The sequence below is a fragment of the Bradyrhizobium sp. F1.13.3 genome (assembly GCF_040548265.1).
Classification (GTDB): domain Bacteria; phylum Pseudomonadota; class Alphaproteobacteria; order Rhizobiales; family Xanthobacteraceae; genus Bradyrhizobium.
On sequence record NZ_JBEPRI010000021.1, the window covers coordinates 55,706 to 111,284 of the forward strand.

57 protein-coding genes (2 of these 57 cut by a window edge) are annotated in these 55,579 nt (G+C 63.4%); 21 read left to right on the plus strand and 36 right to left on the minus strand.

The window, feature by feature from the left end:
- On the plus strand, positions 1-357 hold the end of the coding sequence (locus tag ABIB66_RS37000) for a hydroxyacid dehydrogenase (protein ID WP_354258140.1). The gene continues 633 nt to the left of window position 1, outside the view; 357 of the gene's 990 nt are visible here — the last part of the coding sequence; its start codon lies off the left edge, out of view; it ends in the stop codon at positions 355-357.
- A gap of 376 nt (positions 358-733) precedes the next feature.
- Positions 734-1,246 (plus strand): DUF4145 domain-containing protein, encoded by a 513-nt coding sequence (locus tag ABIB66_RS37005; RefSeq protein WP_354258143.1) that lies wholly within the window; start codon positions 734-736, stop codon positions 1,244-1,246.
- A gap of 228 nt (positions 1,247-1,474) precedes the next feature.
- Here the strand turns inward: ABIB66_RS37005 and ABIB66_RS37010 are convergent, their stop codons facing one another.
- The 16 genes from ABIB66_RS37010 to ABIB66_RS37085 all read right to left on the minus strand — a co-directional run bounded on the left by ABIB66_RS37010 (position 1,475) and on the right by ABIB66_RS37085 (position 12,314).
- Positions 1,475-1,612, minus strand: coding sequence for a hypothetical protein (locus ABIB66_RS37010; RefSeq protein WP_354258147.1), 138 nt, complete (start codon positions 1,610-1,612; stop codon positions 1,475-1,477).
- Between the two features lie 299 nt (positions 1,613-1,911).
- Complete coding sequence (locus ABIB66_RS37015) at positions 1,912-2,160, minus strand: hypothetical protein (RefSeq protein WP_354258149.1); 249 nt, start codon at positions 2,158-2,160, stop codon at positions 1,912-1,914.
- Entirely contained in the window at positions 2,157-2,627 is a 471-nt protein-coding gene (locus tag ABIB66_RS37020; RefSeq protein ID WP_354258151.1) for a phage virion morphogenesis protein, read from the minus strand. The genes ABIB66_RS37015 and ABIB66_RS37020 overlap by 4 nt, the downstream gene beginning before the upstream one ends.
- A gap of 85 nt (positions 2,628-2,712) precedes the next feature.
- Positions 2,713-3,576 (minus strand): phage late control D family protein, encoded by an 864-nt coding sequence (locus ABIB66_RS37025; protein ID WP_502918351.1) that lies wholly within the window; start codon positions 3,574-3,576, stop codon positions 2,713-2,715.
- A 352-nt stretch (positions 3,577-3,928) separates the two neighbouring features.
- Positions 3,929-4,258 carry a hypothetical protein gene (locus ABIB66_RS37030; protein WP_354258242.1) on the minus strand — a complete coding sequence of 110 codons (330 nt, stop codon included), beginning with the start codon at positions 4,256-4,258 and terminating at the stop codon, positions 3,929-3,931.
- 18 nt (positions 4,259-4,276) lie between these two features.
- Positions 4,277-4,585, minus strand: a complete 309-nt coding sequence (locus tag ABIB66_RS37035; protein WP_354258154.1) for a spike base protein, RCAP_Rcc01079 family — start codon at positions 4,583-4,585, stop codon at positions 4,277-4,279.
- A complete protein-coding gene (locus ABIB66_RS37040; protein WP_354258157.1) occupies positions 4,582-4,833 on the minus strand; it encodes a hypothetical protein in 252 nt (83 codons plus the stop codon). The genes ABIB66_RS37035 and ABIB66_RS37040 overlap by 4 nt, the downstream gene beginning before the upstream one ends.
- Positions 4,830-6,317: a phage portal protein gene (locus ABIB66_RS37045; RefSeq protein ID WP_354258160.1), complete on the minus strand. Its 1,488-nt coding sequence runs from the start codon at positions 6,315-6,317 to the stop codon at positions 4,830-4,832. The genes ABIB66_RS37040 and ABIB66_RS37045 overlap by 4 nt, the downstream gene beginning before the upstream one ends.
- Complete coding sequence (locus tag ABIB66_RS37050) at positions 6,314-6,733, minus strand: hypothetical protein (protein WP_354258164.1); 420 nt, start codon at positions 6,731-6,733, stop codon at positions 6,314-6,316. Before ABIB66_RS37050 ends, ABIB66_RS37045 begins: the two co-directional genes overlap by 4 nt.
- Positions 6,730-8,439 (minus strand): terminase large subunit domain-containing protein, encoded by a 1,710-nt coding sequence (locus tag ABIB66_RS37055; protein ID WP_354258168.1) that lies wholly within the window; start codon positions 8,437-8,439, stop codon positions 6,730-6,732. The genes ABIB66_RS37050 and ABIB66_RS37055 overlap by 4 nt, the downstream gene beginning before the upstream one ends.
- Complete coding sequence (locus ABIB66_RS37060; protein ID WP_354258171.1) at positions 8,436-8,720, minus strand: hypothetical protein; 285 nt, start codon at positions 8,718-8,720, stop codon at positions 8,436-8,438. The genes ABIB66_RS37055 and ABIB66_RS37060 overlap by 4 nt, the downstream gene beginning before the upstream one ends.
- 85 nt (positions 8,721-8,805) lie before the next feature.
- A complete protein-coding gene (locus ABIB66_RS37065) occupies positions 8,806-9,093 on the minus strand; it encodes a hypothetical protein (protein WP_354258174.1) in 288 nt (95 codons plus the stop codon).
- A 320-nt stretch (positions 9,094-9,413) separates the two neighbouring features.
- Positions 9,414-10,190 (minus strand): hypothetical protein, encoded by a 777-nt coding sequence (locus tag ABIB66_RS37070; protein ID WP_354258177.1) that lies wholly within the window; start codon positions 10,188-10,190, stop codon positions 9,414-9,416.
- A gap of 5 nt (positions 10,191-10,195) precedes the next feature.
- Positions 10,196-11,041, minus strand: a complete 846-nt coding sequence (locus tag ABIB66_RS37075; protein WP_354258180.1) for a hypothetical protein — start codon at positions 11,039-11,041, stop codon at positions 10,196-10,198.
- Between the two features lie 278 nt (positions 11,042-11,319).
- A complete protein-coding gene (locus ABIB66_RS37080; protein WP_354258183.1) occupies positions 11,320-11,556 on the minus strand; it encodes a hypothetical protein in 237 nt (78 codons plus the stop codon).
- A 65-nt stretch (positions 11,557-11,621) separates the two neighbouring features.
- Positions 11,622-12,314: a recombinase family protein gene (locus ABIB66_RS37085; protein WP_354258186.1), complete on the minus strand. Its 693-nt coding sequence runs from the start codon at positions 12,312-12,314 to the stop codon at positions 11,622-11,624.
- 183 nt (positions 12,315-12,497) lie between these two features.
- Here ABIB66_RS37085 and ABIB66_RS37090 point away from each other — a divergent pair, with 183 nt between their 5' ends.
- Positions 12,498-12,647: a hypothetical protein gene (locus tag ABIB66_RS37090; protein ID WP_354258189.1), complete on the plus strand. Its 150-nt coding sequence runs from the start codon at positions 12,498-12,500 to the stop codon at positions 12,645-12,647.
- A gap of 52 nt (positions 12,648-12,699) precedes the next feature.
- Positions 12,700-13,983 carry a hypothetical protein gene (locus tag ABIB66_RS37095; RefSeq protein WP_354258192.1) on the plus strand — a complete coding sequence of 428 codons (1,284 nt, stop codon included), beginning with the start codon at positions 12,700-12,702 and terminating at the stop codon, positions 13,981-13,983.
- 16 nt (positions 13,984-13,999) lie between these two features.
- Here the strand turns inward: ABIB66_RS37095 and ABIB66_RS37100 are convergent, their stop codons facing one another.
- From ABIB66_RS37100 to ABIB66_RS37110, 3 genes are all read right to left on the minus strand, one after another.
- Complete coding sequence (locus tag ABIB66_RS37100) at positions 14,000-14,188, minus strand: hypothetical protein (protein ID WP_354258195.1); 189 nt, start codon at positions 14,186-14,188, stop codon at positions 14,000-14,002.
- A gap of 904 nt (positions 14,189-15,092) precedes the next feature.
- Positions 15,093-15,368 carry a hypothetical protein gene (locus ABIB66_RS37105; protein WP_354258198.1) on the minus strand — a complete coding sequence of 92 codons (276 nt, stop codon included), beginning with the start codon at positions 15,366-15,368 and terminating at the stop codon, positions 15,093-15,095.
- Between the two features lie 190 nt (positions 15,369-15,558).
- On the minus strand, positions 15,559-16,848 hold the full coding sequence (locus ABIB66_RS37110; RefSeq protein WP_354258201.1) for a tyrosine-type recombinase/integrase: 1,290 nt from the start codon (positions 16,846-16,848) through the stop codon (positions 15,559-15,561).
- Positions 16,849-17,203: 355 nt separating this feature from the next.
- On the opposite strand from ABIB66_RS37110, the gene ABIB66_RS37115 reads away from it, so the two are divergent.
- Positions 17,204-17,719, plus strand: a complete 516-nt coding sequence (locus ABIB66_RS37115; RefSeq protein WP_275171102.1) for a hypothetical protein — start codon at positions 17,204-17,206, stop codon at positions 17,717-17,719.
- A gap of 33 nt (positions 17,720-17,752) precedes the next feature.
- On the opposite strand, the gene ABIB66_RS37120 is transcribed toward ABIB66_RS37115, so the two are convergent.
- Positions 17,753-18,250, minus strand: a complete 498-nt coding sequence (locus tag ABIB66_RS37120) for a DUF1993 domain-containing protein (RefSeq protein WP_354210104.1) — start codon at positions 18,248-18,250, stop codon at positions 17,753-17,755.
- A 138-nt stretch (positions 18,251-18,388) separates the two neighbouring features.
- Between ABIB66_RS37120 and ABIB66_RS37125 the strand changes: the two genes are divergently transcribed.
- The 6 genes from ABIB66_RS37125 (at position 18,389) to ABIB66_RS37150 (ending at position 26,872) form a co-directional block, all read left to right on the plus strand.
- Complete coding sequence (locus ABIB66_RS37125) at positions 18,389-19,171, plus strand: transporter substrate-binding domain-containing protein (protein ID WP_354210016.1); 783 nt, start codon at positions 18,389-18,391, stop codon at positions 19,169-19,171.
- Positions 19,172-19,343: 172 nt separating this feature from the next.
- Positions 19,344-20,246, plus strand: a complete 903-nt coding sequence (locus tag ABIB66_RS37130; RefSeq protein ID WP_354210017.1) for a DUF2147 domain-containing protein — start codon at positions 19,344-19,346, stop codon at positions 20,244-20,246.
- 324 nt (positions 20,247-20,570) lie between these two features.
- Positions 20,571-23,483 (plus strand): PAS domain-containing protein, encoded by a 2,913-nt coding sequence (locus tag ABIB66_RS37135; RefSeq protein WP_354210018.1) that lies wholly within the window; start codon positions 20,571-20,573, stop codon positions 23,481-23,483.
- A gap of 155 nt (positions 23,484-23,638) precedes the next feature.
- On the plus strand, positions 23,639-25,108 hold the full coding sequence (locus ABIB66_RS37140; RefSeq protein WP_354237402.1) for a CHAT domain-containing protein: 1,470 nt from the start codon (positions 23,639-23,641) through the stop codon (positions 25,106-25,108).
- A 19-nt stretch (positions 25,109-25,127) separates the two neighbouring features.
- Positions 25,128-26,366: a hypothetical protein gene (locus ABIB66_RS37145; RefSeq protein WP_354210020.1), complete on the plus strand. Its 1,239-nt coding sequence runs from the start codon at positions 25,128-25,130 to the stop codon at positions 26,364-26,366.
- A gap of 149 nt (positions 26,367-26,515) precedes the next feature.
- A complete protein-coding gene (locus ABIB66_RS37150; protein ID WP_354210021.1) occupies positions 26,516-26,872 on the plus strand; it encodes a hypothetical protein in 357 nt (118 codons plus the stop codon).
- A gap of 144 nt (positions 26,873-27,016) precedes the next feature.
- Here ABIB66_RS37150 and ABIB66_RS37155 read toward each other — a convergent pair whose 3' ends face one another.
- Complete coding sequence (locus tag ABIB66_RS37155) at positions 27,017-27,421, minus strand: (R)-mandelonitrile lyase (RefSeq protein ID WP_354210022.1); 405 nt, start codon at positions 27,419-27,421, stop codon at positions 27,017-27,019.
- Between the two features lie 25 nt (positions 27,422-27,446).
- The gene (locus ABIB66_RS37160) at positions 27,447-28,145 is read right to left on the minus strand and encodes a ribonuclease activity regulator RraA (protein WP_354059388.1); all 699 of its coding nucleotides are present in this window, start codon (positions 28,143-28,145) and stop codon (positions 27,447-27,449) included.
- 247 nt (positions 28,146-28,392) lie between these two features.
- Between ABIB66_RS37160 and pxpB the strand changes: the two genes are divergently transcribed.
- The 3 genes from pxpB to ABIB66_RS37175 are packed head-to-tail and all read left to right on the plus strand — an operon-like array spanning position 28,393 to position 30,961.
- Positions 28,393-29,124, plus strand: coding sequence for a 5-oxoprolinase subunit PxpB (gene pxpB / locus ABIB66_RS37165; protein ID WP_354059386.1), 732 nt, complete (start codon positions 28,393-28,395; stop codon positions 29,122-29,124).
- Positions 29,121-30,158: a 5-oxoprolinase subunit C family protein gene (locus ABIB66_RS37170; RefSeq protein WP_354059384.1), complete on the plus strand. Its 1,038-nt coding sequence runs from the start codon at positions 29,121-29,123 to the stop codon at positions 30,156-30,158. The genes pxpB and ABIB66_RS37170 overlap by 4 nt, the downstream gene beginning before the upstream one ends.
- A gap of 32 nt (positions 30,159-30,190) precedes the next feature.
- Positions 30,191-30,961 (plus strand): LamB/YcsF family protein, encoded by a 771-nt coding sequence (locus ABIB66_RS37175; protein WP_354210023.1) that lies wholly within the window; start codon positions 30,191-30,193, stop codon positions 30,959-30,961.
- On the opposite strand, the gene ABIB66_RS37180 is transcribed toward ABIB66_RS37175, so the two are convergent.
- The 5 genes from ABIB66_RS37180 to ABIB66_RS37200 all read right to left on the minus strand — a co-directional run bounded on the left by ABIB66_RS37180 (position 30,962) and on the right by ABIB66_RS37200 (position 36,794).
- On the minus strand, positions 30,962-31,114 hold the full coding sequence (locus tag ABIB66_RS37180; protein ID WP_007590908.1) for a hypothetical protein: 153 nt from the start codon (positions 31,112-31,114) through the stop codon (positions 30,962-30,964).
- A gap of 200 nt (positions 31,115-31,314) precedes the next feature.
- Positions 31,315-32,934, minus strand: a complete 1,620-nt coding sequence (locus ABIB66_RS37185) for a sulfite reductase subunit alpha (RefSeq protein WP_354210024.1) — start codon at positions 32,932-32,934, stop codon at positions 31,315-31,317.
- The gene (locus ABIB66_RS37190; protein WP_354059379.1) at positions 32,931-34,712 is read right to left on the minus strand and encodes a NirA family protein; all 1,782 of its coding nucleotides are present in this window, start codon (positions 34,710-34,712) and stop codon (positions 32,931-32,933) included. Before ABIB66_RS37190 ends, ABIB66_RS37185 begins: the two co-directional genes overlap by 4 nt.
- A 331-nt stretch (positions 34,713-35,043) precedes the next feature.
- Positions 35,044-36,207, minus strand: coding sequence for a CmpA/NrtA family ABC transporter substrate-binding protein (locus tag ABIB66_RS37195; RefSeq protein WP_354210025.1), 1,164 nt, complete (start codon positions 36,205-36,207; stop codon positions 35,044-35,046).
- The gene (locus ABIB66_RS37200; RefSeq protein WP_354258205.1) at positions 36,204-36,794 is read right to left on the minus strand and encodes an ANTAR domain-containing response regulator; all 591 of its coding nucleotides are present in this window, start codon (positions 36,792-36,794) and stop codon (positions 36,204-36,206) included. Before ABIB66_RS37200 ends, ABIB66_RS37195 begins: the two co-directional genes overlap by 4 nt.
- A 111-nt stretch (positions 36,795-36,905) precedes the next feature.
- Here ABIB66_RS37200 and rimO point away from each other — a divergent pair, with 111 nt between their 5' ends.
- On the plus strand, positions 36,906-38,231 hold the full coding sequence (gene rimO, locus ABIB66_RS37205; protein ID WP_354128242.1) for a 30S ribosomal protein S12 methylthiotransferase RimO: 1,326 nt from the start codon (positions 36,906-36,908) through the stop codon (positions 38,229-38,231).
- A gap of 59 nt (positions 38,232-38,290) precedes the next feature.
- Here the strand turns inward: rimO and ABIB66_RS37210 are convergent, their stop codons facing one another.
- The 3 genes from ABIB66_RS37210 to ABIB66_RS37220 all read right to left on the minus strand — a co-directional run bounded on the left by ABIB66_RS37210 (position 38,291) and on the right by ABIB66_RS37220 (position 40,193).
- A complete protein-coding gene (locus tag ABIB66_RS37210; protein ID WP_354210026.1) occupies positions 38,291-38,728 on the minus strand; it encodes a carboxymuconolactone decarboxylase family protein in 438 nt (145 codons plus the stop codon).
- Positions 38,661-39,092, minus strand: coding sequence for a MerR family transcriptional regulator (locus tag ABIB66_RS37215; protein WP_275171114.1), 432 nt, complete (start codon positions 39,090-39,092; stop codon positions 38,661-38,663). Before ABIB66_RS37215 ends, ABIB66_RS37210 begins: the two co-directional genes overlap by 68 nt.
- A gap of 153 nt (positions 39,093-39,245) precedes the next feature.
- Positions 39,246-40,193, minus strand: a complete 948-nt coding sequence (locus tag ABIB66_RS37220; protein WP_275171384.1) for a hypothetical protein — start codon at positions 40,191-40,193, stop codon at positions 39,246-39,248.
- A gap of 404 nt (positions 40,194-40,597) precedes the next feature.
- Here ABIB66_RS37220 and ABIB66_RS37225 point away from each other — a divergent pair, with 404 nt between their 5' ends.
- Positions 40,598-41,794 (plus strand): acetylornithine transaminase, encoded by a 1,197-nt coding sequence (locus tag ABIB66_RS37225; protein WP_354210027.1) that lies wholly within the window; start codon positions 40,598-40,600, stop codon positions 41,792-41,794.
- A gap of 93 nt (positions 41,795-41,887) precedes the next feature.
- Here ABIB66_RS37225 and ABIB66_RS37230 read toward each other — a convergent pair whose 3' ends face one another.
- The 3 genes from ABIB66_RS37230 to pcsA form a co-directional block, all read right to left on the minus strand.
- Entirely contained in the window at positions 41,888-42,862 is a 975-nt protein-coding gene (locus tag ABIB66_RS37230) for a quinone oxidoreductase family protein (RefSeq protein WP_247499072.1), read from the minus strand.
- 75 nt (positions 42,863-42,937) lie between these two features.
- Positions 42,938-43,672, minus strand: a complete 735-nt coding sequence (locus tag ABIB66_RS37235) for a TerC family protein (protein ID WP_354210028.1) — start codon at positions 43,670-43,672, stop codon at positions 42,938-42,940.
- Entirely contained in the window at positions 43,669-44,436 is a 768-nt protein-coding gene (gene pcsA, locus ABIB66_RS37240; protein WP_354210029.1) for a phosphatidylcholine synthase, read from the minus strand. The genes ABIB66_RS37235 and pcsA overlap by 4 nt, the downstream gene beginning before the upstream one ends.
- A gap of 87 nt (positions 44,437-44,523) precedes the next feature.
- Here pcsA and ABIB66_RS37245 point away from each other — a divergent pair, with 87 nt between their 5' ends.
- Positions 44,524-45,708, plus strand: a complete 1,185-nt coding sequence (locus tag ABIB66_RS37245) for a UbiH/UbiF family hydroxylase (protein ID WP_354210030.1) — start codon at positions 44,524-44,526, stop codon at positions 45,706-45,708.
- A 6-nt stretch (positions 45,709-45,714) separates the two neighbouring features.
- On the opposite strand, the gene ABIB66_RS37250 is transcribed toward ABIB66_RS37245, so the two are convergent.
- Complete coding sequence (locus ABIB66_RS37250; RefSeq protein WP_027566999.1) at positions 45,715-46,668, minus strand: AEC family transporter; 954 nt, start codon at positions 46,666-46,668, stop codon at positions 45,715-45,717.
- A gap of 106 nt (positions 46,669-46,774) precedes the next feature.
- Between ABIB66_RS37250 and hspQ the strand changes: the two genes are divergently transcribed.
- A complete protein-coding gene (hspQ, locus tag ABIB66_RS37255; RefSeq protein WP_007590865.1) occupies positions 46,775-47,107 on the plus strand; it encodes a heat shock protein HspQ in 333 nt (110 codons plus the stop codon).
- 79 nt (positions 47,108-47,186) lie between these two features.
- Here the strand turns inward: hspQ and ABIB66_RS37260 are convergent, their stop codons facing one another.
- Entirely contained in the window at positions 47,187-47,996 is an 810-nt protein-coding gene (locus ABIB66_RS37260) for an invasion associated locus B family protein (protein ID WP_275171120.1), read from the minus strand.
- Positions 47,997-48,257: 261 nt separating this feature from the next.
- Between ABIB66_RS37260 and ABIB66_RS37265 the strand changes: the two genes are divergently transcribed.
- The 3 genes from ABIB66_RS37265 (at position 48,258) to ABIB66_RS37275 (ending at position 52,927) form a co-directional block, all read left to right on the plus strand.
- A complete protein-coding gene (locus tag ABIB66_RS37265; protein WP_354258208.1) occupies positions 48,258-50,108 on the plus strand; it encodes an extracellular solute-binding protein in 1,851 nt (616 codons plus the stop codon).
- A gap of 4 nt (positions 50,109-50,112) precedes the next feature.
- Positions 50,113-51,615: a class I adenylate-forming enzyme family protein gene (locus ABIB66_RS37270; RefSeq protein WP_275171121.1), complete on the plus strand. Its 1,503-nt coding sequence runs from the start codon at positions 50,113-50,115 to the stop codon at positions 51,613-51,615.
- A gap of 85 nt (positions 51,616-51,700) precedes the next feature.
- The gene (locus tag ABIB66_RS37275; RefSeq protein ID WP_354210033.1) at positions 51,701-52,927 is read left to right on the plus strand and encodes a GGDEF domain-containing protein; all 1,227 of its coding nucleotides are present in this window, start codon (positions 51,701-51,703) and stop codon (positions 52,925-52,927) included.
- A 125-nt stretch (positions 52,928-53,052) separates the two neighbouring features.
- On the opposite strand, the gene mfd is transcribed toward ABIB66_RS37275, so the two are convergent.
- A protein-coding gene (mfd, locus tag ABIB66_RS37280; RefSeq protein ID WP_354210034.1) for a transcription-repair coupling factor crosses the window boundary here: on the minus strand, positions 53,053-55,579 show its 3' portion. 992 nt of this gene lie beyond the right edge of the window; 2,527 of the gene's 3,519 nt are visible here — the last part of the coding sequence; the start codon falls outside the window, past its right edge; its stop codon occupies positions 53,053-53,055.

The window sequence follows — 55,579 nt, forward strand, 5'->3', positions numbered from 1 at the left end:
TGCCCGAAGACGCCGGAGACTGTCGGCCTGTTCGACGCGGCGCGGATCGGACGGATGAAGCCGAAATCCTACCTCATCAACACCGCGCGCGGCGGCATCGTGAAGGAGGCGGCGCTGTACGACGCACTGGTCTCGGGCAAGCTCGCCGGTGCCGGCATCGACGTGTTCGAGGTCGAGCCGCCGCCGGTCAGCAACGCGCTGTTCGCGCTGCCCAACGTCATCATGGCCCCGCATGTTGCGGGCGTCACGGTCGAGGCGGTGAGCCGGATGAGCGAGCAGACCGCGCGAAACATTCTGAGTGTGCTGGACGGCGATCCCATCCGGCAGAACATCATCAATCAGGACGTCTTATCGTAGCCTCTAAGATATTGAATAATATCATCTTTCTTGCAATTTAGCGGCCCTAAAAGTCTACTGGGGTGGCTGCGGGGGTAACAAAAAAGGCCCGCCAAAAGGCGGGCCTGCTGATGCGGGCGGTTGCCGTAGCTCCTTCTCAACGCGATCATCACTCGCCCGAACGAACGATTCGATGAATTGTGGGAAGATCCAGCCCGACATGCCTACCGAACTACTGAACGACCAAAAGAGTGTTCGCGCCAACTGCCCCGAGTGTAAAGGTGCTGTCACCACTTTCGAGGCTCACGCTCCGTCTGGCGGTCTACAGCGCCAACGAACCCACGCAATCGCAGATCAGTACTATCTTCTTAAATGCGCCGGATGTGGCCGCGGCGGGATGTCGTGCGTCGAATCCACCCACATAAGCTCAAGTCAGGGCTCTAGAACCTCCTATCGCCTTCGCCAGTTTTTCCCTTCGAGTGTAGAGAGCTTCTCGCTTCCAGAGCATGTGCCTGCGGATTTAGCCAGCGAGTTTCGCGAGGCCGAACTTGTCGCATCTGTCCAGGCTTGGCGTGCCGCTTCCGCACTGATGAGGTCCACCTTGGAAAAGGCGCTGAAGCATAGCGGCTATACCAAGGGCCCACTGGCCCGATTAATCGACGAAGCCGCCTCTGACGGCGCCATCACCGCTGCTCGATCCGTCCGGGCTCATGACGAAATTCGGGTGCTGGGGAACGACGTTCTACACGACGATTGGAGGGAGATCAGTCGCGAAGAGTTTGAGCTCTCGCACCGGTACACGCAGCGAATCCTTGAAGATCTTTATGATGACCGTATATCGGTCCTTAAGCTGCTGACAAGCAAAGGTCGCAAACCAGCGGATGCTGAGACGCTTGCAGACCCCGCATAACTCAGGCGACCTCTAAGCAGAGGCCCCGCCAGCAATGCGGACGGGGCCTCTTTATTTTAAGCAGCCGCCCCGATGCCGCTCGGCACGTTGCCCTCCGCCTCTAACTCCGGAACGCTCGCGCCGATCCGGTCGACGTCGCGCTGGAAGCGTCGCAGCGCTGAACGGCTGCACACAACAAAAAGGGCCGCCCTGAGGGCGGCCCTTTGCGCTGGATTGACTGCGAGGTGATTAATAGAGAACGCCGATGTCGCCCAACATGTCGGCGCTATAGATGCTGAACAGCTCGGAGCACTTGTTGACCAGCTCGATCATGCCGGTTGTGGTCATCGTAATGATGACGGGATCACCCCCCGCAAGAGGCTTCATCTGGATCTCAACAAGTGCAGCCGCGGGCCGCTGGGGCGAGGCCTCCGAGCGGACGTATCTCATCTTGTGAGCCTCGACGAGCGGCGGACTTGCGATCGCGATGGTGCAGCATGATACTTGAGTAGCCTGGGACATGGTCGCTCCGTGTTCTAGGTGAGGGCCGGCCGTGGTGTTTGCGCACCCGGCCGGCCCGCCCACCTTTGTCGGCGCGCGCAGCGGCTGTCAACCTGAAAGCGTAAAAGTTATAATTGCACCACTGTGGTGCATTTGGAGCTGCGCGAAATCGCCAATACCGTTCGTCAGAGAATGCCAAGGGCGGCGAGCGCCTCACGCTCGTGCTTCTCGCCCATCACTGAACAGCAAAACACGTCGACCATCTGGCCGGCCAAGTCAGCACCGACCACTGGCGCCAGCTGGCCCCGCAGCGTCACGCCTAGCTGCTCAAGCCTAGTCAACGTTTCATTGTCCGGCTTCCCGCACTCGAAGATCGCAAGGTCCTCTGCCGTGTCGAGCATGATATTGACGAAGTCGCGCACTTCGAAAGTCATCCGTTTTCGCTTTCCTCGTCATCCAAGTGCAGTAGGTCTTCGCCCAACTCCTTCAGAGCGTCCCCTGCGCGATGCAGCAAGTGCAATAGCTCGCGGACGTCGCTCGCGTGCCGGCCGTGGCCGGACAGGGCTGCCACGGTCGCGGCGGCAGCCATACGGCGAATACGATCCTCCGCCGAGATCGCCGAGCTTCTCAGGAATGATCGCGGCGGCATCTTGGAAGTCCCCATCTCGAGCCAGAGTGCGCGATCAAGGTTGGAGCCGACAGCGCCCTCCAATCCGCTCACGGTGTGCTCGATGCTGTCGCGCAGCTCACCGGTGCGTAGCAGAGGCTTTGGCGTTGGGAAGCCGTGGGCTTGTTTATCCGAGATCGTGCTCGGCGCGAGCGGCGCCCACAACTCGTGATCCTTTCCGATCGCGCCCTTGGCCTTCTTTTCGACGATCTCGCAGGCGCGTTTGATGATCATTGGTCCTGAGGCGTGAAGGTCGCGTTCGATCGCCGGGAGCTCGGCGATGAAGCCGAGAAGGGAAAAGGTCTTCATCGATGGCCCCCTACGTCACCGTGCGGCCGGCCCTAGCAGAGCGCGCCGTGATTGAGGTGGTGTAGCCGCTCATGCCGAACTCGTGGTGAACGGCATCGATCTCGAAGGATTGGTCGAACTCAGTGCCGGTCAGCTGCAATGCCATGCCCGCAGCAACCGCGGTATCACCGACGACCGTGGCGTTCACGGTTAGCTCGTGGCGGGCGCGTTCCTTGGCCTGCGACTGGGCGTATTTCTTGACGTGGTCCATCTCCAGGGTCGGGATGTGATAGGAGTAGGAGTGCGGACCGCCCGAGCCTTCAACAGTTGCCGTGTAGGCGAACACCTGCTTCTTTTTCGGATGCCAGGCTTTGCATGACACTTCGATCTTCTTGCCGGCCTCCACATTGCGGGACACACGGAGCGCGAGGCAGTCAGACGAGATCGGCCGAGTGTCCTGATTGATCTGGATCGAATAGGCCCCGGTCGAGCTGCCGAACGGCAGATAGTGGAATTGGCCGTTGGCATCGACGAACCAGCGCGCGCCGTCGAGCTCGGCGAGCTTATGGATCACCTGCGCAAACGAGACGTTGTCGGAGAGCTTGATGAAATCCTGCTCGAGCTTCTTGCCCGCCATGACTGCGCTCGACGTCACATTGCCGGAGAGCCCGACGCGACCGATCAGGTCCTGCACGATGTCGGAGGGAAGCTTGTTCTGCCACTTCTCTGACGTCTTGTTGTGGTGAAGCTTCGAGCTATTGTCCTGTCCGTATACATTTATGGTACGGCCGATGTAGTCGACGCCGACCCGCTTGATTTCCCCGGTGAAAACCGTCGATGTCTGGCCCCGCGCCATCACCGTCATGGTGGCGGTGTTGTCCGCGATCCCGGCCAAGTCCGCAGCGCCTGGAAAGCTCAAGGGCAGCGACGCAGAGAAGTCAGCGCTTTTCCGCTTGGCGTGCTGGCTCACGGAGCCATGCTCGATTGGGAATGCTGTGCCGTTGACGCTCAGCCATGCGGCATGAGGCCCAACCCCTGTCGTGATCGCCATGATGCTTCGAACCTTTCCTAGGTGGAAGATGCGCGGCGGCGGCCGGTACGTCCGCAGCAGCCGCCGCGCCCTACAGCGCACCGGCCGTCCGGGCGGCGGTGCGCGTGATCTTGTTTTCAAAAGTGTCGGCGGGACGGGAAGGAGAAACCGCCCCGCCGCAGTGTGCGCGCCCGCTGGATAAGGCCGGCGCGGGTCGTCATTGACGAATCCACGTTCCTGGATCGTTTGTGCCGATCTCGGCGACGTAGGTCGCGAGCGCCGCTTGCACCGCGCTCCGCCACGTCGGCGCGGCATCGAGAAGGTTGCCCGCAGCGCGTTGCACATTGGTGCCTCCGAAGGGCGCCAAGGCGCCGTCTATCGGCGTCGCTGCGACCGCGGTGACCCACTCAGCTTGAAGGGCCGCCGCGAAGGAGGACAGCGACACGCTCTGGCCCAGGATTGAGATGGTTCCGGATATAGAGTCGTACGTGACGCCCAGTTTTCGGCCGCCGAGTAGGCGTACAGGCCACGTTCCAGTGGAAGGCATAGCGTTTTCTCCTAAGTTTTAGCTCCAGAGCGCCACGACACCGCCACTCGTGCCGAGCACGGTGCCCGTTGCCAAGACGCGCCGGACCTGCATCTCGAGGATGTAGGTCTGGCCCGCGGTGAGCGGGATTGTCACTGGCTGCTGATCGGAGCCGTTGGCAAAGATCACGACGATGCCGGTGCCGCCGGCACCGAGCGTCACGATGAGTTTGGAAGTGACGAACGGCAGGTCGGCGCTGTCCGATGGCGTGACCACGGCACCTTTGCGCGGCGCCGAGATCGGCTCGTTGTTGGTGCCGAAGAACGGGTCGATCGCCGTCTTGCTCATAAGAAGGCCCCGATGTTGGTTGCCGCCATCCGCTCCAAGGCCCCGCCGGCGCCCGAATTAGCTGCGTCCCACATCAACCCTTCGCGGCCCCGCAGCAGCGCGACGAAATCGCCCCAATGCGACAAGAAGACGACACGCTGCCCGTCAATGATTTCCACGTTGCGCATCTTCCCGTCCGCCGTCTGAACATTGCTGACATGGTCGGGCGCGATCACCCGGATGCCGCCGCGCTGCTGTTCGAAAGTCATGATACTTGCTCCTCGTGGTTGGTGTGATTGCCGATTGACACAAAGCCGGTGGCGGTTTTCGCCATGAGCTTGTTCGCTCCGACATCTGTGCTGGGCTCGAGCCCCAAGCGCTGGCGCCCCTCATTTGCTGTTATGATGCCATTGGTGACGAGACGTTCGATGATCTCGCTTTCGACCTTCTGATCAACTTCAGCTTCCTCGGTCCACACGAACTCGACCTCATCGTCGAACTCGCGCTGGATGATTCCATTGATCATCTCGGCGGCCCACTGCTTCAGTGGCTCGACACCTTCCTCCTCAGCCGTGCGCTCGTGCTGTTCCGCCAAAGAGCGGTTCGCGAGCGAGACAAAGGCGGCCGGAGGATAGGAGAAGGCAAAGCAGACAATGCGGATCAGCCACTCATCGAACTCCGACTTGAGGGGTGGTTCCTTGAAAGGCTGGTACGCATTATTCTTCCCTGATGGAACGAACCTCATCTTGCGACGATTGGCGATGTTGCCGGCCAACATCGCGTCCCACGAGTCCTGAAATCTCTGTGTCTGATCTGGCGTCCACGACTCTGGCAGCGAAAACACCCCCTCGGGTACGTTGCCCTCGCGGAAGTATTCGTGTTGCGACATCGAGCGGCGGAACGCCGTCGAGATCGTGGTGATGATCTGCTGCACCGGACTGAAACCATACACTCCGCTGGTGCGCTGGTTAATGGGCGCATAGACCAAATCCAGACTGCTCAGATTTGCCGCAGGCACGCCCTTGAGGACTTGCTGAAAGGCTGGTGGCCACATGAGTCCGTTGGCAACCCTGAACCCGAGTAATTGATAATTCGCGGCGGTCACGGTTTGGCCAAGGAAGTCGAATGCGGTACCGTTCCAGCGGAACGGCCGTGGCACTCGCCCCGCTTCGCTGATGATGCGCTTTATCGTGGCGCCGTCTGTGGGACTGAGTGCCGTGAGGTTGCCAACAGGGTCGCGCTCGCAATAGATGGCCGGTGCATCGAGCACCAAAAGATCTTCGAGCACCTGCCGCAGCCAGGCACGAAAACTGACGCCCTCAGTCGGGAATTTGAAGAACTCCGTGACCTCCTTAGTGATGCCGCGCGTCCGGGCGGACACCGGACCCCCATCGTGCTTGACGCGGATCGTCCACGGCAGGCGCGTCATCTGATCCTTGCGCCGCTCGATGATGAGGCGAACCGGATCATACGCGTCCGCCAGCCGACGCAGCATCTCGAAAGTGACGGGCTCATAGGTGCGAGGGATCGTGGCAAGGTTGTAGCCCGGGACGTAATCCCAGGCGCGACCTGCTACTTCAGGCGCAACCGGCCGCATGGGCGCGGACGGCCCGAACCAACCACCGCCCTGATCGGACGTCTGACCGAGTTGCTGCGGCGTCACACTCGATATCGAGCGCGCCTCGCCACGCGGGGTCGCGACCTTCGTCAGGCCATGCGGCATGCCCAATTTATTGAGATCATCGGCCATCATGATGCCTTCGGCGGAAGTGAGCTAGCACCGGGTCCATAGAAACGGTCAGGATTGCTGCGGGCGAAGCGGAGCGAGCGCCGCGCGACTGCACCGTAGCCGAACAGCGCGGCGTCTCGCACTTCATTAAGGTGACGCAGTGTGGCGACAAGGTCCTCTAGGGCGCCCACTTTCGCCAATGCACCGAACTCACGGAGGTGCCGCGCGGCCTCGGCTTTCGCCAGCGTCATCTCGCTCGCAGTGCACTTTGCGAGTGCGCCGTCGTCGCCCTTGAGGGCTGCGTCGACATGATCGAACTTGGCGAAGGCTGCATGCCAGGCCTCGTAATGATCCGCGAAGATCTCCTGTTCCGTGCGCTGTAGTTCTTCGAAACTTTGAAAGCGTAGAGGCACGATGTTGCCTTTCTGAAAGTCGATCATGCAGTTGCTCCTCGAAGAAGCGATGCCGCCAGTGCAGCGTTGGCTTCACGCCAGACCGGCGATTCCTGTAAAAGGCTCACCGCGTAGTCACATCTGAGCTCGATGTACGGCGGTCCTCCGTCGCGATACTTCGTCACGTAGCTGCGGCCGACGACCTCGATGGTGCCAGCGGTGATGCAGGAAGGAAGCGCGATGTTGACCACCTTTTCCGGCTCGGCAGCGTTGAAGTTGAAGCCGAACTCGCGTCCTGATGCACGAACGTCATCCACATCGAGCCCAGCCCTGACAATCTGGCGGCGCAGGTATTCGATCCAGTTCTCGGCGCTGCCCTGAGACGTCAAGGCGGCAGCTACCAGCGCCAAAGCTGCAGCGTTGATGACGTCGTCCCGACCATTTCTGGGGTGATCTACACTGTCTTTTCCGGAGCGAGCTGATCGACGTTCGAGCGCGCAGAGTTGGGCGATCAAGCGCGAATGGTCGAGTAGCTCGATGCGGGCGCTGTTGACCGCCGGGAGCATCGTCAAATATGCGTCGCTGCGGGATAGGTTGGCGACCTCATAGGTGATGCCGTTGACCTGGAAGCGCTCGCGCGGCCATAGGCCAGCGTATCGATCGCCGACGATGGTGTTGACGCCGTAGCGCCGGCAGGTGTCGCAGATCTCGCGCACGACTTGCTCTGGGCTGAAGGGAGGCACCCATTCCTCAACATAGTCGAGAACGGCGCGATCGCCTTCGCGATGCGCGATCGCTATTGTCATACTGTCGCTGGATCCGCCGGAGGGGTCGACCGCCGCCACGTAGGTGATTCCGGGCGTGGGCAAGAGCTCGGTGCGGTCCGGGACAACGCAGGCATCGACCTTTTCGCGGGACACGAAGGTCTCAACGTCATCGCGAAACTCGGCTCCGTACTCAGCGGAGGCTTTGGCAGCATCTCGCTCGTACGCCTCATCAACCTCGGACTGCGGTACCGAAGGGTTCATCGTCCTGGTGCTGGCCTTCCAGACCAAGACCGGCGCGTCCTCTTTACCGAAGTAGCGCTGGTACGCATCGAACATCGCGCCCGTGCGGGCGTGCGGCGAGGAGGCGCAGAGCAACATGGCGTCGGGGCGCGTGGTCGTCATGGCCGGGCGCAATGCGGAGAGGATCTCGCTGTCCGGATTGGCGCTATCATCACCTTGCCAGAAGGCGATCTCATCGCAGAGTGCGGCGACTAACGTATAGCCTCGGACGCTCCGGAAGTTCGCAGTCGAGATCTCGATCGAGAGGCCGTTGATCAGATCGATCTTTTCTTGGGTCGGCACGCCGTCGACAAGATCCCGCAGCGGGGTCTCCATCAACATCGCCGTGATGTAGCGGAAGATCACGCGGGCCTGTTTTCGATCGGCCGCGATGATCATGACGGTGCCGCGCTCGCCCGGCACCAACTTTCCGGACCAGTCTTTGAAGACGGCCAAGAAGACTGCGATCAGAGCCAGCGTGATGCTCTTGCCGCCACGCCGACCGCAGATCAGCCAAGCCTCCGAAAACGCTGTAGTCGGCAGCGCCGCGCGCCCCGTGCACTGCATGAGGAGCTCGGCGCCGGCAGGATCGATCGGCAGCCCGAACAAGACGCTCAGGAAGATGGTCCAGGCGGCCCATGACTCGGGATTGCGGAACCACCGACCAAAGAGGTTCGGGTCGCGCATGGCGTCCATGATCGTGATCATGAGCGGCCGGTGATGCGAGCGATGATGTCGGCCGACGACGTCGGCTTGGCCTTCCCCGGCTTCACGCCGAGCTTGCCCAGGGCCCGGATGATCAGGCGGCTGCACATCTCAGCCTCGCCGTGCTTGCCCTTGGCCCGCTCGCGATCGGCCCGCACCACCAAGGCCGCGATCTCGGCGACCAGGATGCGCTCGGCGGCGTTCGGCTCGCGGCCGAGATCGGCGAGGATGGCGGCGGCTTCGTGCTGCCGGCGCTGTTCGTCCTCTTCCCTGATCTGCCACATTCGGGCCCACCCGCGCAGCTTGCGCGCGCTTGAATTGTTCGGCGACATCGTTCGCTCAATCGTTTGCTGGAATGGTTTTGGCTTGTCAGGCCGTCGCGGCGTCGCGGGTCTTGGCAAGGGTCTCCGTCAGCGACGCGATCACGCGCAGCTGCTCAAGATCGTCGCGACCGCGCCTGCGGAGGCGCGATGCTTTAACGTGCGCCGACGCCAGCGCTTCGATGGTGATCAGCTCTGCCGCGGTGGCGGGACGCCCCAGTGTCTCGCTGATCGCTTCAACGAACTCGCGCCGGAGCCGTGCATCCTCCGCCTTGACCAGCTGCATCAGGGCCCTGCCTGCTTTTTGCGTTGCCGTGTCGGTACCGGGCTTGAACATTTTTGGTCTCCTTTCAGACGCGCGAAAGCGCCCGCACGCCCCGCGGGGTGCCGAGTGTGGATGATCAGATGAGGTCGAGAGGTGATGAAGCTCACGCCGGCCGAAGGCCCGCGCGTCAGCGACTAGATGACAATGTTGGGGGTTACCGCGGACGCAGTGGTGGCCGCATGCGCGCGTACGATGGCCAGAAAAACAACCGGAATACAACTGCTAATTTGGGGAAGCTACTTCACCGCTGCCTGATCGGTTCGTGTAACTAGATAAAATAACTAAGTTTTGTGACTTTCTTCGCTTAATTCACGATGTCGTGAGTGGTGCAACTATTCGGGCAGCCGCCCGATGCTCCCGGCCATAGCGGCGATCTGCGGGCCGATTCGATCCATCAACCACATCTCATAGGCCGGCACATCGGCGACCCGTTTGCTTTCACCCACCCCCAAGACCGGCGTCTCCAACTCTGGCCAGACGCTCGCAAGGAAAGTGGTCCAGGACGCCTTCGGATTAGCCGCCTTGGCGATGGCGAACTCGGATTTGAGCTTCGCCCGCTCAGCATCCGGCAACGCTGCGAAGACTTCCTGCGCGCGGGCGTGAGCGGTCTGGTTGGCTTGCCTGCTCGCTGCTCGAGCCGGGCTTGCAAGCGCCTGGTACTCGCGATTGAGCTTCTTGAGACCGCCAGCGGCGATGAAGGCCGCGATGCGTGTGGTCATAGTCGCAAACCGCTCGGCGATCTCGGCGTCGAAGGTCTTGGCAAGACCATGGATAGTCACAATGCCTATCAAGGCCTTCTCGGCTTCCTCAATGCTGGTCGCCATCACAAGGCCGTCGCGGGCCTTGGCGGTGCGCCTGTCAGCACTTAGGAGACGGCTTAGGGCACGCTGCGCAAGGCGCTGGCTGCCGAACCAGAGCCGGCGCCCCTCGGCGCCGTGCGCGCTGGCATCGTTGACGGAAAGACGGGAATGATCACCGGCCGCCGTGATCAGCACGCAGGCGATGCCGGTGCCGATCATGAAGTGCTGAGCGATGGCGTCGGCGAGTTGAGAGGTGTTTCGCATATCGCCATCGTCGCGCAGGCGGGTAAAGGTGAAGTCAAGCTGCATTCATTTTAAGAAGGTCGATCAAAACGCTGCTGAAGTTCGGCCCCCGACAGGCGAGGTAGGCCATAAGGGTAGCCCGACTTCAAACACCCGGGCTCACACTCCAGCACGCCATTTTGGGCAAACTCATATTCAGGACCGTCGGGCGAAACGAAAGCGAGTACAAGGAAGGACTCCCCAAAGATAGCCAGATGCGTTGTGTAGGGCCCGTCGCTCGCAGACTCGTATTCGAAGCGCCCCGCCGTGTGCAGACGCCCTTGTCTCAGCGGCTGCGGCTTAGGGAACACCTTGAAGAGATCAGCCGGGATACGACCCGTCACCGCCATGTAGTTGGTGAACCATTGCGAATACACTCTTCCATGCTCCGGGACAATCTGCCCTGTGACCTTCCAATGCATAGCCAGTCCAAACTTCGCTCCGAAGAACTCGATGCATCGGTGAACGTAGGGGTCGTCGACATTAACCGGGGTCGTTCGGCCACGGAGCCCAGCCGTCTGATTCGGCAACAGAGGTGGATGACTGTGGTCGGTGTAGAAGGCCGACGCTACTTCAGGATAATTGGAGGCCATCGACCTGCCAATCTGGCGAACTTCTTCGCGTTCGCGCGGGTCATGGCTATCCGGATAGCTTCGCCCAAGCCATGCAATGATCGTGTCGATGGGAGCGCTTCCGCGGTTGCACTCCGCGCAGGCCGGGAAAATCAGGTCATTGGGACGCTGCTTCCTGCTGAACAAGATGCGCGGCGGCATGTGCTCCGGCTCGGTGGCCGTTCTACTGCCGCCGCAATAAACGCACTGAAACTCGCCATTGCGAATGCGCTGGTGCTTGATCGCCTTGACGCGAGACTCGCTCACTGCGTCCTATTTGCCCTTCTTTTTCGGCTTGTGCTTGGCCTGCGAGAGATCAGAGCCAGCTACAGAGCGAACGTCCTTGCTCTTGCTGGTGCGGAGCAACTTCGAGGCTTTCGACGCGTCACGCTTAGATGTAGCCATTGATTCTCTCCATTGAACGGAAGCGGTAGCGGGGAGTGATTCGCGCCTTCCCGTCAAGCGATGGTGGTAGGGTTTGAACAACCACTCGCTGCGTGATGCAATGGGCCGGGTCACGGCCGTGGACGGCCGAGCTTGGAGCCTCAGCTCACGCGCTCAGTGACGCGATAACCTTTTTCCTCGAGACAACTACTGACCGGTGCTCCGAGCTGGATGAAGCCGCCATGGCGCGCGCGATCCTGACACTCGGCGAGGTCATTCGCATACTTGGCGCCATCAACGCCGCGCATATCAACCGCCGGCGGAGTGTTGACGGTGTTGACGGCGCATCCTGCCAGACACAGAACGGCACTCATCGTCGTCAGCAATACGATCAACATTCTCATAATCCTGCCCCCTAGACCGCACGAGGAGTACAGAAATCCCCGCCCCCTTCGCAAGGGGACTAGTTCAGTCGCTCCAACAGTCTCGCCACCTGCACGGCCGACCAGATGCCGTTTCCGCGGGCCGTGGGGATGCCTCGGGTATTGAGGCCCTCGGCAAGGGCCCTTAGGCTCGTTTTCCCGCTGGCCTGCAGCTCGGCGATCACCGGCGCGATGTCGGCGGCCCGCGCGCTCGCGCGCTTCTGGAGAGCCGCCGCAGAGGCCGCTCGCATCTTGGCCGTCGGCTTCACACCACGATTGCCGCCGAGCGTTTTGCCGCGTTTCTTCGCGGCCGCGAGGGCGGCCTTGGTACGGGCCGAGATCATGCCAGCTTCCAGCTCGGCCACGGCAACCATCTGCTGAAGCAGGAAGCGGCCGGTTGCGCCTTCGATCTGGGGAAGGTCCGCGAAGCGGACGTCGACGCCAGCCTCCAGCAAACGCGATAGGAAGGCCACCGAGCGCGTTAAGCGATCGACCTTACTGACGACCAGCGACGCACGGTGCAGCCGCGCCGCAGCCAGCGCCTTGTCCAGGGCGGGCCTATCCGAACGCTTGCCGGACTCGACCTCGGTGTACTCATCGACGATCGACCAATCACCGCCGTTGAGGTAGGTCGTGACGGCGGCCTTCTGCGCGTCCAGGCCGAGGCCACTGCGGCCCTGCTTGCCGGTGGAGACGCGGTAATAACAAACAAATCTGCCGTTGTTCTGGACCATGGCCGCCTCGTTACAAATACGTCAACGTTCGTTGAGACGTTTGTAACGCGCCGGATGGTGCTGTCAAGCGGCGTTGAGGGGACAATCTTTCGGGGACATTGGGGGGACATGGGGGGACATGGGGACAAAGGGGACACCGAGCGCGGCACAAGAACGGCGTCGACGCGTTCCGGTTGGCCCGTCATGCGATCAGCCAACGCCACCACGGTCGTCTTGACGCTGATCTTCGTCCTGATCCTGGTCATCGCGCGCTATGCCCGCGCGCGCTGGGGCGCCCGCCGAGGTCGGATGGATCTCGGGTTGGAAAAAAAATCTGAGGACGGATGCGTGTGAGTATGGGCTATTCAACCGCGCACCCTACAACTGAGCGCCATGGGGGACCACCATGGCTAATACGAAATCAGCAGTTCCGCGCCTTGATGACCAAGCGGTATTGGCGCTTTTCCGAGAGCTGCAAGGGATGCACGCCCCCTCCAGCATGTCGTTGCAAGCAGCAGGGCTGGACTCTGTCGACGTCCTCAACCCTGGAGATAAAAAGCCGGCTTTAGACGAATTGGAACGAGGATCTGGCCGCTATCTGATCACCCGCATCAACCTCGGCTATCAACACTTCAACCTTTACTACATCCGCAATCAAGACGCAGGCCGGCTAAGCCCGTTCTACGACGAAATAGAGATCAACCACACCGAGAATCAAGGTGGACTTACTGTCGAAGCTCGTATGGCGCTGCTGGACCATCTCGACCGCAAGGTCACGCTCGGAGGTGTCAGCAAGCGCGATGAACTGGCGGCCAGATCGATCGACGACCTACAGGCGATCTATCACTCCACGGTCCTGAAACTAGAAACCAGTTTCGCGCAGCAAATCGAAAAGATCACGAACTGGACCGTGGAGCAGACCACAGCTCTAGAGCAGGAGAAGCTTAGACTAGCGAGCGAGACCGCCTCCGAGCGAGAACGATTGAGCAAGGAGCACGAGAGCAGGTTAGAGGCGCTGCGGCATGATGCCGAAGCCTTGGAACAGCGCCGTAAGGACCTAGATGATCGGGACTATATGCACGCGAGGCGCGGGACCCTCGGCGAGTTGCGCAAGAGGATTCTTGAGAGGCAGCAGAAATTCACACTCACACCCGAGACCACCCGACTACGTACGCCTATCCATATCGCGCTGATCGTACTCATCGCGGCGCTTTTCGGTGCAAACTACGTCACGGCGAGTACAGTCCTGAGTCTGGACGTTGGAAAAGTCGACTGGCCCGTGCTCGCCTGGGCGTTTGGTAAGCAGAGCATTGTGACAATCGCACTGGTTGGCGCCCTGTTTTTCTATGTAAGATGGATGAACCGGTGGTTCGAACAGCACGCCTCCGCCGAGTTCTTGCTGAAGCAGTTTGAACTGGATATCAACCGCGCCAGTTGGGTGGTGGAGACCGCGATGGAGTGGCGAAGAGACCAACACTCCGAAATCCCTGCGCCTCTGCTCGAAGGTGTCACTCGGAATCTATTTGCTTATGGCGACAGCTCATCCCAGGAGCATACGGCAGCAGATGATTTGGCATCAGCACTAGTGGGTAACGCCTCGCAGCTGAAGCTCAAGGTGGGCGACAACGAGGTGAACTTCGACCGCAAGGGCCTCAGCGGCCTTGCCAAAGCGGAAGGGTCGAAGTCCTGAAGCGGTAGCGTACCACCTAACGCGCCCTTCGAGCCCCGCCGATATCGGCCCAAGCGTCGCCGTCATCGTGCAGCGGACGCAGGATCATCCTGATCTCTCGCTCGAGAACGTCGACGAATTGGCCCCGCTCCACGGGGCCTAGGTCAGCACGGCGCGCCTCCACGATCAGATCGCCGAACGCCTTCTCCAGCTCCGTCCTGGTCATTGGCCTCTCCTTTCAAATCGGCGGCTGGCTCGGTGCTGGCCTAGGCGGCGGCCCAAAGCCGACGCCGTCACCGTCGAGATCAGCGTCGAGCCACCACATGCCACTGCTATCGGTGGCGCCGTCGCGCTGTAGGCGCTCGGCGCAGTGAGAATTGAGGTCCGTCACGCAAAAATCCGTCACGCTACATCTTATATCTTCTATAGACTCTATGCAGCGTGATGCATTTAAGGGTGACGCGTCGTGTTCCCGAACAGCGGCCTTCTTGGCTCGATACTCCCGAGCCCGCTTTGCGTTCTGCTCCTTCTTTCGGATCTCCATCTCCTCCGCCGTCAGCTGAAGCCGGGGCCTGCCGCGAGGGGCGCCTGATCGGTTCTTAGCTCGGTACTTGCGAGCGCGTGCGTTGGTTTTCTCCTGATTGGTATCGCGACGTCGGTCATAGTTCGGATCGTCGTCGGCGCCAATGAACCGGAAGCCAAGGCGGTTGCGATCGTCCAGGGTGACGTCGAGTGCGACTGCGCACTGATCGGCAGTCCACCGCTTGTTGGACTCCGCGGTACTGGAAATGAGTTCGGATAGCTCACTCTGCGTAAGCCATGGCGCCCAGCGGGCGCACCAACGCCGGAGGTGATGTTGCCAGTTGTGCGGCGACGCCAAGTAGACGTGGTCGGCTGCCCAACCTAGGGGGCTTCCTTTGGGCCAAATCTTCCAGCCGCGAAGCCCGTTCCAAATTCGGGCTTCTTTAAGTCGACCTCGAGCGACGACGGGCGGTAGACTCTTGTTCTTAGACTCGCCGGCGTTTATATTACTGTCGTCGATCACGGTGGTTGCCTCCATCCGTGTTGATTTGAAATTCAGAAGCCCCGTCGATTGCAGTCGGCGGGGTTCTGTATTTTGTGGGGGAATGTCAGGCCTGCTCAGCGCTGGTCACAGCCTGCCGGCGTTCCCACGCGATCAGATCACCGAGACGCCAGTAGCGGTTCGCCACGCGACCGCTGGCGTCAAAGGTCCGCATGGCGGGACGCGGGAAGTCCATATGTGGCTGACTTAGCCATCTATCGATCGTTCTGACCGAAACATCGAGGCGTGTCGCCACGCTGCGAGCGGTCAACTTTCGATCTTGGTCACTAGCTTGTGGAATGCACGCATCACCTGCATGCAAAAGAGCAGCATCCTGACTCACGGCGAGTCTCCTCGAAAGGGCCAAAGGCCCAGATGGATTGATTGTGGGATGCGCTGTTGCGCCGTGCGCTGACGGCGGTCATCTCGACCACACGCGGTTCGGATGCTGCCTAGACGGCCATTATCATTCGAACGATCGGAGTGCGGCAATCAACATATGCTGAGTTCTTCTTCCGTCAACCGCAGACATGTTAATTGAACTCAACAATTTTCGTCGGGGTCTTGGCAAGGGGTGCAGTGGTCTTGCCAAGGGGTTGCTCGACGATGCTCGCGACCAACTCGGCCAGCTTCTCGAAAGCTTCACGCTTCTCCCGTGCGTACGCGTAGCGGTCATAGGTACCCTCGACGCCGCCAATGACATGCCCCAAGCATCGTTCCGCGTGATCACCCAGAACACCTGCCCGGCTCATCAACGTGCGCGCGGATCGGCGAAGGTCATGCAGCGTCCACCGCTCGAGCTTGACGTCGCCGGCATCCTCGCCAGCCTCCTCCGCCATATGGCGCAACTGGGCAAGCATCAACTTGTCAAAGTCGAGCTTACGAGATCCCCAGCCACGCAGTGGCGCCTCTCCGTCCATTGTAAAGACCAAGTCTCCCTTCCCCATTTTCGGCACCTTTGCGATGATGGCGATCGCCGCCTTTGACAACGGGACCAGATGGTCGAGCTTCGTCTTGTAGCGCCCCGCGGGCACGGTCCAGTCGTTTCGCTCCATCTCGCTACGTCGGAGGCCGGCGGCCTCGTTACGACGCGTGGCGGTCAGCAGAAGGAACTGAAGGTAAGAACCGAACAGCCCCGCCTCGCTTGCAGCGCGCCACAGCGCGCGCAGCTCGGTGTCTGACAAGGTGCGTTTGCGCGCACGTTCTTTGGTTGAGGTTCGCGCCATGCCTCGCATGATCGGGCTGACGTAGTCATCGGTGCGGACCGCGTACCAGCCGAACAGTCGACGCACCGTTGCCAAGGTGTAGTCCGACATCACTGGCCCCTTGCTCTGCTCGATCTGGTCGAGAAGCTTCACGATCTCCGAGCGCTTTATGCTCTCGATCGTCCGGTCGCCGAGCACCGGGAAGACCAACCTCTCAAGAACATTCTCGCGAGTTCCGATAGTCCGAAGCGACCTGTGCTGAGCGAGATACAACTTGGCAACCCTGCGCAGCGTGTTCTCGGCATTGGCCTTCTTCCGCTCCGCCTTCTTTGCCTCGGCAGGATCAACCCTCTTGGCAACGGAGACCCGCGCTTCGTCGGCGAGATCGCGAGCGTCACCGATCTTGATTACCTCGACACCGCTGTGGGTGTAGGCAACGCCGAGCGTGAGTTTCTTGGACTTGCCGGCAAGTCGATATCGATATGCCCAGCTCTTGGCGCCGCTGGGCTGCACGAGCAGGTACAGGCCGGCGCAACCCGGGTCGGGCACCTCGTATCGCTCGGCCTTTGCCTCCAGGTTCTCGACCGCCTTGACCGTAAGCCCGCGAACTCTCGCCATCGTCACCTCCGTTGGGTAACATAGGGGTAACACGAAAGTGCCGTCTGCCGCTAGTGCACGCGGTCGTACGACAATGAACGACAATTGTGTGATATCAGTTGCTTAAGGGGCATTTTGAGGTGCTTGTGTCTGGCGCTGTCCGAGCCTGTCTGCCGCCTGTACATCATCAATCAGGATGTCCTGGGCTGAGTATTTCCAGGGCGGCCCGGCCGCCCCCGCCTTCGGAACGCCAGAATGAGTCCCATTTTGGTGCAGATCGAGCCCTCACTCAGCCTTAATCAAACCCGCGTAATAGGTCCGGCCGCGGCGGCAATGGGACAGACTTGCCGGCCGCGTCGAGCTGGAGGATGGACCCTTGTCAGAGATCGACCCGACCGACCACGCGTTGGCAACCATCGCCAGCATCCTGGAGCACCCTGAACCCGTCCTCGTCGTGCGCGAGACCGAGACCGTGCGCGAGACCGAAACCGTGACCGTGACCGAAATGGTGGTTGCTGGTGAGCATGGGGTCGCCGACGAGCACCCGTTAGTCGACGAGCACCCGATGGTCGATGAGCATCCCGTCGTCGAGGAGCAGCCGCTGGTGCCGGAGCACACCGATGCCGACGGCTACAGCAAGGTCGGGCCCGGGCCGATGGTGGCGATCCGTCTGAAATGGACGGTCCATCGCGGCGATGACGGCCAGTTCTACGTCCACGAGACCATCGGCGAGCAGTCCGTGCCCGTGGTCAGCGGCCCGATGACCGGCGAAGCCGCAGTGCATTTCGTCGACGCGCACGAGGACGAGGCACATCGGCGCTTCGAAGAGCTGCGCAGCGAGATCGCTGGCCGCAGCTCGCTCGCCGATTACGAGCGCAAGGGCGAAGCCTAGCGCGCTTTCGAACGAAGTGGATGCCGGTTCGGCCTATCGTCGTCCGAGATAATCCTTCTTCACGAGCTCGACGCCTGCGTGCCGCAACAGGTCGTAGGCGGTCGTGACGTGAAAGAAGAACTGCGGGACGCTGAAGGTCAGCAGCAGCGTCCGCCCGGTGAAGGGCAACTCGGTCCCGTTCTTCAGCCTGAAGAAGACATTCCGTTCCGCCGCAGCATTGATCTCCGCGCGCGGCAGGCCTTCGATGAACTCGATTGACGTCGCGATGCGGGCCTGGAGTCCGGCCATGTCGTGCTCCAGCATCGGCAGCATCACCGGCTCGCGGTCGGCCAGCAAGGCCGCGGCGACCGTGGCATGGCGGCAGGCCTCGCCGATCTGTTGCGCCAGATCGTACATGTCGGGCGCAATGCGCATGCCGAGCAGGACGGCTGGATTGAACTTCCGGGCTTCGGCATAGGCTAAGCCCTTGTCGAGCAGTGCGGACAGGTTGCGCAGATACGGCACGAAGACGCCAACCGAGGCGTCATGCATCGAGATCGTCACTTCAGAATTCCCTTCAATTCCGCCTCGCCAGCGACGGGCATCTGGTCTAAATCCAAGCCTCAAGACAGGCATCGAGAGCTGCACAATGACAGCTCGGGCATGGGTGGAAAAGAGATGATCGTTCGAATGACCAGTCGAATTTTGGCGACTTTGGCCGTGGTCCTGCTGGCAAACGTTTCGGCCCACGCGCAGCCGGCGGCGCCGTCCCGCCTCGACGAGATCGTCAAGCGCGGCACTTTGCGCGTCGGCATGACAGGCGACTACAAGCCCTTCACCTATCTCGACAAGACGACGCAGCAGTTCAACGGCTTCGACGTCGACATGGCGGAGGCGCTCGGCAAAGCGCTCGGCGTCAAGGTCGAATTCGTGCCGACGGCATGGCCGAAGCTGATGAAGGATTTCGAGGCCGACCAGTTCGACATCGCCATGGGCGGCGTCTCGGTCACGCTCGACCGGCAGAAGAAGGGTTTCTTCTCCACGCCGATCATGCGCGAGGGCAAGACGCCGATCGCGCGCTGTGCCGACGTCGCCAAATACCAGAGCATCACCGACATCGACAAGAAGGGCACCCGCGTGATCGTCAATCCCGGCGGCACCAACGAGCGCTTCGCGCGTGCCAACATCAAGGAAGCCGACATCACGGTCTTCCCGGACAACACCGTGATCTTCGACGAGATCGCCAAGGGCAATGCCGACCTGATGATGACGGACGCCTCCGAGACGCGCTACCAGCAGAAGCAGCATCAAGGCGTGCTCTGCGCGGTGCACCCCGACAAGCCGTTCGACTTCTCCGAGAAGGCCTATTGGCTCCAGCGCGACATGGCGCTGAAGGCGTTCGTCGATCAATGGCTGCACATTTCCATGCAGGACGGCAGCTACAAGAAGATCTACGCCGCCTGGTTCGATTAGGGACCGCGTCCTCCTGTCGCTTGCCCCGGCCAAACTTTGGACCGGCTGCGGTGTTATTGAACCCGAAACCGCCGGACCACGACTCATACGGTGACAGTGATCTAGATCACTTTTTGCGATCGAACCGGGGCGTAGCGTCGGTCCGGGGACCACCTGTTTCAGGAGACGCGAAATGAGGAAGCTGTTGGCCACGGCCGCATTCCTTCTGGCGAGCACCGCTGCGCAGGCGCAGTACACCTTCGACTATGGCGGGCGTACTATCCGCATCGATCCCGACCGCGGCACGGTGCAAATCCCGGGCGTCTACGACAACACCGGCCAGGGCAAGGCGAAGAAAACCAAGAACGATGCCAAGGGGGCTCCAAAAGCGGACCCGCAGGCACCGCAACAAGCCAAGGCTGACCCGCAGGCCCCCGCCAATCCGGCGCCGGCCCCGGCACCTGTCACGGCGCCGCCGGCGGCCGAGCAAGCCCCCGTCCAAGCCCCCATCCAAGCTCCCGTGGCCGTCGCGCCTCCTGCCCCGCCGCCGCCTCCGGCCGCCACGGCCAACAATGCTCCGGCCGAAGACGCGCTAGTGCCGCCGCCTCAGCCGACCCCGAGTGCTGCCCCGACCGTGGCGGCAGTCCCGCCCGCACCGCCTCCGCCGCCCGCCCCGACGGTCGCAGCAGCGGCTCCGCCTCCCGTTCCGGCACCTGCGCCCGCCCCCGTTCAGTCGGCTGCCGTCGCGCCACCGGCTCCCGCAACCGCGCCTACGCGCGATCTCAATTCACCGCTCGGCGTCTGGCTCACCGAGGAGAAGGAGGGCAAGGTCCGGATCGAGCAATGCGGCAGCAATCTCTGCGGCTACTCGGTCGATTCGAAATCGAACCAGAATGGTGAGCAGGTTCTGATCAACATGAAGCCCGGCAAGGACCAGAACAAGGACCAGAAATGGTCCGGCCGCATCCTCGATCCGAACTCCGGCTCGACCTACGATTCAACCATCGCGCTGAAGGGCACCGATCGCCTGCGCGTACAGGGCTGCGCCTTCGGCGGCATGTTCTGCGGCGGCCAGACCTGGACGCGGGTGAACTGAAGGTCCTGTCACGCGCGCGTGACACGGTGGGATTGAGCGTTACCCTGCGCCAGCGGGCAACGAGGATTGCCGCTGCGCCTGTGCTTGCCCGGCAAAGACACAGCGTCGGACCCGATCGCTGAAATTCAGGCCGTTTCTGTGAACTAGTTAATACTAGGACGGCCGCGATCGCCTCTAGCTTAGGTTGAACGACGAAATTCCGCGGTCAAAAGTCGCCTTGGCGCCTCTGATCCCGCCGATGCGCTCAGACCGACAGCCCTCGAATTTTTGTGCCGGCTCAAGCACCTTATCGTTTCGCTCCACAGTTGCGTTAGCGAGGTTGTTATGGAGGAACTCCGTGCAGCGCCATCGCTCATCTCAGGTGACTGGGACCAGGATTACTTGAAAACTGAGCAAGGTATCCGGCGCCATGTGATCGGCGCGCTCAGGAGCAGGCAGAACGGCCTGAAGACCGCGCTCAAGCCCCTCGTCGACGAGCTGGCCCGAATGCTCGTTTCGGAGTTTGGTCTGGCCGCCGAAGCCGTCGACAAGATCCTTCAATCGCAAACCACGCTCCTGAGTGTGCTTTCCGATCGGTACGACGCGCTCGATGAGGCCGCGCATCACAGCGACATCCCGTTCGTCGAACTGGCAGGCGATGGCCGCATCGTCTATGCGAATGCGGCGTTCGACAAGCTCGTTCCCGACGGCCGCAACGCTCCGTTTCCCCGGCTATTCGGGTCCCGTGCGGCCGACGTGGGCGCAGCCCTCAAGGCAAACCACAACACAAGCCTGCGCGTAGACATCCGGACCAATAAGTTGATCCGCCAGGTCAGGGTCGAGATCGGCCCGCTGCGCGACGAAGACGGGCAGCAAGGCAATTATGCCCTCCTCCTGGATCAGAGCGCCGAACGGAGCCGCCTTGACGCCTTGCAGGACGGCGTGCTCAGGACCGATCGGGCGGGCAAGATCCGGTTCGCAAACGAGCGAGCCGTGCAGATTCTCGGGTTCGCCGAGGCGGCTCTCAAGGAGATGTCGCTGTCCGATGTCTTCGCGCCCGACGACGAAGGCACGACGAGCCGGTTTGACGAATGGATCGGCACACAAACGGGATTTACGGATTTCGTGCGGCTTCGCCCGATGGATGGCCGTTCCGTTCTGGCGAGAGTCAGTGCAGCGCCGTACATGGAGGAACAGAATAGCTCGACCGGGCTGTTGTTGTTGTTCGCTCCCCTCAACGAGGATTTGGCGCGCCAGCAGCTGAAGACCGTTCTTGCCGAGCACGCAGACCCGCAAGAGATCATCGAGGCCATGCTGCGGGTCGTCGAAAAGGTCATTCCGTTCGAGATGTCTGCATTCGGGGTCTACAACGACCTCAGCGACCATTGGCGAGCGCTCACCGTCTTTCCTAAACCTCGCTGGGAGTGGAGTACACGCTGGTTCAAGGTAACGGCCGATGTGATTCAATGGCTCGAACAGGGCAAGACGTGGAATAACGACCTGAGCAAATTCGTCGAGCAGCTCAACCCGGAGGAAAAGGACAACCCCGTCAGCAAGGCGATCCTCTCCGACGATTTCAAATCGATGGTTGTGTTGCCGATTCGGAAGGCGGGCGGCCGGTTCGGAAGCTCGCTGGCTCTCATGTCCCGTAACCACAAATATACGGCCGCCGACCTCCGGACCCTGCAGAATCTCGGAGTCGAGGAAATCCTGCAGGCTGCGGACGCGGCCATCGAGCACGCTCAGGCGCGCGCCTTGCGCGAGCTCAAGGACAATTTGAACAAGGCGCCCAGCGCCCGCACCATTGCCACACTGCTGGCGACCGGCACGACACAATGCTTCGGCTGGGAGTACGTCGGTGTATTCCGGGTGGACCGCGCCCGTGGCAAGTTCGTGCTGGTCGCCGAGCACGTCAAGAACGACCGAAACCTGCTCGTGAAGTCCGCCGCCCAAAAGTCCGAATACATCCAGGACCTATCCAGCGGAATGCTCGGCAGCTGTCTCGTCCAGCGGTCCATTCTTGTCGTTCCAGACATCAGCGATTCCAAGCGGAACTACGGCTTCATTCAGACCGCGCCGGATCAGCGATCCGCGATGACCGTCCCCCTCTTCGTGAATGGCAAGATCGAGATGATCCTCGATATGGAATCTTCGGAATCCAACGCCTTTCTCGGACCCGATCGCGAAGCGGCCCGCGGACTCGCCGCCGACTGCGAGCAGATTTTTGCGGCGCGCTGGCACGAAGCGATCGAGCTGGCGCTTATGAACAGGATTGAGCAGGCGGCGGTCATCGTCGACGCGGTCGGCAAGATCTGTCACATGAATGGCGCGGCCGAGAGCATTTTTGGTCAGGCACGAGACCGCGAACTCGTGTCGTTCGGGGCACGAGACGAAGATATCGAGGAACTGTCGCAATCTGGTATCCAGCACCGACTTCACATCCACCTGACGATCGGCGAGGCACCGCGCACCGAGGTGACCACCCTTGCAAACCGCGAGCCGTTGAATGACGACTATGGCCACCACCTATGGCTGTTCACGAGCCTCGCCGATCAAAGCCGAGAGAGCGACTGGGGATATCTGGAGGAGACGGTCACGGCTGTTGCGCGCGAGACCCGGGCTCCCCTGCTCATGGCCGATGGTTTGTTGCGCAGCGCCCAGTCCCTTCTAAGCAAACCCGAACTGATGAGAAATTGCGCCAACATGCTGGAGCAGGCGGCCAATCATCTCCTGAAGGCTGATCTCACCTTCGAACGTCTGTCCGAACGTTTGACCGTGCAGCAGACGCCGCAGGAGGCACCGACCTCGTTCAACGTATTGGAAGCGCTCTATCACGAGATCGAGGGCCTTCCCGTCGACGATCGTGACGCGATCGATATAGAGGGCGACATCACGGACGAAGCTCGTCTGATCGTCAGCGGCTGGCTGGAGCGATTGAGCTTCGCATTTCGTTCGGCGCTCAGCTCGCTTCTTTCGCTCCGCGTCGCCCCGACCGATCGGCTCACCGTGACCATCGCGGAACGACCACCGCATCGTCTGTTCGTATCCATGCGCATCCCTGCGGTCACCGCGCAGCCGCTGGATCCGTCGGCCGCCGATCTGATCGAGCGGAGTCAGTCCCGGGCTCGGCAAATGGCCAGCGTCGCCGTAGAGGCGATACAGAAAGCCGTCGAGCAGCATGACGGGAGCTTGACCGAACTGGACGGCATGGGATTCGAATTCGACTTGCCATTATGTGCGCAGGAGGCATCAGCATGACCGCAAGGATAGCGATAGCCACGGCCGAACCGGGCATGTTCGAAACACTGCGCACGCATCTGCTCGCGGCAGGCGTCGATCCCGAGAACCTGCACGACAAGCAGCTGATGACTACGGACCAGACCAACGAGTGGCTCATTGCGAACGACACCGAGTTGCTCGTCCTCGATGCCGGATTGCCGATGGACCCGCGCGTCCATCGCGACACGCGAACGACAGTCGCCGCGCAGGATTTGCTCAGCACCGTCGTGCAGGCCCGAGACCCTCACACGTCCGTCCTCGTCATCGCTCCGTCGTTCGGGGCCTGCCCTGATCTCGAGCAGGAGTGCAGCAGAGCCGACAACGCTCTGATCCTGCCAATGGACGCCCTGCAGCTCCACCGGCATCGAATCCTCAGGCCGTTCATTGCGATGCTGACCGGGCATCCCGATGAGAAGGGCGCCATTCCTGGCGCGTTCCGGGTGATCGAAACGGAAATCCATAGCGCCAAGGTAGAATGCCGTCTCGGAACCGGCGACGACGGCTCGCCAATGCTGCGCTGGAACACAGTCAGCGATCTGGATGATCTGAAGTCTGCCGCCCGGGATTATGGGCGGGACGAGATACCCCAGGACCGCGCGGATGCGGGTCACTGGATCGGCACCAGCCTGCCCAAGAACTGGCTCGCCCAGACGCGGGGTGTCGGAACACGGCTGTTCAAGAGCTTCGTCGTCAAGGCGATCGGCGAGCACCTGTTTTCGCAGATCGAGAGGGCGGCCGGTGGGCTGGCAGGACTGTCGTTCCGCTTCGTGATCAACGATGCCGGATATTATCCTGTCCCCTTCGAGGCGAGCGTGCGGTATCTCGCTGAAGAGAACGGGCCATTCGTGCTTCTTCATGCCCCGATCGTCCGACGCGTGCCGTCGGTTATTCGGCTGCAGAGAGGGGCGAGAGCCGAGCGCGGGCGCATCGAGCCAGGCTCGAGGCTCATGTTCGTTCGCTCGCAGGTCGGCGAGCACCCAGACCGCAAGCTCGAACGGGTGATCTGTGACGGCAAGACGTTCGACAAGCTCGGCAATATCGACGTTGAACTCCGATACCTGAAGGAATTGGCCGCCACAGGGTGCTTCGAGCTGGAGGTTGTCGACCTCTCCGGCACTCCCGGCAATGAGGCCGTGCCCCATTTGCTGCAGCGGCTTGCTCATTTTCGGCCGTCGATCCTCCACTACGCCGGCCATGCCTGGAGTGACGGCCAGAAAACCGTGTCTCTCGTCCTTCCCGGCACAAGGCCGGAAGAAGCGATCGGGCTGAAGCTCGACAGAATGGTCGCATCCGAAGGTCTTTCGTCGACCACGCTGGTCTATCTCTCCGCTTGCCGCGGCATCTCCAGGGGCAGCGTGCAACAGCTGGTGATGAACGGAATCCCCTATGCCTTGGGATTCCGCTGGAACGTGGAGGATGACCGCGCGCCTCATTTCGCCAAGGCGTTCTACAGCGAACTGCATGAAACGCGGTCCGTTTGCCTTGCGTTCCGGAAGGCATGCCGAGCTTCTTGGGAGCGTCTCGCCGACGACGAGGACAGCCCGATCTGGCTTTCGCCCATCTTGCTCGCGCAGTCGACGGATTGGGCAACACGCTGCAATTGAGCCGAGATCGGATCCTGTCATGACTGTCTGGACCACATTCAAGAACACTGTCGAACATTGGGCGAGCCGCGAATTGAAGCGTCCCTATGTCGGCTATGTGCCCGCTTCTGGCGACAACGCGATTTCGACGGGAGCAGCCTTCGTTCCCGAAGCAAGCTACTTCGGACTCCGCATGGTCGAGATGGGACTGAGCGAAGGCGGCAAATTCTTCAGTTCGTTCCTGCCGCTTGGCGTCGTCCTGACGGAGTTCAGCTTTGGCGACGGCCGGCAGCGCAGGCCGACGATCTTGAGCAATGACGAGATCGCCGCCCAACTCAAGTCCGCGGGGGCGGCTGCTCCGGGCTATATCGAGTTCAGGAATATCTACGCCGTCAGGCGCGCGCCCATGAAGGAAGACAATCTGTCCCTGTTCGTGGGCCTGTTCCGCCTGCCCTACCATGACGTCGCCCAGCAAATCCTGCAACTTGCGGCCGACCTGACGACGCAGACCGGGCTGGTGCCCGGCGTGTCGGAGGGCGTGCGTGTCGCAGAAAAAGTCTACGACCGCGTCGCTGGCTTGTTCGGACTCAACATCGTCACGCCACTGTTGTCCTATGCGGACGGAAACGCGCTCGGCCGCAGCGGCTATCTCCTGGTCGCAGGCCCCGAACTCGACGAGGCCGCGGCAAAGCGATTGGTCGTCACCGACGACCAGCTGTTGTCGGACGGCAAGCGTGTCGCCGGATTGAACTACTGTCTGCTCGCCGTCGAGTTTACGGGCACTCTGTTCGCCGACGGACCGGACACGATCAATCCGCTGACGCAGCTGGGCTTCCATCGGCGCTGGCAAGACGTCGCACGCGTCGTCATGATGCGAGATTTCGACCGTGCAGAGGAGCAGATGCTGGCGTTGCGCTCCGAGGTCATCACGTCGCCGGAATTGGCTGAAAACGATCGCCTCATCGCCATCGGCGCCTACCAAACGAGCTTCGACAAGCTCGTCGAACGAATGACGCCGAAAAACGCCCACCGCGGCTCACGGGGACCTCTCTTGAACGGAGCCCTCGGCAAAAGCGCAACGCCGGCCGTGGCGCAGGTTCTGGGAGGGATGCAGCTCAGCCTCCTCTCCGGCGTCACCGGAGCCCCGGACGATCCGGACAGACTTTTCGCATCCGAGGCGTCCGAATTGAGGAAAACGATCGCCAAGGTGGCGCGGGTCGATGCCAACTCCGCCGTTGCGCTAGCGCGCGTGCTCGATCGCACTTCGACGTCAAAATGACCGTTTATGGCAGGCCCGTCCGGGCTTGAAGCCGAGCAAACCCATTCCGACACCCCGGAACACTGCTCCGGTGAGGTGCGTGACGCCCCTCACATCGTCCGCCCGCCGCGTCTGTCATGGTGCCCCCGGATCAACCCAAGGGGCGTGTCATGAACGGATTTCGCAAGGGTCTCTTCGTCACCATTGTCGCCATCGCCTTCCCGCTGACGCAGGCAGGCGCGGCCACCTCCACCTTTGACGGCGCATGGAATGTCCGCATCTCGTCATCGAGCGAGACCTGCGGCAACGGCGCAACGGTCGCGATCGGGATCAGCAACGGCCAGATCGCATCGAGCAGCGCCGTGGTGTCCGCGTCGGGCCGCGTCGCGGACGCCGGCAGCATCAACGTCACCTTGAGCACCGGCATCAAGCGCGCCGTCGGCTTCGGCCGGCTCAGCGGCACCTCTGGCTCCGGCACGTGGCGCGGCAGCATGTGCAAGGGCACGTGGACGGCGGAGCGGATGTAAGTGCTCTTGTCCCGGACGCGGTGCAGCGTGCAACGCTGCTCCGCAGAGCCGGGACCAAGCATTCTTCGTGGGTCCCAAATCGCTGAGTCCCGGATCGGCGCCGCATCGCCTTGCGGCGACGCGTCTTGTCCGGAACACGAGACGCTAGCCGACCGGAGCCCCATACTCGACGTCGGTCACCGGCTCCAACCAGGTCGAGAACACGCCGTCGAGCGCTTCCTGCATGGCGATGTGGGTCATGCCGTTGGTCGGCGACCCGCCGTGCCAGTGCAGCTCGCCCGGTGGAATCCAGACGGTGTCGCCCGGACGGATTTCGATGACAGGCCCGCCCTTGGTCTGGACCCGCCCGACCCCCGAAATCACATAGAGCGTCTGCCCGAGCGGATGGTGATGCCAGTTGGTGCGCGCACCCGGCTCGAACGAGACGCGCGAGCAGTTCAGCCGCGCCGGCGCGGGCGCCATGATGACGGGGTCCTGCCAGACCGTGCCGGTGAAGTGTTCCCCGGGCGCACGACGGGTCGGCCGCGTGCCTGCAACAGTGATCTCCATTGGATTTACCTCACTTCTTTCCCGGTCACTTCTTGCTTGCGGCGTAGCGCGCCTTGGTCTCGGCGTTCATGGGATAGAGGCCCGGGAGCACCGCGCCATTGTTCACCTCGTTGACGATCCAGGCTTCCATCCGCTCCTGCTCGACACCCTCGTTGAGCACGTGCTCGAGCATCGCCTGCGGGATCAGCACGCAGCCGTCCTGGTCGGCGACCACGATGTCGTTCGGGAAGACCGCAACGCCGCCGCAGCCGATCGGCTCGCCCCAGCCGACGAAGGTCAGACCGGCAACTGACGGCGGCGCGGCATAGCCGTCGCACCAGACCGGCAGATTAGTGCCGAGCACGCCCTCCACGTCACGCACGACTCCATCGGTTACGAGTGCGGTGACGCCGCGCTTCATCATGCGCGCGCACAGGATGTCGCCGAAGATGCCGGCGTCGGTAATGCCCATGGCGTCGACCACGGCGACGCAGCCCTCCGGCATCGCCTCGATCGCGGTGCGGGTCGAGATCGGCGACGACCAGGATTCCGGCGTCGCCAGATCCTCGCGCGCCGGCACGAAGCGCAGCGTGAAGGCCGGTCCCACCAGGCGCGGCAGACCCGGGCGCAGCGGACGCGCGCCGCGCATCCAGATGTTGCGCAGGCCCTTCTTCAGCAGGACCGTTGTGATGGTGGCAGTGGTGATGCCGGCGAGGGTCTTGCGGGCTTCGGGGGACAGCGACATGGAAACAGACGAGCTCCGGATGGGCGGGAAAGAACGCGCGCATCTTGCGGGGTGCGGGCCTTGCGTCAAGGGCCAACAAGCTACCAATCATGCAGGGCCGCAGCGCTGTTATGCGTCGCGATAACAAGGCATTATCGTCTCCCCCTGCATTAATTTATTGGACTTGCGGGCGCATTTACGCGAAGCAGGAACAAGCGGACCTCAAGGCCGAGCCCGCGTATCTCCAGAAGCCCGATTTCGACAGCCCATGTCCGCGACGCTTCCCCCGCCCCGCCTTCTGCCCAGTGGCGACAGCGCCGTCACGGTCGAGTTCAGCCGTACCATTGACGACGACGCCAACCAGCGCGTGCTGGCGCTCGACAAGGCGCTCGCGGCAAGCGCGATCGATGCCATCACCGAGTCCGTGCCGACTTATCGCTCGCTGCTGGTGCATTACGACCCGGGCAAGATCGGCTTCGACGCGCTCGGCGAAAAGCTGCTCGCGCTCGCCAGCCAGCCGCTGCCGCCGGCCACCAAAGCGCGCCGCTGGCGTATTCCCGTCGCCTATGGCGGCGAGCACGGCATCGACCTCGAGGACGTCGCGAAGGCGCTGAATACCACACCCGACGACATCGTCGCGCGTCACGTCGCCGGCGACTACAAGGTTGCCATGATCGGCTTCACGCCGGGGTGGTCCTATCTCAGCGGCCTCGACAAATCCCTGCAGATGTCGCGGCGGCAGAATCCGCGGCTGCTGACGCCTGCCGGCACGATCTCAATCGGCGGCATCCAGGCCGGAATCCAGTGCCTGGCAGCGCCGAGCGGCTGGCACCTGCTCGGCCGCACTCCAGTGCGGACCTATCAGCTCCACCGCAATCCGACCTTCCTCACCGAACCCGGCGATCGCGTGACGTTTTTCGCCATCGACCACAAGACGTTCGAGGAACAGGACCGCGCCGCCGAAGCCGGCGAGATCATTGCCGAGCAGGTGGTCGCATGAGCCGGCTCGTGATCGCCAGCATCGGGCCTGCAAGCTCGGTCCAGGACGGCGGACGCCATGGAGCGCAGCGCTATGGCCTGACGGTCAGCGGCGCGATGGACCGCCTCTCGCTCGCGGCAGCGAACACGCTTGTCGGCAACGAACCGTTCGCAGCCGTTGTCGAGGTCGGCCCGTTCGGCGCCTCGTTCACCGCGCGCGACGGTGCCGTGCGCGTCGCCATTTCAGGCGCGCCGCGCAATGCGGAAATTGCCGGCAGTCCGGTCGCCATGGACACATCGGTGACGCTGAAGGACGGCGAGACGCTGACGCTGGGTTTTGCCCGCGGCGGGGCGTTCACTTATCTGGCGATCGAAGGCGGGATCAAGGGCGAGCCGGTGTTCGGCAGCCTTGCGGTCAACGCCCGTGCCGGTCTCGGCAGCCCCTACCCGCGCCCGCTGCAGGCCGGCGACGAATTCACCGTCGATGCCGCAAGCGGTGCACCGGACCTGCGCATCGAACTGCCGAAGCCATCGAGCGGTCCGATCCGCGTCCTGCTGGGACCGCAGGACGACGAGTTCGACGACGCCAACAAGGCGCTGTTCCTCGACAGCGAGTGGAAGATCTCGGCGACCTCCGATCGCATGGGCTACCGGCTCGAGGGCCCCGCGATCAAGCATCTGCATGGCCACAACATCGTCTCCGACGGCACGGTCAACGGCAGCATCCAGGTGCCCGGCAACGGCGCGCCGATCGCGCTGATGATGGATCGCGGCACCTCCGGCGGCTACCCGAAGATTGCGACCGTGATCACGGCCGATGTCGGCCGTCTCGCGCAAACCTCGGCAGGAACCGCGTTCCGCTTCAAGGCGGTCAGCATGGCCGAGGCGCAGGACGAGGCGAGAAAATTCGCGCAGCTGATCCGCAACCTGCCCGATCGCCTGCGCTCCGCCGACACCGTCGCGCTCAACATCGAAGCGCTCAGCGATGCCAACGTCGCGGGCTATGCTGTCAGTGCCGTCGACGCCCGGACCTGGCAGGTTGCGGCCGAGCCGTAAACGACAAGACGACCAGAGATGGAGAGCACCCCATGAAGACGATCGATCTCAATTGCGATCTCGGCGAAGGTTTTGGCGCGTGGGAGATGGGCAACGATGCCGCCATGATCGAACTGGCGAGCTCGGTCAATGTCGCCTGCGGCTTCCACGCCGGCGATCCCGATATCATGCGCCGGACGGTCGAGCTGGCGAAGGCGCGCGGCGTCTCGGTCGGCGCGCATCCTGGCTATCGCGACCTGCACGGCTTCGGCCGCCATCCTATCGCGGGCCTGAAAGCCTCCGAGATCGAGAACCTCGTCGTCTACCAGATCGGCGCCCTGCAGGCGATCGCGACCGCGGCCGGCCACAAGGTGACGCACGTGAAGGCGCATGGCGCGCTCTCCAATGTCGCCTGCGAGGACGACATGACCGCGAAGGCGATCGCCGCCGGCATCAAGGCGGTCGATCAGAGCCTGATCTTCGTCGTGCTCGCCAATTCGAAGCTGGTGAAGGCCGGCGAAGCCGCCAATCTGCCGATGGTGCACGAGGTGTTCGCCGACCGCGCCTATGAGGACGATGGCAATCTCGTCTCGCGCAAGAAGCCGGGTGCGGTGCTGCATGACGCTAAGGCGATCGCCGACCGCGTGGTGCGCATGGTACAGGACGGCGCGGTGGTCTCGGTCACAGGCAAGGTCATCAAGATGCGCACCGACACGGTGTGCATCCACGGTGATACGCCGGGCGCCGTCGACATCGCGCGCGGTTTGCGGCAGGCCTTGAAGGATGCAGGGATCGAGGTCGCGCCGTTCAAGCGCGGGGCGTGATCAGAACGGGTGCACCGACAGCGTGCCGAACACGATCGCGGCGATAACCGCGAAGGCGCTGTACATCGCGGCATGATGCACGCTCGCCCCGGTCCGCCGCGAGAGCGAACGCGCGTAGAAGTGCAGCCGGGCTTCCGCCGATAGTTCGCGCATGGTCGATCTCCAACGCCCCATATGCGGGATTATGAGGGATCAACCGGGGTGGCGGGCAAGAGACCCGCGGAAATAGCGATGCGGGTTCTCTGAAAACCCCGCATCGCAGGACCAAATTCTACCCGCCCGCAGGTTCCGAGAATCTTATTCGTTCAAATCCGAGCCAGTTGGAACCGGCTCGGATGACGGTGGGATGACAGCTAGTAGACGTCAGCCTGGAAGCGGCCCGTCTTCTTGAGCTCGGCGACAAAACTGACGGCTTCGTCGGTCGAACGCGCCCCGAACTGGGCGACGATATCGACCAGCGCGCGCTCGACGTCCTTGGCCATGCGCTTGGCATCGCCGCAGATGTAGAGATGCGCCCCCTCGGCAAGCCACGTCCATAGCTCGCGGCCGACCTCGCGCATGCGGTCCTGCACGTAGAACTTCTTCTCGCCGTCGCGCGACCATGCCAGCGACATGCGCGTGAGCAGGCCCGAGGTCTTCATCGCGTTGAGCTCCTCCTGGTAGAAGAAGTCGCAATCGCTGCGCTGGTGGCCGAAGAACAGCCAGTTCTTGCCGGGCGCACCGGTCGCCTTGCGGTCGAACAGGAAGGCACGGAACGGCGCAATGCCGGTGCCGGGGCCGATCATGATGATCGGCGTCTTCGGATCCTGCGGCAGGCCGAAATTGTGCGCCTTCTGCACATAGACCTTGAGCTTCTCGCCCTCGGCGATGCGCTCGCCGAGGAAGGTCGAGGCGACGCCGATGCGCTTGCGTTTGCCGATCACGTAGCGCACGGAATCGACCGTCAGCGAAAGCTTCCCAGGCGTCGCATTGTGCGAGGACGAGATCGAATAGAGCCGCGGCTGCAGCGGCTCAAGCGCCTCGACGAAGGCTTCAGGATGCGGCCGCGTACCCGAAAACTTCTGCAGCGCAGCCATGACGTCGAGCGCGGCGGCGTCGCCATCGGGATCCTCGCCTTGCGCCAGTGCCCGTGCCCTCTCGCGCTGCGCGCCGCCGGTGATGAAGGAGAGCAGTTCGAACAGCGTGTCGGGCGCCGGCGAGAGCGAAACGTCGTCGATCAGCACCTCACGCAGCGTCTTGCCGTTGACCTTCGTCGTGTGGGAGGCACCGAGCAACGCGATGACCTGGTCGACGAGGCCGAGCTCGTTGCGGGCGAACACGCCAAAACTGTCACCGACGACATAGTCGAGCTTGCTCTCGGAAAGATCGAACTCGACGTGATAGGTTTCCTTCTCCGACTTTCCCTTGTTGAGAAGACGGCGCGACAGGAAGGTCGCCGCAACAGGATTGTCGCGCGAGCGGCCGGGCTCGGCGATCGTCACGGTCACGGCGGGGGCCGCCACCGCGTCGACCTTGTCGGACGCCTTGTCGCCAGCCTTGGCCGCCGGCGCCTTGTCCAGCTCTTCGTGCAGCGACTTCAGCATCCGCGCGGTTTCCTTGCCGCCGGGGACGCAGAGGTTGAGCCGCGCTTCACTGCGGCTCGCGATCGCCTCCGAATAGTCGTGGCAATTGTAGCCGCACTGCCCGCAATCCTGCTGCGCCATCGCCGCCATCATCTTGCGCCGCACGGGACGGCCTTCGGCGAGCTTCATCCGATCGGCGATCGGCATGGTCTGGTCGTGCCAAGGCGCTTCACCGTCGTCACCATCACCGGCTTGCATGACCGCGGCGCCCTGCTCGGCCGACAGCGGCGCGGCCGCGTCAGGCGACAGCAGCCCGGCAAAGAAGCCGTTCAGCCAGGAGCGTTGGGCGTCGGAGAACGGGGCGCTCGTGGGAATGATGTCGATTTTCGGCGGAGGGCTGATCTGGTTCATGAAGACACCTCGGCATCGGCAAGCTTGCGCAGCGTCTCGCCGTCGTGGCGGCGCGCAAAGGACAGGAAGGTTTCGTCGGAAGACGAGCGATGGGCGATATAGGCCTTGAGCAGTCCTTCGACTGTCTTCGGCGCGTCCTCGGCCTTGAGGTCGTGATAGACCTCCTGCCCGACGTCGGCGTCAGGACCGAACCCGCCGCCGGTGAAGAGATGATAGCCCTCGACCGTGTCCTCCTCGTTGACAGGCACGCGCGCCCCGATCAGGCCGATGTCGCTGATGTAATGCTGGGCACAGGAATGGTGGCAGCCGGTGACGTGGATGTTGACCGGCTTGTCCATCTCGACGCGCGGCTCGCACCAGTCGCCGATCTCGGCGGCGTGGCGCTTGGTGTTGGAGGCGGCGAAGCGGCAACCGGCATTGCCGGTGCACGCGATCAGGCCGGCGCGGATGTGCGAAGCCTCGACCGCAAGCCCGATCTGCTTGATCGCCGCGATGGCAAGCTCGACATTCTCGTCGCGCACCCCTGATATCAGCAGGTTCTGCCAGACGGTCAGACGGATCTCGCCGTCGCCGAGGTCCCGCGCCACCTTGGCGAGGCCCCGCATCTGATCGCTGCTGATCTTGCCGAGCGTCAGCGACACGCCGATCCAGTTCAAGCCGTCCTGCTTCTGCTTGTGCACGCCGATATGCGCCATGCGGTCCGCGGCCGGCCGCGGCGCAAACGCCTCTTCCGGCACGCGCGTGAATGGTGTCTTCAGCCGTTCCTCGACGATCTTGAGAAAGCCGTCATGGCCCATGGCGTCGAGCACGTATTTCAGCCGCGCCTTGTTGCGGTTGGTGCGGTCGCCGTGCTCGATGAACACGCGCACGATGGCGTCGGCAACGGCGGTGGCGTCTTCAGGCTTGACGACGATGCCGGAATATTTGGCAAAGTCCTTGTGGCCGGTGATGCCACCGAGGCCGAGGCGGAACCAGATCCCGGGCTCGACGCCGAAGCCGTCCTGCACCTCATATGCCGTGAAGGCGATATCATTGGTCTCCTCGAGCACGGCGATCCTGCCGGCGCCGTCGAAGGCGACGTTGAACTTGCGCGGCAAGCCATACAGCGAGCGATCGTTCAGGATGTGGTAGTGCCACTCGCGCGCATAAGGCCGCGTGTCGATCAGCTCCTGCGGGTCGATGCCCGCCGTCGGCGTTCCCGTCACGTTGCGGATGTTGTCGGCGCCGGAGCCGCGCGAGCACAGGCCTAAGTCCTGAATGCCTTCGATCAGCTTCACGGCGTTCTTCGGCGGGATCTCGCGAAGCTGCAGATTGGCGCGAGTCGTGACGTGGCTGTAGGGCCCGCACGTTTCATCGGCGAGATCGGCAAGGCCGGCCAGCTGCCAGTGCTTCATGATGCCGTTCGGAATGCGCAGACGGCACATGTAGGAGTCCTGCGTCGGCGCGACGTAGAAGATGCCGTAATAGCGCCAGCGGAAATTGTCCGCCGGACTCGGCGGCGTATTGTCGAGCGCCTGCTGGCGGAGACGCGGATAGGCATCGAAGGGATGCTCGTCGCGCTTGACCTTCTCCTGGTCGGCGAGCTTCTTGCCCGCCGCGATGACCTTGTCCTGCGCCTTGATGTGCACGGCATCGGGACCGGTGGGCTCGGCGTTCGCCTTGCCGGCGCCGCCGCCAAGACCGCGACCGACGCGACTGATCTGCAGACCGGTCGTGAAGCCTTCGAGGTAGCGTTTCTGGTCGTCGGTAAAGTCGACTGAGACGGTGTCGATTTTCATGGTCAGTAACGAAGCTCCTGCGGCCACCTGAGTGGTATCGACGGAAAGTGCACGACCCGCGAGGAGCTCGGCTGGCTCGAGAGCCGGCTGCGCACCCAACGGTCCGATCAGCTTCGTTGCTGGGGACTGGCGCAGCAGGCATCTGTGACAGGCTGGCCGCACTGCAACATTCAATTTGCGTGCCAGCTTTGACGAAATGAAAATGTGTCTAGTATCAAGCAGCTAAGAGCACAAAAGGGAACTCAGGGCCCTGGAGCTCTTACGAAATTCGAGCAGTCGGCCTAAAATTTAGACGCGGATCCCCAGCGCTCAAAAACGATGCAGGCCCGAATCACGCCTTCCAGCGACCCACCTCGAAGACCTCAAGATGACCCCGAATATTGGCGGGATCAAAAGCCGGCCCGGCGAATGCGCCGAATGCCGCGGGGGCCTGGCCGGGGGGCTGGCGGCCGAGGGCGCCGTCGTAGAGGTCGGGCCTGAACACGGCCATGGCCGTCTTGACGCCGTCGGGCGTCAGCGTCGTCTGCCCCCAGCGCACCATCTGCGCATAGAGCCAAGCGGCCTGGACCGGATCGGGGCGCCCTGCTTCCTCACGTCCCACCAGAAGGTAGCTGCCGCTCTCGCGAACGGTGCCGTCCGGCGAAATCTTGAGGCGCCCGGTGAGGGTGCGCTGGATGACTTCGGCATCGACGCCGATCCGCTCGGGCTGCGCCAGGATCTGCGCCGCTTCGGTCCGGTTTTCCGGATGCTCGATGAACTCCGCGGCTTTCACCGCCGCGCGCACCAGGCTCGCGACCACGTCCGGATTCTTGTCGGCCCAGACCTGGCGGAGCGCCAGCACCTTCTCCGCCGCATGGGCCAGGATGTCGGAGACGAAATGCAGGATGTGGCCGATCCCGAGATCGACCGCGATCGAATTCCAGGGCGCGCCGACGCAGAACGCATCGACATGACCGTTGGCGAGACTGTCGACCATATAGGGCGGCGGCAGCACCACCAGCCGCACGTCCTCGTCGGGATCGACGCCGGCCGCCGCCATCCAGAACCGCAATTGATAGTTGTGGGTCGAGAACGGGAAGGTCATACCGAAGGTCAACGGATCGGCCCCCGCTTTGCGCCGCTTGGCGACCACGCGCGCCAACGCTTTTGCCGTGGCGAGCGGATCGAAGCGGTCGCCGTCGATCTCCTCCATCAGCGCGGCATGAAGCGCCGGCGAGACCGTGATCGCATTGCCGTTGATGCCGAGATTGAAGGGCGCCGCGATCGGCACCTTGACATGACCGAGCCCGAGCGAGGACGCAATCGCGACGGGCGCGAGCAGATGCGCGGCGTCGAACAAGCCGATATTGAGCTTGTCGCGGACGTTGGACCAGGAGACCTCGCGGACCAGTTCGACCTCGAGCCCTTCGGCCCCGGCAAATCCCTTGTCGACGGCGACGATCAGCGCTGCGGCATCGACCAGCGGAATGAAACCGATGCGGAGGGGAACGGTCATTTCAGCATCTCCGACGCGGTGATGATCGACTGGGCGATCTCACCGATTTTCTTTTTCTCGCGCATCGCGGTAGAGCGCAGCAGCACATAGGCCTCGTCCTCGGTCAGGCCCTTCACCTTCATCAGGATGCCCTTGGCCTTCTCGATGACCTTGCGATCCTCGAGCTGCGACTTGGTGCGCTCCAGCTCCTCCTGGAGTTTTGCGAAGGCATTGAAGCGCGACACGCAGAGGTCGAGGATAGGCTTGATGCGCTCCTTCCTCAGCCCGTCGACGATGTAGGCGGAGACCCCCGCCTCGACTGAAGCCTGGATCGAGGATGAATCGCTCTGATCGACGAACATCGCGATCGGGCGCCGCACGGCGCGGCTGACCTGGAACATCGCTTCCAGCACGTCGCGGCTGGGGTTTTCCAGATCGATCAGGATGATGTCAGGGTCGACCGCATAAATACGGGCGAGCAGGCTTTGCATCTCGCTGATATGGACGATCTTCGTGAATCCGGCCTCCCGCAACCCTTCCTCGAGGATCGCAGCCCGGATCGGGCTTTCGTCGACGATCACGATTTTGGGCGACTGTTCGGCGCTCATTGCTCACTCACCACCAGTGATTCATCCATAGCATGCCCTCAGGCCCTGCAAAGGGTTGTAATTATGGGCAATTGGGACTAGCTCAACCCTGTCAATCAGGCAGATTTGGATATGGATCAGACGGCTGCGCCCAAGGTCAGCTTCGTGTCGCTCGGGTGCCCCAAGGCTTTGGTGGATTCCGAGCGCATCATCACGCGCCTGCGCGCCGAGGGTTACGAGCTCGCCCGCAAGCATGACGGCGCCGACATCGTCATCGTCAACACCTGCGGCTTCCTCGACAGCGCCAAGCAGGAATCGCTCTCGGCGATCGGCGAGGCCATGGCCGAGAACGGCAAGGTGATTGTGACCGGCTGCATGGGCGCGGAACCCGAGCAGATCGAGCAGGCCTATCCCGGCGTGCTCTCCATCACCGGCCCGCAGCAATATGAGAGCGTGCTGGACGCCGTGCATCGCGCGCTGCCGCCCGCCCACAATCCGCATCTCGATCTGGTGCCGCCGCAGGGCATCAAGCTGACACCGCGCCACTACGCCTATCTGAAAATCTCCGAGGGCTGCAACAACCGCTGCACCTTCTGCATCATTCCGAAGCTGCGCGGCGATCTCGTCTCCCGTCCGGCCAACGACGTGCTGCGCGAGGCCGAACGCCTGGTCGACGCCGGCGTCAAGGAACTGCTGGTAATCTCGCAGGACACCTCGGCCTACGGCGTCGATCTCAAATACGCCGAGAGCCCGTGGAAGGATCGCCAGGTCCGGGCCAAATTCATCGACCTCGCGCGCGAGCTCGGCGAATTGGGCGCCTGGGTCCGCTTGCAATATGTCTACCCCTACCCGCATGTCGACGAGGTCATCGCGCTGATGAACGAGGGCAAGGTGCTGCCCTATCTCGACATCCCGTTCCAGCACGCGAGCCCCGAGGTGCTGAAGGCGATGAAGCGCCCGGCGGCGCAGGACAAGACGCTGGCGCGCATCAAGCGCTGGCGCGAGCAATGTCCCGATCTCGCTTTGCGCTCGACCTTTATCGTCGGCTTCCCCGGCGAGACGGATGCCGATTTCGCCTATCTGCTCGACTGGCTGGACGAAGCCGAGATCGATCGGCTCGGCTGCTTCAAGTACGAGCCGGTCGCCGGCGCGACCGCGAACGCGATCGAGAACCCCGTGCCGGAAGAGATCAAGCAGGAGCGCTACAACGCGCTGATGGCGCGCCAGCAGAAGATTTCCGCGCGCAGGCTGAAACGTAAGGTCGGCACGCGCCAGCAGATCATCATCGACGAGGTCGGCCCGACCGTCTCAAAAGGCCGCTCCAAGGCCGATGCGCCGGAGATCGACGGCGCCGTCTACCTGTCGAGCCGCCGCCCCTTGCGCGTCGGCGAGATCGTCACCGCGAAAATCGAACGCGCCGACCAGTACGACCTGCACGGCAGCGTCGCGGGATTCTGAGATTCCGCCTGCGGCACACCGGCAAGACCGGCGCGCCTCAGGCATTCCACCAGCCGGCGTCAGGCTGGGCGTGCCGAACATGTCACTTCTCCCGACGCCTGCTGTTCGTCACGCGCGGCGAATACTTCCTTGGCTGCGAACAGCCCGTTCAGCGCCGCCGGGAAGCCCGCATAGACGGCCATCTGCATGATGATCTCCACGATCTCGTCGCGAGACAGCCCGACGTTCAGACCCGCCTCGAGATGCACCTTGAGCTGAGGCGCGGCATTTCCGAGCGCCGTCAGCGCGGCGATCGTGGCGATCTCTCGATCGCGCAGGCCGAGGCCGGGGCGGCAGTAAATGTCGCCGAACGGAAACTCGATCACGTATCGTGCGAAATCCGGAGCGATGTCGGCGAGTGAAGCGACGACCTTTTCGCCGGCGCTGCCGTCAATGCGTGACAGGGCCCGCTGGCCGCGATCGAACCGGCTTGCGTCTTGTGTTTGGGCGTGCGTCATTTTCCTTCGTCCTCTGTTCGTCGCTGGCATAGCCGGCGATCTTGGTATCAAGGACGAGCAGGCATTCCTGGAGTTCGGCGATCTGCGTGCGCACCTGTTCGCGGTGGACTTCCAGCATCTGCCGCCGGCTTGTGCCGGTAGCGTCGCCTTCGTCACGAAGCGCCGCGTAACGCAACATGTCCCGGATCGACATTCCCGTGGTCTTGAGCCGACCGAGGAATTCGATCCATCTGAGGATCGATGCGTCAAAGTCACGCTGGCCGGAGCGATCCCGGTCAGCGTATGGCAGCAGCCCGATGCGCTCATAATAGCGCAGCGTGTGCGTCGACAGGCCGGTCCGTTTTGCGAGGTCGCCGATCTTCATGTGTGCCCGTTCTCGTACTGACGCACGTACAGATACCCCTTCGAGCGCGCTCTAAGTCAAGATCGAAGGTGCCGTTCCCGCAACGTCGTGATAGCGCGGCAGCGGAACATTTCGGTGCGCGAGCTGGGCGGCAGCATCGCGGGATTCCGAGCTTCAGGATCCCGCTAGCCATTTCGGCACCCAGCGCTCCGGCCGCGGCGCGCAGGCAAGATCAGCTTGCGCCTCCGAGAGCAGCGCAGGCTCGCCGCCGATGCTCGGGCGCAGATCGTATTCGAAGTTCGGCATGACGCGGCCGTCGGCATAGAGGCCGAATTTCATCGCGTACCACAGCCCGAGCTCGGGCTGCGCGCGGCGCATCTCCTCGCGCAGATCGCGCAGCAGGGATTCGATCGAGGCGGCTTCCTCGAACGCCTGCGGCCCGCGCGTCAGGACGCGCGCCTGGTATTGCCTGCCGACGATCGCGATCTCGAAGCTCGTCCTGTCCCAGGGCTTCTTGCCCTTCGGCAGATGCGCGGCGAGGCGCCAGCCGAGTTCGGCCATCAAGCGATGATTGGCCCAGTAGTCTTCGCGATCCCGGCTCCATTTTTCCATGAAGCCGCGAAAGTCGGGCAGCTCCGACGGATCGTCATCGGGCGCCACCATCTCCCCGCTCAGCCGCCCGGTGAGCCATTGCGCGAGCTCGACCGTCTGACATTCGACTTCGTCGTGCGGCTTCAGATCGCTCCAAGCATTGTCGAATTGTTGCGACGTCAGTTTTGCGAGCAGGCCATCGAGGCTTGGCGCCAGCAGCTCGTAATCGCCCTCGGACCCAAGCCCCACGATCGGCGGATTGTCGCGGTCGAGACCCGCGCCATACCAGCCGCCAACAGCCGAGCCATCCGGCAGCCGCATGAACAGCGAAAACCGGTCGCGCAAGGGACTGCCGTCGACAATCGGCGCCTGATCGGAAAACTGGCCCTGCAGCGAGAAGCAGCCGACGCTGCCCCAGGGGCGCCCGTTCAGCCATCCGGCGAAGTCCAGCAACAGCGACGGCGCCTCGATGCCCGGCGGAAACGCGCCGCGAATGCTGTCGAGGTCGATCGGATAAGGCGTGTCGGACAAGGCTTTAAAAACAATCTGGTTGGTCCCGCCCCTCTTGGTCCGAACCGTCATGCGTTCGGTTCGAACCAATTCGCGTGCTGTGATCACAAACGCGCTAGGGACGTAATGGTTTCCAGGGGCGCATCTTTCACCTACCCCATGCACGCTGCGCGTGTGGCCTGTAAAGCGCCCGCTTGACAAGCCGTGCCATTCGCATGTATTGCCGCGCCCCATGATCAACGCTCGGACCCATCAGCGCACCGAAATGCTCCGCCGTCGCTTCCGCGACGATGAGAGGGTGCGCCATGTCCGACGACGCCGCTGAACCACTAAGTTCAGCCCCGTTCTCGAAAAGGCCGCACCCGCAAGGTGCGGCCTTTTTGCTTTTCCCGCGGCCTTTCCACCCACCTCCAGAGGAGTTCGACATGACCAACGCCACCCATCCGTATGCCGCGTTGATGGACATCACCGCCCGGCCCAAGACCGTGTTCGTCCGCGGCGCCGGCTCCTACCTCTGGGACGACAGCCGCAAGCGCTATCTCGATTTCGTGCAGGGCTGGGCCGTCAACTGCCTCGGCCACTCTCCGCCCGCGATCGCCGACGCGCTTGCCGCGCAGGCCAAGCGGCTGCTGACGCCGAGCCCGGCCTTCTACAACGAACCCAGCCTGAAGCTCGCTGAGCAGCTTGTCGCAAACAGCGCGTTCGACCAGGTGTTCTTCGCGAATTCCGGTGCGGAAGCCAACGAGGGCGCGATCAAGCTCGCGCGCAAATATGGCGGCATCCATCGAGGTGGCGCGTTCGAGATCATCACCTTCGAGGGCGGCTTTCACGGCCGCACGCTGGCGACGATGTCGGCCTCAGGCAAGAAGACCTTTGAGCCGCTGTTCGAGCCGAAGGTCGCCGGTTTCAAGAAGGCGAAGCTGAACGACATTGCGTCAGTCGAAAAGCTGATCAACGACAACACCGTCGCCGTGATGCTCGAGCCGATCCAGGGTGAATCAGGCGTATGGCCGGCGACCGATCAGTTCTTGCAGGAGTTGCGCGCCCTCACCCACGCGCACGGCCTCCTCTTGATCTTCGACGAGATCCAGACCGGGATGGGCCGAACCGGCAAGCTCTTCCACTACGAGCACACCGGCATCGCGCCCGACGTCATGACGCTCGGCAAGGGCATCGGCGGCGGCGTGCCGCTCGCAGCGTTGCTCGCGACCGAACGCGCGGCCTGCTTCGAGCACGGCGACCAGGGGGGCACGTTCAACGGCAACCCGATCATGTGCGCGGTGGGGCTCGCGGTGCTCGACGAAGTCAGCAAGCCGGATTTCCTCAAGACGGCGACCGAAACCGGGCTGCTGCTCGAAAGCGAATTGCAGAAGGTCTCGGCGCGCCACGGGCTCGGCGAAGTGCGTGGCCGGGGGCTCCTGCTCGCGCTCGACCTCAAGCTGCCGATCGCACCCGGCATCGTCGCACAGGCATTCGAGGCCGGCGTGCTCCTCAACGCGCCGCAAGTCGACACGCTGCGCTTCATGCCGGCGCTGAACGTCACACGGGCCGAGATCGCCGAGATGATCGATTGTCTGGACGGGATTTTGACCAGGGCCGGCGCGGCACGGCGCGTGGCGTAAGCTCGTCATTGCGAGGAGCGCAGCGACGAAACAATCCAGACTGCCTCACGGAAAGATTCTGGATTGCTTCGCTTCGCTCGCAATGACGGTGAGTTACGGCTTCAAGATCGACGCACCCGTAGTCTTGCGGCTTTCGAGATCGATATGCGCCTTGGCGGCGTCCTTGAGCGCGTAGGCATGGTTGATCGGCACGTGCAGCTTGCCGTTGATGACGGCGGCAAACAGCGTGTCGGCGCCTTCGAGCAACTCCTTGCGCGTACCGATATAGTCGTTGAGCTTCGGCCGGGTCGCAAACAGCGAGCCGTGAGTGTTGAGTTCGGCGATCGAGAATGGCGGCACCGGGCCTGAGGCATTGCCGAAGGAGACGAACATCCCGCGCGGCTTCAGGCAAGACAGCGAGCCCGGGAACGTCGCCTTGCCGACGCCGTCATAGACCACGTCGCAGCCCTCGTTGCGGCTGATCTGTTTGACGCGCGCGACGAAGTCTTCCTCGTTGTAGAGGATGACATGGTCGCAGCCATTGGCCTCGGCAAGCGCAGCCTTCTCGCGCGAGCCGACGGTACCGATGACGTGGGCGCCCATTGCCCTCGCCCATTGGCAGGCGAGCAAGCCGATGCCTCCCGCCGCGGCATGGATCAGCACGCGATGATGCGGCTCGACCTTGAAGGTCTTGTGCAGGAGGTACCAGACCGTCAAACCCTTCAGCATCAGTACGGCGCCCTGCTCGTAGGTGATGTGGTCGGGCAGCTTGACCAGCCGCTCCCAGGGGATGTTGCGCTCCCCGGTATAGGCGCCGAGATTGTGGTAGTAGGCGACACGGTCGCCCGGATGGAAATTCGTCACGCCCGGCCCGACCGCGACGACTTCGCCCGAGGCTTCGTTGCCGGCGATGAAGGGCAGCCCCGGCGCCTTGTAGAGGCCGGTGCGGTAATAGACGTCGATGAAGTTCAGGCCGACGGCATGCTGGCGGATGCGCACCTCGCCGGGCCCGGGCGCCGGAACATCGACGCTCTCATAGACCAGGGCTTCGGGGCCTCCGACCTTGTGCACACGGACGGCTTTGGTCATCACCTGACCTCCTCTTCTGGCGGGCCAGCGAAAGACATCGCGCCCGCCTTGTCAACTCGACGCCGGCTGGAACGTCTAGACCGACGGCTTGCGGCTGTTCCTGCGGTTGCGTTTCGCCAGCACGTTGAAGAACTCGACCGTCGCCGAGAACGCAATCGCGAAATAGATGTAGCCGCGCGGGATGTGGAATTGGAATCCGTCCGCAACCAGCGCCACGCCGATCAGCACCAGGAAGGCCAGCGCCAGCATTTTCGTGGTCGGATGCTCCGCGACGAATCGCGACACCGGTCCGGACGAAATGTACATGATCACGCAGGCGATCACGACGGCCGCGATCATGATCTCGATGTCCTGCGCCATGCCGATCGCGGTGATGATCGAGTCCAGCGAGAACACGATGTCGATGATCACGATCTGGACGATGACCCAGAAGAAAGCGCTACGAGGCGACCTCGCGTCGCCCTCGCCGTCATCGGCTTCGACCTCGCCGTGGATCTCGTGCGTCGCCTTCGCGATCAGGAACAGGCCGCCGCCGATCAGGATGAGGTCGCGCCACGAGAAGCCGTAGCCCGAAAACGAAAGCACCGGGGCGGTCAGGCCGATCAGCCAGACCAGGAGGCTGAGCAGGATGATGCGGAAGATCAGCGCCAGCGCGAGCCCGATCTGGCGGGCACGGTGCGCCTGCTTCTCGGGAATGCGCGAGACGATCACCGACAGGAAAATGACGTTGTCGATCCCCAGCACGATTTCGAGCGCGGTCAAAGTCAGGAGCGCGGCCCAGGCTTCGGGGCTGGTCAACAGGTGCATCATGCGAAGGATCTTGTCAGCCGTATCAATGCGTCGCTGAAGCTGATCCAGAGCGCGATCGCGCAGAGCGCGACAGTCACGCCGGTGCCGACGCGAAAGTCCATCTGCAGCGTGTAGAAGGAGAGCAGAGCCCAGATCGCAATCAGCGTCATCGTCAGCCAGCGCAGCCGCACGACGCGCACCGGATGCAGCACGTGGAAGGGCACGAAGGTCAGCACCACCAGGCTTGCGACCAGCAGCGTCGACAGCAGCGGCGGCCAGTGCAGCAGGAACAGATAGAACGCCGCCGCATTCCACAGCGCCGGAAAGCCGCGGAAATGATTGTCGTCCGCCTTCATGCGCAGATCGGCGAAATATAATGCGCTGGTGACGATGATGGCGACGCCGAGCAAGGGAGCAGCGACCGGCAGCAGCAGGCCGCTGGCCACGATCGCATAGGCCGGCACGAAGACGTAGGTGACGAAATCGACCACGAGATCGAGCACGTCGCCCGACCAGTTCGGCTGCACGTCCTTGACGTTGAGCCGGCGCGCAATCGGCCCGTCGATCGCGTCGATGATGAGGGCGACGCCCAGCCATTGAAACATCGCCGCCCAGTGCTCGCGCACGGCCTCAAGCATCGCCAGCAGCGCGATCGCCGCACCGAACGCGGTGAAGATGTGCACCGAGAAGGCAGCGGCGCGGATCGCGGGCCTGGGCTTCAGGGAATCCTCTTGGCTGTCCATGGCTTCTGCTACCAGAATGACACCGATTTGCACATAAGCCATTGCGGCGCCCGGTCGCACAATTCGTCATAAAATCAGGGAAATATGACTGGGCTTGAATTTGCCGCGGGGCGTGTCCAATGTCGTTCCATGACAGATGCATCGACACTCTTTGACGCCGCCGTGATCGGCGGCGGACCGGCGGGACTTGGCGCGGCCATCGCATTGGCGCAGGCGGGCGCGCGGACCGCGCTGGTGGCGCGTCGCGTGCCCTATGCCGACAATCGCACCACGGCGCTACTCGGTGCCTCCGTCGATCTGCTGGAGAGCCTCGACGTCTGGCCGCGCTGCAAGGACAAGGCGGCCGCGCTCGAAATCATGCGGCTCGTCGACGACACCGGTCGGCTCTTCCGCGCGCCTGAGGTCCGGTTCTCCTGCCACGAAATCGGCCTCGATGCCTTCGGCTACAACATCGACAATCGCTCGCTGATGCTGGCGCTGGAAGCGCGCGCGGCCGAACTGCCCGGTCTCGTCCGTTTCGACGACGAGGCCGAAACTGTCGTCATCGAAGCCGATGACGTCGCGATCCGCACGGCCGCTGCGCAATTTCTCTCGGCCCGCCTCGTGGTCGGCGCCGACGGCCGGCATTCGCTTTGCCGCGAAGCCTCCGGCATCGCGGTGACGCGGCGCCAACTGACCCAGACTGCGCTGACCTTCAACGTCGGCCACGCGCGGCCCCATCGCAACGTCTCGACCGAGTTCCACACGCCGCAGGGCCCTTGCGTGTTCGTGCCCCTGCCTGGCGATCGCTCCAGCGTCGTCTGGGTCTCGGCGCCTGCGGACGCCGAGCGGCTTCGTGGCCTGAGCGACGAGGAATTGTCCGCCGCGATCGAGAAGCAGTCCCATTCGATCCTCGGACGCATGACGGTCGAGCCGGGCCGCCATCTGTTCCCGCTGGCGATCGAACGTCCAAAATCCTTCGGCCGCGACCGCATCGCGCTGGTCGGCGAAGCCGCCCATGTAGTTCCCCCGATCGGCGCCCAGGGTCTCAATCTCGGTCTCCGCGATGCCGCCGACATTGCGAGGCTTGCAGGTGAGGCCATCGCATCAGGCCAGGATCCCGGCGCAGCAGACGTGCTCAAGCGCTACGACCGGGCCCGGCGTCCGGACATCATGAGCCGGACCTTTGCGATCGACATCGCCAACCGCTCGCTGCTCAACGATTTCCTGCCGCTCCAGCCGGTCCGCGCGGTCGGCATGCACCTGCTCGGCGCGATCGGCCCTCTCCGGCGTTTTGCGATGCGCGAAGGCCTGACGCCGACTTGGCGGCGCTAGGCCCGCTTACGGAAACGCCAGCCGGCCGGTCTGGATCGCCCACATCACGCTGGTCAGGGTGACTACGGACGCAAACGTCCCGAGCAGCACCGCGACCGAGGCGGATTCGATCCAGGCGTCGTTCTGCCGGGCGATGACGAACACGTTCAGCGCCGGCGGCAGCGAGGCCATCAGCACGGCGGTCGCAGCCCAGGGCTGCGCGAACGGGCCGAACGCCAGCATCAGGCCGAAAGCTGCGAGCGGGTGGATCAGGAGCTTGACCGCGATCACGCCCGGCACTTCCCACGGGACCCGATCGAACGGACGAAGCGCCACGGTCACGCCGAGCACGAACAGCGCGGTCGGGGCGGCTGCGTTCTGGAGGAAGGTGATGGTGCGATCGAGTGCGACGGGCATCTCGATATGCAGCGATGCGAAGGCCGCGCCAAAACATGCCGACATGATCAGCGGGTTGAGCACGATCTGCTTCAGCACGACGCCGAAGGCATGCACGATCGAGGGATGATCGCGGTCCGAGAGCTCGATCAGCAGCGGCACGATCGTGAACAGGAAGATGCTGTCGCAGCAGAAGATCAGCGCGGTCGGCGCCGAGGCCTTCGGCCCGAGCACGGCGAGCGCCAGCCCCGGTCCCATGTAGCCGATATTGCCGTAGCCGCCGGAGAGCCCGGCGAGCGTCGCCTCGCGCAGCGTCAGCCCGCCGAGAACTTTGCCGACGACTAGCGCGAGTGTGAACGCCGCAACTGTCGACAGCGTGGTCGCGACCAGGAACGGCGGGTTGTTCAATTCGGAGAACGGCGTCTTCGACATGATCGCAAACAGCAGCGCCGGCAGCGACACATAGAGCAGGAAGAAGTTCATCCAGGCCAGGCCCGATTCCGGCAGCGATTTGACCTTGCCACAGGCGAATCCAACGAAGATCAAGCCGAAATAAGGTAGAGCCAGATTGAGGATATCGACCATTGATGAAGTGTTTTCTGAACATTGGGGGGCTATCTGCCCCGCAACCGCGGGTTAATTCCAGATCAGGGCACTAGCATCGGCCACAATCCTGGTCTATCGACGGGGAATGATTAAAGCGCGGACCGCCAAATTCCAGATCGGACAGGTCGTGCGCCACCGGATCTTCTCGTTCCGGGGCGTGATCTTCGACATCGATCCGGAATTCAACAACACCGAGGAGTGGTGGCTGTCGATCCCCGAGGAGGTGCGGCCCCACAAGGACCAGCCGTTCTATCACCTGCTTGCGGAGAACTCGGAGTCGGAATACGTCGCCTATGTCTCCGAGCAGAATCTCGTGCCGGACGATTCCGGCGAGCCGGTCCGGCATTCCCAGGTCGCCGAGATCTTCGTCAAGGACAAGACCGGCGGTTACCGCCCGCGCAATCCGTCGCTGAACTGAGTTTTCGCAGCCATCAACTGGCCAGCAAAAAAGGCGCTCGAAACCGAGCGCCTTTTTCATGTCCGGGATCGGGTCCCGATTACTTCTGGCCGGCGGGCGGCGTGCCCTGCTGCTCGAGCTTCTTGCGCTGCTCGTCAGCCTTCTTCTGAAGCTCTTCCTGGAGCTTCTTCTGGGTCTCCTCGAACACCTTCGGATCCGTCGGCGGACCATCATAGGCCTTCTGGAATTCGCCGGCGAGCGGCAGCGGCAAGGTCAGCGGTGCGCCGTTCGCATTGATCGCCTGAACAACGAGGTTCTGACCCTTCTTCATGTTGTTGATGAACTCGGGCGTGGCCTCGTAGTCGGACATGCAGCCGTTCTGGAAACAGATCACATAAGGGCTCTGCAACGGCGGATTGTTGTCCACGATGATGCGGGTACCGTGCACCAACTGCATGCCGAGCGGCAGCGTCACGCGCAGGATCTTCTTCGGCTCGCCTTCCGGCTCGATGATGACGGCCGCGATGACCGGCTGGCCCGACTCGATACGACCGTCCTTGCCGGTGAAGCAGACCTGCTTGGCATTGGCGTCCTGGCCCTTGAGGCAGAACTTGGTCCAGGGGGCATAGATCAGCTGGATCTGCTGATCGGCCGGCTGGGCCGCACCCTGCTGGGCCGGCGCTCCTTGTTGGGCGGGAGCCGGCTGGGCGGGTGCCTGAGCGGCCGGCGCCGGCGCTTTTGGGGCAGCCTTCGGGGCGGCCTTCGGGGCAGCCTTGGGCGCGGGCGCGCCCGGAGCTGGCGCGGGAGCCTGGGCCTCGGCGGCAAACGGGACGGCCAACGCCGTCGCCGTCAACAAGGCGAGAAGTCGCCCGCGCGGCCGGACGGACGCGGCCAAGTAACGGAAATTCATTGCGGAAAACCCTTTCTGAACGGGAAGTGCCCGAACCGCTTCGACGCACCGAGCCTGGCCGCGTTGGGCGCGGCTCTCTCCCCGTCAAATGAGGCGGATAAGTGACGGGCTCGGCGCTCTTGCGCGATTGCGTGCCTTCTTAACGTGGCCGACGAAAAGATCAATGCCGACAACCGTCTTTGGCCGCGTGCCGGCGTGGGCCCGGGGAAAATCCCTGTGATAGGATTCAGGCCCGCCCGGTCCTCGAATCAACGTGTCCAGATGTTCATGTTCCAGCGCCTTCTCGAGGGCCGCCCAGTGGGTCTTTGCGTCCGCCTCTGTATACTGGCTTTCGCCTTGGGGCTTCCGGCAAGCGGTGCAGGGGCCGGGGAAGCCCACGCCATCGCCATGCACGGCAAGCCGGCGATGCCTGCCGATTTCACCCACATGCCCTACGTCAACCCTGACGCCCCCAAGGGCGGCCGGCTGACCTGGGGCGTTCTCGGCACCTTCGACAGCCTCAATCCCTTCATCGTCAAGGGACTGGCCGTGCAGCCTGTACGGAACTACGTGGTCGAGAGTCTGCTCGCGCGCGGCAATGACGAGCCGTTCACGCTCTACGGCCTGCTCGCCAGATCGGTCGAGACCGATGACGAGCGCAGCTTTGTCACGTTTCACATCGATCCCCGCGCCCGCTTCTCCGACGGCAAGCCGGTCCGCGTCGAGGACGTGCTGTTCTCCTGGCAGTTATTGCGCGACCACGGCCGTCCCAACCACCGGCAATATTACGGCAAGGTCGCAAGTGCCGAGGCGCCGGATCCGCTCACCGTCCGCTTCGACCTTGCGGGCGCCAATGACCGCGAACTGCCGCTGATCCTCGGCCTGATGCCGATCCTGCCGAAACATGCGGTCGACGTCGCGGCTTTCGAGGAGACGACGCTGACGGGCCCGGTCGGCTCCGGCCCCTATCGCGTCACCGCAGTGAGGCCCGGTGCCAGCGTGACGCTCACCCGCAATCCCGACTATTGGGGCCGTGACCTCCCCATCAATCGCGGGCTCTACAATTTCGACGAGATCAGGCTCGACTATTTTCGCGAGGCCAACGGCCAGTTCGAAGCCTTCAAGCGCGGCCTCTATGATTTCCGCATCGAGCACGAGCCGCTGCGCTGGCACGACGGCTACGACTTTCCCGCGGCGAAGAATGGCGATGTGATCCGCGACACCTTCAAGCCGGGCGTGCCGCAACCTTCCGAATTTCTGGTGTTCAACACGAGGCGTCCCATCTTCGCCGACATCCGCGTGCGCCAGGCGCTGACGCTGCTGTTCGATTTCGAGCTGGTCAACCGCAACTACTTCTTCAACCTCTACTCGCGCGTCGCCGGCTATTTTGCCGGCTCGGACCTGTCAGCGTATGGCCATCCCGCCGATGCGCGCGAGCGCGAGCTGCTCAAGCCGTTCGCCGCGCAGATCCCGCCTGACATCCTGGACGGCAGCTACCGCCTGCCGGTGACCGACGGTTCTGGGCGCGACCGTACCACTCTACGCGCGGCTCTGAAGTGGTTGTCGGAGGCCGGCTACGATCTCGACGGCACCGTGCTGCGCAACCGCGCCACCAAGGCGCCCTTCACCTTCGAGATCCTGGTCACGACCCGCGACCAGGAACGCGTCGCGCTTGCCTTTCAGCGCGACCTCAGGCGCGCCGGCATCGAGCCCAGCGTCCGATCGGTCGATCCCGTGCAGTTCGACCAGCGCCGGCTCGCCTACGAATTCGACATGATCCAGAACCGTTGGGACCAGTCGCTGTCGCCCGGCAATGAGCAATATTTCTACTGGGGGAGCGCTGCCGCCGACAGTCCGGGCACCCGCAACTACATGGGTGCCAGGGATCCCGCGGTCGATGCGATGATCGCCGCACTGCTGGAAGCCCGTGAACATACGGCTTTCATGTCGGCAGTGCGGGCGCTCGATCGCGCTTTGATCTCCGGTTTCTACACAATCCCCCTGTTTAACGTATCCGAGCAATGGATCGCGCGCTGGAATCGGATAGAACGGCCAGAGGCCACCTCGCTGTCCGGCTATTTGCCGGAGACCTGGTGGTCGAAGGGGCAGCCGCAAGCTCATCAAGCAAAGTGACGCCGTGAACCAGCCAGCCGTATCGCCGACGCTCGACACGCTGTTTCAGCGCACGCTGATGCGGCAGCCGCACGCGACCGCTCTGCTCGACCCGCTGAACAAGTTCCGCGTGACCGGGCACCAGCCGCGGCGGATGAGCTATGCCGAGGCTGACACGGCCATCGAGGCGCTGTCGGCGTATTTCGTCGAATCAGGCCTGCCGGCCAATTCCGTCATCGCCATCCAGCTGCCGAATACGGTCGAGTTCGTACTCACCGTCCTCGCCGCCCATCGCGCGGGACTCGTCGTCGCCGTGCTGCCGCTGCTCTGGCGCCATGCCGAACTGACCGCCGCTCTGAACCGCACCGCGGCGCGCGCCATCGTCACCATGAGCAAGGTCGACGGCGTCAACTATGCCGACCTCGCAATGCATGCGGCCGCGGAAGCCTTCTCGATCCGCCATGTCTGCGGCTTCGGCACCGACCTGCCCGAAGGCATGGCCTCGCTCGACGACGTCTTGGCCCGTCCGCCCGGCACCGCGCGCGCCGTGATTCAGGATGGCCGCAAGGCGGCGATGATCTCCTTCGACGTCACCGCGGAAGGCTTTCGTCCGGTGCCACGGCCGCATTTCAGCCTGATCGCCGGTGGGCTCGCGATGTCGCTGGAAGCCGACATCAGGCAAGGCGCGACCGTGATGGCGGCGTTCACGCCGATGTCGTTCGCAGGGCTCGCCTCCTCGCTCGCGGTGTGGCTGCTGTGCGGCGGCACACTGGCGCTGCATCATCCGTTCGAGAACGACGTGCTGGAGCAGCAGATCAACGCGCACGAATGCGACGTGCTGATCGCACCGGCGCAATTTGCCCAGCGGCTCGGCGATTCCGATCTCGCGGCGCGGATGCCGACCTTGCGCAACGTCATCGGCCTGTGGCGCGCCCCCGAGCAGGTGGCGGCGAGCGAGGCATGGATCGCGCCGCACGCGCCGTTCACGGACGTCTATCTGTTCGGCGAGGCCGGATTGTTCGGCGCCCGGCGTGGCGAAGACGGCATGCCGGTGCCGGTGATGCCGGGACCGCACGGCGCGCCGCGCGAGCAGTCGGGTTCGTCGATCGCCGGCGAGATTCTGCTGACGCCGAAAGGCACGCTCGGCCTGCGCGGCCCGATGGTGCCGATCGCGGCCTACGCCCCGCCGCCGCCGGTCGGCGACACCCTGATCGCGCAGCCGCCACGCGACTATGTCGATACCGGCTATGCCGCGCGGCTCGACCGTCCCAGCGGCGCGATCTGCATCACCGCGCCGCCCTCCGGGATCATGGCGGTCGGCGGCTACCGCTTCCTCTCCAACGACCTCCAGGAATGGGCGCGACGGCTCGGCCAGGGTGCGCTGCTGACCGCGCTGCCCGACCGGCTCTCCGGTCACCGGCTCGCGGGCCGCGCCCAGGACAATGCCCGCGCCCGCGAGGCGCTCAGCGAACTCGGGCTTAACCCGCTGATGGTCGAAGCTTTTCGCGATCGATCCGGGCCGGTCTAAGCGAAGTTTCGACCGTTCCGTTGACGCTGCATTAAGGCGGCCGGACTAGATTGCGCGGCACCTGTCGCGTGATCAGAGTCTCTCGATGTCCCAGGCTGGCCCGATCCTGTTTGTGTCCAATGGCGAACGGCCGGCCTTCATTGCGGCGCTGGACGAGGCGCGATTCTTCCCCGTGATCGACACCGGCTGGGCCGGCGCGGTGCGCGCGGTCGAAGAGGTGCAGCCGGCCGTGGTTCTCGCCGCGATGCATGCCGGGCACGAGCCGCATCTGGCGTTGCTCGCCAGGAAGATCGCGGAGCAATCACCCTACCTCCCCTTCGTGGCGCTGGATGCGGCGGGCGCGCTCCCGCACAACGCCCTGCCTTTCTCCTCCTCGCGCGGCGGCCATTCCGAACGCCTGATTGCGCGGCTTCGCGCCGCGCTGCGCATTCGCACCCTTCATGCCACGGTGCTGCGCCGGCTGCCCGAGGTGAAAGTCGCGCTACCGGAGGCCGATCCCGCACGCGATGCTACGGTGCTTCTGATCGGCCGCGGCTCGGCTTACCCTGCGCTTTCCGTCGCGCTCGGCGAGCGCGTCGGCGTCGTCGGAGCGCTCTCGATCGAGGCCGCGGCCAAGCATCTCAACACCCGCGACCTCGACGGCGTCGTGCTCGCCGAAGGTTTTACCGCCCGCGTGACCGATGCCTTCCTCACGGTGCTCGCCGAGGACACCCGCTTCCGCAGCCTCCCCGTGATCCTTACCGCGCATCAGTTGACGCAGACCTACGACCTGCCCAATCTCGAACTGATCCCGGGCGAGCCGGCGAAAGTCGCCGCCAACGCACTGCCCCTGATCCGCCAGCACGCGATGGAAGCTCAGCTGAGCCGCACGCTGCGCTCGATCGATGCCGGCGGCTGGCTCGACCCGCGCAGTGGCCTGCTCACGGTGGAAGCTTTTGCGCGCGATTTTGCCAAGGCGGTCGAGCAGACGCTGGCCCGCGGCGGCGGCCTCTCGGTCGCGCGCTTCGCCTTCGACCCCGGCAATTCCCGCGCCCAGCTCGATGCCGCGCGTATTCTCAGCCGCCTGATGCGGCAGATGGATTTTGGCGCGGCGCAGAAGGACGGTTCGGTCATCGTCGTGTTCGCGGAGACCGACTTCCGCACCGCGCACATGATCGCCCGCCGTCTCTCCGCGGTGATGCGGCACACCTCGAACGGCAAGCACGAGATGCGCAGCGATCCCGTCGTCTCGGTGGATTCGCTCTCGCCGTCGGATACGGCAAGGTCGCTGCTCGGAAGGCTGTCGGCCGACGCCTCACGCGCGGCGTCGTAGGTACCTCGCGAGCTGCCACAACAAACACCGTCATTGCGAGCGTAGCGAAGCAATCCAGACTGTCTCCGCAGAGGGACTCTGGATTGCTTCGCTGCGCTCGCAATGACGTGGTGAGACCTGAAGCCTCACGCCGCCTTCTTGCTCTGCGCGAGCTGTGCCAGCTGGCGCATGATCTCGGTGGTGCCGGCCAGACGATCTTCCGGCGTTTCCCAATCCTGCAGGAACACCACCTTCATGTCCGGCCGCACCTTCGCGGCCTGGCCGTGGCTGCGGATGAAGCTCACCAGGCGATCGGGATGGGCAAACGAATTGTCGCGGAAGGCGATAACGGCGCCCTTCGGGCCGGCATCGATCTTGCCGACATTTGCCTGACGGCAGAACGCCTTGATCGCGGCGACCTTGAACAAATAGCGCACCTCGTCCGGCAGCACGCCGAAACGATCGCGCATCTCGGCGCCGAAGTTCTCGATCTCCTCCTCGCTGTCGAGGTCGGCGAGCCGGCGGTAGAGCGACAGCCGCACCGAGAGATCGCCGACATAGTCCTCCGGAATCAGCACGGGCATGCCGATGGTGATGGTCGGCGACCAGCGATCGGCGGCGGGCTCCGACACGCCGGCCTTGAGGTTGACGATCGCCTCCTCCAGCATCGACTGGTAGAGTTCGAAGCCGACCTCCTTGATATGGCCGGACTGCTGCTCGCCCAGAATGTTGCCGGCGCCGCGGATATCGAGGTCGTGCGAGGCGAGCTGGAAGCCCGCGCCCAGCGTCTCCAGCGATTGCAGAACGGTGAGCCGGCGCTCGGCCTGCGCCGTGATCTTCTGCTGCGCCGGCAGCGTGAACAGCGCATAGGCCCGCAGCTTGGAACGGCCGACGCGGCCGCGGAGCTGATAGAGCTGGGCGAGGCCGAACATGTCCGCGCGATGCACGATCAGCGTGTTGGCGTTGGGGATGTCGAGGCCGGATTCCACGATCGTGGTCGACAGCAGGATGTCGAACTTGCCATCGTAGAACGCGGTCATGATGTCCTCGATCACGGCGGGCGGCATCTGCCCGTGCGCGACCGCGACCTTCATCTCCGGCACGTTCTTGTCGAGGAAGTCCTTGACCTCGGCGAGGTCGTCGATGCGCGGCACCACGTAGAACGCCTGGCCGCCGCGATAGCGCTCGCGCAGCAGCGCCTCGCGGATCATCAAGGGGTCGTGCGGGGCGACGAAGGTGCGGACCGCGAGGCGGTCGACCGGCGGCGATGCGATGATCGAGAGCTCGCGCACGCCAGTGAGCGCCAGCTGGAGCGTGCGCGGGATCGGCGTCGCCGACAGCGTCAGCACGTGCACCTCGGCGCGGAGCTGCTTCAGCCGCTCCTTGTGGGTGACACCGAAATGCTGCTCCTCGTCGACGATCAGCAGGCCGAGATCCCTGAACTTGATCGACTTGCTGAGCAGCGCATGCGTGCCGACGACGATGTCGACCGAGCCGTCGGTGAGCCCTTTCTTGACCAGATTGAGCTGCTTGGCCGGGACCAGGCGGGAGGCCTGCGCGACCTGGACCGGGAAACCCTTGAAACGGTCGGTGAACGTCTTGTGATGCTGACGGGCGAGCAGCGTGGTCGGCACCACGACCGCGACCTGCTTGCCTTCGAGCGCCACGGCGAAGGCGGCGCGCAAGGCCACCTCGGTCTTGCCGAAGCCGACGTCGCCGCAAATCAGCCGGTCCATGGGACGGCCGAGCTCGAGGTCCTTCAGCGTGGACTCGATCGCGCCAAGCTGATCCTCGGTCTCGTCATAGGGGAAGCGCGCGCAGAACTCGTCGTAGAGGCCCGGCTGCACCGGCAGCTTCGGCGCCTCGTGCAGGTGGCGCTCGGCGGCGATCTTGATCAGCTCGCCCGCGATCTCGCGGATGCGGTTCTTGAGCTTGGCCTTGCGCGTCTGCCAACCCGAGCCGCCGAGACGATCGAGTTCGACCGAGGTCTGGTCGGAGCCATAGCGCGACAGCAGCTCGATGTTCTCGACCGGCAGGAACAGTTTTGTCTCGGCGGCATAATGCAGCTCGAGGCAGTCATGGGGCGCGCCGGCGACGTCGAGCGTCTGCAGGCCGATGAAGCGGCCGATACCGTGATCGACGTGAACCACGATGTCGCCGGCGGCGAGGCTCGTCACCTCCGAGATGAAATTGTCGAGCTTGCGGCTCGCCTTGCGCGGCCGGACCAGGCGATCGCCAAGGATGTCCTGCTCGCTGATGACGGCGATCTCGTCGGTCTCGAAACCACTTTCCAGGCCGAGCACGGCCAGCATGGTCTCGTTGCGCGGGGTCGCCTGCACCGTGCGCCAGCTGTTGACGCTGGTTACAGGGGTGAGCTTGTGATCGCGCAGCATCGAGGTCATGCGGTCGCGCGAGCCCTCCGTCCAGAGCGCGATGACCACCTTCTTGCGGCTTGTCAGCAGCCCATGCACATGTGCGACGACGGCTTCGAAGACGTTGACCTTGCTATCGTTGCGCTCCGGCGCGAAGTCGCGGCCTTTGCGTGCGCCGGCATCGACCACGCTGGTACCATCTGCAGGCACCGAAAACTGCGTCAGCCGCACCAGCGGCATCCCGCTCTCGCGCTTGCCCCATTCCTCCTCGGTCAAATAGAGCCTGTCAGGCGGCAGCGGC

Coding starts and splice junctions, on each gene's coding strand:
- ABIB66_RS37005 (WP_354258143.1), top strand. CDS start 734: ATGTCGTGCGTCGAATCCACCCACATAAGCTCAAGTCAGGGCTCTAGA.
- ABIB66_RS37010 (WP_354258147.1), bottom strand. CDS start 1,612: ATGAAGCCTCTTGCGGGGGGTGATCCCGTCATCATTACGATGACCACA.
- ABIB66_RS37015 (WP_354258149.1), bottom strand. CDS start 2,160: ATGACTTTCGAAGTGCGCGACTTCGTCAATATCATGCTCGACACGGCA.
- ABIB66_RS37020 (WP_354258151.1), bottom strand. CDS start 2,627: ATGATCATCAAACGCGCCTGCGAGATCGTCGAAAAGAAGGCCAAGGGC.
- ABIB66_RS37030 (WP_354258242.1), bottom strand. CDS start 4,258: ATGCCTTCCACTGGAACGTGGCCTGTACGCCTACTCGGCGGCCGAAAA.
- ABIB66_RS37035 (WP_354258154.1), bottom strand. CDS start 4,585: ATGAGCAAGACGGCGATCGACCCGTTCTTCGGCACCAACAACGAGCCG.
- ABIB66_RS37040 (WP_354258157.1), bottom strand. CDS start 4,833: ATGACTTTCGAACAGCAGCGCGGCGGCATCCGGGTGATCGCGCCCGAC.
- ABIB66_RS37045 (WP_354258160.1), bottom strand. CDS start 6,317: ATGATGGCCGATGATCTCAATAAATTGGGCATGCCGCATGGCCTGACG.
- ABIB66_RS37050 (WP_354258164.1), bottom strand. CDS start 6,733: ATGATCGACTTTCAGAAAGGCAACATCGTGCCTCTACGCTTTCAAAGT.
- ABIB66_RS37055 (WP_354258168.1), bottom strand. CDS start 8,439: ATGATCACGATCATGGACGCCATGCGCGACCCGAACCTCTTTGGTCGG.
- ABIB66_RS37060 (WP_354258171.1), bottom strand. CDS start 8,720: ATGTGGCAGATCAGGGAAGAGGACGAACAGCGCCGGCAGCACGAAGCC.
- ABIB66_RS37065 (WP_354258174.1), bottom strand. CDS start 9,093: ATGTTCAAGCCCGGTACCGACACGGCAACGCAAAAAGCAGGCAGGGCC.
- ABIB66_RS37070 (WP_354258177.1), bottom strand. CDS start 10,190: ATGCAGCTTGACTTCACCTTTACCCGCCTGCGCGACGATGGCGATATG.
- ABIB66_RS37080 (WP_354258183.1), bottom strand. CDS start 11,556: ATGTTGATCGTATTGCTGACGACGATGAGTGCCGTTCTGTGTCTGGCA.
- ABIB66_RS37085 (WP_354258186.1), bottom strand. CDS start 12,314: ATGGTCCAGAACAACGGCAGATTTGTTTGTTATTACCGCGTCTCCACC.
- ABIB66_RS37090 (WP_354258189.1), top strand. CDS start 12,498: ATGCGATCAGCCAACGCCACCACGGTCGTCTTGACGCTGATCTTCGTC.
- ABIB66_RS37095 (WP_354258192.1), top strand. CDS start 12,700: ATGGCTAATACGAAATCAGCAGTTCCGCGCCTTGATGACCAAGCGGTA.
- ABIB66_RS37100 (WP_354258195.1), bottom strand. CDS start 14,188: ATGACCAGGACGGAGCTGGAGAAGGCGTTCGGCGATCTGATCGTGGAG.
- ABIB66_RS37110 (WP_354258201.1), bottom strand. CDS start 16,848: ATGGCGAGAGTTCGCGGGCTTACGGTCAAGGCGGTCGAGAACCTGGAG.
- ABIB66_RS37120 (WP_354210104.1), bottom strand. CDS start 18,250: ATGCATGACGCCTCGGTTGGCGTCTTCGTGCCGTATCTGCGCAACCTG.
- ABIB66_RS37125 (WP_354210016.1), top strand. CDS start 18,389: ATGACCAGTCGAATTTTGGCGACTTTGGCCGTGGTCCTGCTGGCAAAC.
- ABIB66_RS37130 (WP_354210017.1), top strand. CDS start 19,344: ATGAGGAAGCTGTTGGCCACGGCCGCATTCCTTCTGGCGAGCACCGCT.
- ABIB66_RS37135 (WP_354210018.1), top strand. CDS start 20,571: ATGGAGGAACTCCGTGCAGCGCCATCGCTCATCTCAGGTGACTGGGAC.
- ABIB66_RS37145 (WP_354210020.1), top strand. CDS start 25,128: ATGACTGTCTGGACCACATTCAAGAACACTGTCGAACATTGGGCGAGC.
- ABIB66_RS37150 (WP_354210021.1), top strand. CDS start 26,516: ATGAACGGATTTCGCAAGGGTCTCTTCGTCACCATTGTCGCCATCGCC.
- ABIB66_RS37155 (WP_354210022.1), bottom strand. CDS start 27,421: ATGGAGATCACTGTTGCAGGCACGCGGCCGACCCGTCGTGCGCCCGGG.
- ABIB66_RS37160 (WP_354059388.1), bottom strand. CDS start 28,145: ATGTCGCTGTCCCCCGAAGCCCGCAAGACCCTCGCCGGCATCACCACT.
- pxpB (WP_354059386.1), top strand. CDS start 28,393: ATGTCCGCGACGCTTCCCCCGCCCCGCCTTCTGCCCAGTGGCGACAGC.
- ABIB66_RS37170 (WP_354059384.1), top strand. CDS start 29,121: ATGAGCCGGCTCGTGATCGCCAGCATCGGGCCTGCAAGCTCGGTCCAG.
- ABIB66_RS37175 (WP_354210023.1), top strand. CDS start 30,191: ATGAAGACGATCGATCTCAATTGCGATCTCGGCGAAGGTTTTGGCGCG.
- ABIB66_RS37180 (WP_007590908.1), bottom strand. CDS start 31,114: ATGCGCGAACTATCGGCGGAAGCCCGGCTGCACTTCTACGCGCGTTCG.
- ABIB66_RS37185 (WP_354210024.1), bottom strand. CDS start 32,934: ATGAACCAGATCAGCCCTCCGCCGAAAATCGACATCATTCCCACGAGC.
- ABIB66_RS37190 (WP_354059379.1), bottom strand. CDS start 34,712: ATGAAAATCGACACCGTCTCAGTCGACTTTACCGACGACCAGAAACGC.
- ABIB66_RS37195 (WP_354210025.1), bottom strand. CDS start 36,207: ATGACCGTTCCCCTCCGCATCGGTTTCATTCCGCTGGTCGATGCCGCA.
- ABIB66_RS37200 (WP_354258205.1), bottom strand. CDS start 36,794: ATGAGCGCCGAACAGTCGCCCAAAATCGTGATCGTCGACGAAAGCCCG.
- rimO (WP_354128242.1), top strand. CDS start 36,906: ATGGATCAGACGGCTGCGCCCAAGGTCAGCTTCGTGTCGCTCGGGTGC.
- ABIB66_RS37210 (WP_354210026.1), bottom strand. CDS start 38,728: ATGACGCACGCCCAAACACAAGACGCAAGCCGGTTCGATCGCGGCCAG.
- ABIB66_RS37215 (WP_275171114.1), bottom strand. CDS start 39,092: ATGAAGATCGGCGACCTCGCAAAACGGACCGGCCTGTCGACGCACACG.
- ABIB66_RS37225 (WP_354210027.1), top strand. CDS start 40,598: ATGACCAACGCCACCCATCCGTATGCCGCGTTGATGGACATCACCGCC.
- ABIB66_RS37230 (WP_247499072.1), bottom strand. CDS start 42,862: ATGACCAAAGCCGTCCGTGTGCACAAGGTCGGAGGCCCCGAAGCCCTG.
- ABIB66_RS37235 (WP_354210028.1), bottom strand. CDS start 43,672: ATGATGCACCTGTTGACCAGCCCCGAAGCCTGGGCCGCGCTCCTGACT.
- pcsA (WP_354210029.1), bottom strand. CDS start 44,436: ATGGCTTATGTGCAAATCGGTGTCATTCTGGTAGCAGAAGCCATGGAC.
- ABIB66_RS37245 (WP_354210030.1), top strand. CDS start 44,524: ATGACAGATGCATCGACACTCTTTGACGCCGCCGTGATCGGCGGCGGA.
- ABIB66_RS37250 (WP_027566999.1), bottom strand. CDS start 46,668: ATGGTCGATATCCTCAATCTGGCTCTACCTTATTTCGGCTTGATCTTC.
- hspQ (WP_007590865.1), top strand. CDS start 46,775: ATGATTAAAGCGCGGACCGCCAAATTCCAGATCGGACAGGTCGTGCGC.
- ABIB66_RS37260 (WP_275171120.1), bottom strand. CDS start 47,996: ATGAATTTCCGTTACTTGGCCGCGTCCGTCCGGCCGCGCGGGCGACTT.
- ABIB66_RS37265 (WP_354258208.1), top strand. CDS start 48,258: ATGTTCATGTTCCAGCGCCTTCTCGAGGGCCGCCCAGTGGGTCTTTGC.
- ABIB66_RS37275 (WP_354210033.1), top strand. CDS start 51,701: ATGTCCCAGGCTGGCCCGATCCTGTTTGTGTCCAATGGCGAACGGCCG.